The following is a 57,671-nucleotide window of genomic DNA, read 5'->3' as shown; positions in this document are numbered from 1 at the left end:
AGGCGGGGGCGGATGAAGGAGGCCGGGGCAGGGGGCCCGGATCGGCCGCCCATCCCGCCGGCGCGGCGAGAAGGAGCGGCGACAGGAGAAGCGGGGCGAGACGCGGAAAGGCGAGACGCCAAAAGACGGGTCGGGGGAAGACGGGACGGGGGAAGGCAGGGCGCGGGAAGCGGGCCGGATGGCCGCGCCGGGGTTCCGGATCGCCCAAGCCCGGGTTGCCCAAGCCGGGGTTGCTCAGGTCTGGGTCGCTCAGATCCGGGCTGCTCAAGCGGGCCACCTCCCCGTCGCGGGTTCCCTCCCGGATCGCCGCCGGCGGACCGGGGGTGGCGGACCGGGGCGGGGCTCGGGCGGTGGGTCCCGGGTTGCAAGCCCCCGGGTTTTACGGGGGGGCGCGGGGCCGCGCAATCGCGAAGCGGCGCGGGTGAGCTGCCCGGAGGGGCCGCCCGGTCCCCCGGAGGTGGCACCCGGGGCCGCCTCCGGGGGAGGTGCCCGCCCCGTGCCCGCCCCCCGAATGTCGCCTCAATGTCGCCCCCAATGCCGCCCGGTGTGCGCGGCGGGTGCGCGGGGAGATGTCGCGTGGGGTGGGTTGTCGCGCAAGGCCGCCGTTGCGTAAGGCGGGGCGGGGCCGCGCGGCGGGTGTTCAGATCTCGGTAACCCTGCTCGCCTAGAACCTCCCGGGCCGGGGCCGGCTTCCTTCGCCAGCGCCAATGGCCCGGAGCCTGCCCGCGTGGGGCGCGGGGTGGCCGGTTTCCCGGACAGACCAGCGGACAATCGCGCGACATCGTCGGCGCCAGATCGCGAGCGGCCCCGGGGCCACGCCGATCCATCCGTCAGGGGCATGCCGCCCGAGGGGCGTCGCGCGCCCGTGCCGGGGCCGTTCCAGGAGAACGGGACCCCGAATGACCGACCAATTCAAGAACCATGCCCGCGGCCTCAGCTCGCCCGCCGAGAACGCCGCGGCGATCACCCCCGACGACGCGGCCGATCTCGCCGAGGTGCCGCGCGCGCTCTTCGTCGGCGAAGCCGGCGATCTCGCGGTGGTGATGCTGGGCGGCGGGACCGTCACGCTCGCCAATGTTCCGGCGGGCAGCCTCCTGCCGCTCCGCGTGGCCCGCGTGCGCGCCTCGGGCACCACGGCCGGCCGGATTCTCGGCTTCTGGTGAGCGCCCCTTTCCCTCATTTCCCGATCCAGGAGACAGGACATTGAACGCATTGCCGGATTTCACCTTCGATCTCGCCGGGGAGGGGGTCGCCTTCGATCCCGGGACCGGGCTTCTGACGATCGCGACCGAGGCGCTCGTGAAGGGCATCGGCGTGGTCATGACCGCGCGGGACGCCTCGGGCACGCCGACGGGCGCCTTCCGGATCACCGTCCGGCTGACCGATGACGGGACCGGAACCGAACCCGAACCGGAAGTCCCGGTCGCGCCCGAGGTGGTGACCGCGCCCGCGCTGTCCGGACCGGGGCTCGTCGGCGTCGCGATGGCGCTCGACACCGGCCGCTGGTCCGGCACCCCGGAACCCGGGATCGCGATCGAGTGGCTGCGCGACGGCGTGGCGATCGAGGGCGCGACCGGGACCTCCTATCTGCCCGTCGCCCTCGATGACGAAACGAGGCTCGGCGCCCGCGTCACCGCGCGCAACGCCGCCGGCGAGGCGAGCGCCGAGACGGCGCCGGTCGCCATCGCCCGCGTCGCCCCCTCGGCCACCGGCACGCTCGCCGATCTCGTGCTCGTCAGGGGCGAGGGGATGATCCGGGTCGAGACCGGAGCCGTCTTCGCGGGCGAGGCGCTCGGCTTCTCCGTCACGGGCGGGGACGGGGTGATCGACCCCGCGACCGGCGCGCTCGAACTTCCCCTCGGCACGCCCCGGAGCCAGGAAGAGGTGACGGTCAGCGCGCGCAATTCGGGCGGAACCGCCAGGGCCGGCTTCCGCCTCACCATTCTCGCCATGGCGCCGCCCGAGCCGGCCGGGATCATCGGCGATCTCGTGGCACCGCTCGGCGCGGGCGCGCGTTCGGTCTCGACCCAGGCCGGTTTCACGGGCGAGGATCTTTCCTACACGCTCGAAACCGCGCCCCCGGGCGTGACGATCCTGCCCGGCTCCGGCCTCGTGACGGTGCCGACCGCCCTGGCGCTCGACGGATTGGTGACGGTCCGCGCCGCGAACGCGGGCGGCGAGGCCCGCCAGTCCTTCCGGGTCACGGTCGGCGCGACGACGACCCCTCCCATCGAAACCGAGACGATCCCCGCCGCCGCGCTCGACGGCGAGTGGAGCCTCGACCAGGTCACGGAGCAAGCACCCCATGCCTAATCCCATGCCCAATCCCATGCGTTACACGGCGGTCATCCGACTGACCGGCGCCCCCGCCGCCGCGGTCGCGGTGGAATGGAGCGAAGCCGCCCAGCCGTCCGGGAGCGGCGATGGCTGGGAGGCCTGCGTCCGGCTGCCGAACGGCGACTGGCGCCTCTCCTCCCACGAAATCGTGGCCGGGACCGAAGCGCATTGGCGCGGCGCCGGGCTTTTCGCCAACATCGGCCTGCGCTATCGCTTGAGCGCGACGGGTCCCTGGTCGCCGATCTCGGCCGGCCGCAAGGACATCGTGCTGGTCGAAACGAGCGAGGACGCCTCCGTGACACCCGCGGCCCCGACGCCGACGCAATGGTCGACGCCCGCGCCACGCGTGCTGGGAGACGGCCGCTATACCGGCACCGTCACGCTCTTCGGCATCTCCGCGGTCGCGCTGCGCTGGACCACCGCGCCGGACCCGGCGGCGGACGCGGACTGGGGCGCCTGCGTGCCGCTCGGGGACGGGGGCTGGCAGCTCGAGGGGCTGGCGCTCGACGGCGGCGCGGCGCTCGAAGGGATCGGCCTTTCCCGGCGGATCGCCGCGGACGGGGAATGGTCGCCGGTCTCGACCACGCGCAAGACGCTCGAGACGCCGCTGACGCTCGTCGCGCCCGTCGCGCTTCTCGCGCCGAACCTCTCCGGTACGGTCTCGGGCACGGGCCGGATCGGCGCGGCGCTCACCCTCTCGACCGGGCTCTGGAGCGGGACGCCCGCCCCGGCCCTCGGCGTCGAATGGCTGCGCGACGGCGTGGTGATCGCGGGGGCGACGGGCACGGTCTACATCCCCGGCGCCGCGGATGACCGCCGGGCGATCTCGGCCCGCGTGACGGCGGCGAGCCCCGCGGGGACCGTGGTGGCGATGGCGGGGCCGGTCACGATCACCCATGTCGCGCCGAAAGCGGCCGGCGCGCTGCCCGAGGAGGTCTTCGACAAGGATTCGGGTGTCCGGACCATCGCCGCCGCCCGCGATTTCACCGGCGAGGCGCTGGTCTTCTCGGTCTCGGGCGCGGGGGCGACGATCGACGCCGCGACCGGCCTCGTCTCGATTGAGACCGGTACGGCGCTCTCGGGGATCGTGACCGTGACCGCGACCAATTCCGGCGGTTCGGCGCGCTCGCACTTCACGGTGACGATCGAGGCCGAGGAGGTCGAGCGCCCCGCCGCCGCCGCCGAGGGCGAATGGGACGTCACCTGGGACTACGATCCCGAATTCACCGACAGGGCGACCTGGCACATCCGGCTGATCTCGGGCCCCGCGCGTGGCGCGACCCGCGTCTATCTCCGCGGCCTCGCCGATGTCGCCGAGGGCATGACCGCCGGCAATGGCTTCCACGCCTGCGTCAAACATCCGGGCAAGGCGAATGTCTGGGTCGCGCGCTCGGGCCTCGACGGCGCGGCGGCGGACTGGCTCTGGGTCAATTCGGCCACCGCGAAATACAACATCATCGGCCAGACCAGGTCGCAGCGCATCATCTACACGCTCGATGACCTGCTGATCCCGGCCGCCGACGCGGTCTATTCCGACCCCTCGAACGTCATCACCAGGACGGTGACGCTGCCGCCCCGGATCGGTCCCTATGTCCGCGCCCCCTATCACACCGCCGAGCAGAAGGCGGCGGGCGGCGCGCCCTGCGACACCGAGCAGGTCTGCCTCTCCTTCGCCCGGGCGAAGACCCAGCCCGCGCGGATCTACGCCGGCGGCGACATGCACGGCGTCTGGGTCTCGCGCGACTCGGGGCGGTCCTGGAACACGCTCCGCAACCGCGGCCTCGGCACGCCGACGGTCTACGGGCTCGAGGTCGACCCCACCGATGCGAACAAGGTCTTCGCGATCTGCGGCGCGCGCTACTCGACCAATTCGGCGGAGGCGGGCATCCATCGCTCGCTCGACGGCGGCCTGAGCTGGGAACGCGTCTTCGTCTGGACCGGCGTCGGCGAGCCGCGCAAGATCATGCGCCGCCTCGCCTATGCGCCGAGCACGGCCGCGGCCGGCACCGATGCGATCCGCTGGTACGCGGTCTTCGACAACGCCGCCCAGTTCTCGAGCGGCACCAATACCGCCGTCTCGGGCCTCATCACCTCGGCGGATGGCGGCGCGACCTGGAGGAAGGTCGGCGATCTCGCCGAGGCGGCCTTCGGCAAGGACATCTACGGCGCCCGCGTCCATCCGACCGTGCCGACCCGGCTCTTCACCTGGGGCACCGCCGGGCTCATCCGGATCGACAACGCGCATCAGGGCGATGGCGGCTACACGGTCCTGAGCGGCTCGGGCGGCCTGCCCCAGGGCGCGGTCCGGGGCGAGCTCTACCTCTCTCCCGACGGCGCGGTGATGATCGTCGCCGTGATGGGCAGGGGCGTCTACCGCTCGACCAATGGCGGCGCGTCCTGGTCGGCGCTGCTCTCCTGGTCCGACGTGACCCATTGCGCGGTCAACGAGGGCCATCCGGACTATATCTTCGCCTATGCCCAGGGCGTGAACAGCGGCCCGTCGCCCCGGATCAGCCATGACGGCGGCAAGACCTGGTTCCAGCCCGCCGCCCAGGAGAATTTCCCCGGCGTGGGCGGCCGGGCGCTCGTCGGCGGCACCGAGCCCTGGATCATGCCCGATCCCTCCAATCCGCTCCGCGCCGTCTGCCACGCCCATGCCGATTTCATGGGCACCGAGGATGGCGGGCGGACCTGGTCCGCGGCCGACAGCGCCTATTTCTGCGGCACGCATCCGAACAGCTACGCGTCGCCGCATTGTTTCGACCGGACCGATCCGCTCAAATACATGATCCCGCTGATCGACCGGCATCTGCTCGAGACCGAGGACGGCGGCGTGACCAGCGTGATCTCGTCCTTCAGGGACGCCGAGGGCTATACCCACGGCACGGTCAACGGCGCCGCGGTCCATCCCGACGGCCGGCACATCATCGCCTGCGTCAATACCGGGACCAAGGGCATCCTGTGCTATTCCGACGACCGGGGCGGCAGCTGGACCACGGTCGACACGCCCGAGAAGCCGCGGATGTACCTCGGCTACGACGCGGGCGATCCGAACTACGCCTATCAGTTCAACAAGCGCTCCTCCGACATGGGCAGGACCTGGACGGTCCTGTCGCGGATGCCGGCGGAATCCTACATCGTCGGTGTCTCGCAGGTGGCGGTGAACGGGCGCTCCGTCCTCTATGCGATGGATCTCGGATCGAGCTCGAATTCGGCCGGGACGAAGAAGAAGCTCTACAAGTCGCTCGACCGGGGCGAGAGCTGGACCCTCGTCGCCACCGTCGCCTACAGCTTCCGCGCCAATACCGACGTGCGCGTGGTCTGCCGGATCCATCCGAAGGACCCGCATGTGGTCTTCACCAAGAGCGCCAGCGCGAACGGCCAGTCGACGATCCGGCGCTGGGACACCGGCAAGGCCTCGGGCCTGGTGACCACGGATTTCGACATCCTCTCGGTCGATCGTCCGGTGGGGGATTTCTTCGCCTACAACTTCGTCGTGGACGGCTATGACCCCCGGGTCATGTACTTCCTGTCGAACCAGTTCAACACCGGCCACTGCCTCTACATGACCGAGGACGCGGGTGCCACCTGGACCAATATCTCGGCGGGCTTCCCGAATGTCACCGCGCTCTCGACCGGGCTCGAGGTGCATCCGCTGACCGGCGTGCTCTATCTCGGCACGGCGAACGGCATGTTCGTGCGCAAGCCCCCCTATCCGGTGCCGACGCCGAAGAACACCTACGACCTCATCGTCGCCAATTACCCGGACTGGGATCACAACCGGCATATCGACGAGCCCTACTGAGGCTCCGCCGGCACGGGTTTCGCCCGTGCCGGCCCCCCCGTGTGTGAACCTCGTGTGTGAACTCCGTGAACAGGAAAGGCCCGCCGGTGCGTCCCGGCGGGCCTTTTCGCGTCGGAGAGCCGGGAGAGGTCAGCGCAGCCAGTGCGAGAGGTCGCGGCCGATCAGTGCCTGCGTCGCGAGAATGTCCTCGCGGAAGACATCGAGCGCGGCCTTCCGGTCGGCGGAGGACATCGGCTGCTTGCGCAGATTGCTGCTGCGCAGATCCTTCAGCCGCTCGATCGCGCCCCGGGGCAGGATCTTCCGCCCGAATTCCCGCAGGCCCGGATTGGCGAGCAGGTCGTGCAGGAGCTTGATCCGGGGCTCGCCGCCGGGGTTCGAGATCTTCGAGAGATCGGGCTTGAAGTCCGTATCGACGCCGAGGAATTCGAAGAGGCCGCGCATCACCGCCTCGGGCCTGCCCTCGAGATCCTCGAGCAGGAGTATCCGGATCCGTTCCTTCGGGAAGAGCGCGAAATAGCGTTCGAGCTTGTCGGCGTAGGTCTCGCGCAGATTGTGGTCGGAGCGGAGCGCCTCGGCATAGGCGACGCCGGTATTGGTGCCCTGGTTGCGCCGGTTCATCTGATAGACCGAATAGGAGCGATCGATCGGATTGCGCAGCGAGGCGATGAGCTTCGCCTCCGGCAGCAGTTCGTGGATCCGCCCGGCCACATGCGGATAGATGAGATAATGCGGTGTCGCCTCGCCGATCGCGGTCTCGGTCGTGACCGGGGCGAAGAGCGCCTCGTATTCCTCGAGGCTCTGGATCGGCCAACGTTTCCGATCCCCGCCCTGCCCCTGATAGGCGAGAAAGCGCGCCTCCTTCGGGTCCGACATGAAGATCTGGGGATGCTCGCGCATGTGATCGTAGAGCGAGGTGGTGCCGGCCTTGGGCGCGCCGATGATGAGGAAATTCGGCAGGGTCATGGGGCAGGCATCTCCTTCGCATCCGGCGATGGCGCCGCCGATCCTCGCCACGCATGCCGGAAGCCGGGCTGGACAGGCGGTTCGGGCAGGCGGGACCTGGACAGGCGGGGTCAGGCAGGCGCGGACCATAATTCAACGCGCCCGCCCGCGCCACAGGGAATTCCCGCCGGCCTAACCCCTTGCAAACATTAACCGCGCCATAACCATTTTTGCGCAGTCAGGAACCGCTCGACTTTCGTGAAAAAGAGAGGGGTTTGAGGCGATGTTGGAGATCGGTCTCGTCGGCGGAATCGCATTTGGCGGGCTGGCGGCCGCGCTCGTCCTCATTGCCTGGCTGCGGCGGCTCCGGACCCGGGTCGCGGCCGAGCGCTCGGCGCTGCGCGCGGCGCCGGCCCCGGGGGCCGAACCGCCGATGGGTGTCGGACCCGCCGCCGGAGAGGCGACGGGTTCGGGGCAGATCGCGGGCGGAGTGGCGGCGCGCCGGCTGGAGCTCAGGCTCGAGGCGGTCGAGGCCCGGCTCGCCGAGGTCACGGCCGAGGGCTCGCCCGAGGAGCGGCTGCGCGACATGGCGGGCTCGCTCGTGGGGCTCATCCGCGACAAGAACGCGACGCTCGAGACCGCGCTCGCCGGGCTCGACCAGCTCCGTGCGCGGCTGCGCGCGCTCGAACGGATCGGCGATGTCGCCGAGGCGCGGGCGCTTTTCGAGGATCTCGGGGGCAGGCTCGAGGCGCTCCATTCCGCCCAGGCCGCCCAGGCCGCCGAGACCGGGGAACGGATCGAGGCGCTCCGGGGCCGCGCCGAGGCCGGGGACGTGGCCCGGGACGCGGTGAGCGCCGCCGTCTCCGAACAGATCGCCGCGCTGCGGGAGGATCTTCATGAGCGCAAGGACGCGGGGCTCGCCGCGCTGATCGAGAGATTCGGCCCCTTCGAGACCCGGCTCGCCGCGCTCGAGACCGCGCAGGGCGCGGAGGAGGCCGCCGGGATCGCCATGGGGGCCGCCGTCGGCGCCACCGCCGAGGCTGTGGTCGAGGCGGTGGTCGAGGCCGAGATCCGGGCCGAGATCGCCCGGATGGAAGCCCGGATCGAAACCCGGATCGAGAGCCGGTTCGCCGCGCTCGACACGGCGCGGGAGGCGGGCGAGATCGCGCTCGCGACGCTCAGGGCCGAGATGGGAGCCGAAATCAGGGCCGAGATCAGGGCCGAGGTCGGGGCGGAGGTCAGGGAAGTCCGGGCCGAGGTCGGAACCGAGAGGGACATGGTCATCGCGGCGCTCGGCTCCCTGCGCGAGATCGCCGAGCGGCTGAGCGGGCTCCATGCCCAGGACGAGGCCCTGGCGAGGACCTTCGCCGCCCGGATCACGGCGCTCGAGGAACAGGTCGCGGCCCTCGATCCGGGGGCGGCGCTCGAAAGCCTCGCCGAACGGCTCGAAGCGGCGCGCACCGTCCAGGACGAGGCGGATCGCGCGCGCGAGGCCGGGGTCCGCGCGGCGCTCGACGGCCTCGCCGAGCGGTTCGAGACGGCGCGCGCCGCCCAGGCCGAGACCGGGGAGGCGTTCGGGGCGCGGATTGACGCGCTCGAGACCGCCGGGACGCCTCTCGCCGCCTTCGAGACCCGGCTCGCCGATCTGGAGGCGCGCCCGGCGGCGAGCCCGGAACAGGAGGTCCTGGCGGAGGCGCGCGCCGCCGCCCTGGCGCTGATCGACGAACAGACCGCGCTCTTCGCGAACCGCCTCGCGCTTCTGGAGGCGAGCCTGCCGAGCCCCGCCGGAATCCACACCGGACTTCCCACCGGCATTCGCGCCGGACTTCACGCCCGCGCCTTGGGTGACGAGACCGGCGCCGGGGAGCAGATCGCGGAAGGGACGGCCCCGGAAGAGATCATGGAAGAGACGAGCGCGAACGAGATGGACGCGAACGAGATGGACGCGGGCGAGATGGCGGGGCCGGGATCCGCCGCGATCCGCTCCCCGGCGCCGGACCCGGTAGCGCGGGACGCGGATCTCGCCGCGATCCGGAACATGCGCCGGATCGTCTCCCTGCACCGCAAGTAATTCCCCTTCACCCGAAACCCGAGAGGGACCGCCCCCGTGGACACGATTTCCAGCCCGAAGCTCGCAAACCCCGAATTCGCAAATCCGGAGACCGCCCTTCCCGAGGCCCTGAATGCCGGTCCGGGGGATGATCCGGGCATGGATCCGGGCACCGATCACGAGATGGATCAGGGCGCGGATCAGGGCATTGGCGCGCCGATCGCCCTGACCGACCTGATCGCGGCGGGGCTCGTCACCCATGAGATGATCGGCGATCCGGCGCTGCTCGGCGCCGAGGCGCCGGCGCTCGATCGGCTCTGCGCGCTGGTCTCGGGCGCGATCTACCGGATCGGGCCGTTCCATTACGCCTTCCGCGCCGGTGCCGCCGACATGGGCGGCGCGCTCGCGGAGCTGCCGGCCGACGCATGGGCCGGCGCGCTCGAAATCGCGCTGCGCGACGAGCTCGGCGCGGATTCGGTCTGGCTCTCCGCGACCGATCTGCTCTCCGACGCGCTCGCGCTCGAGGCGGGGGCTGATCTGGGGGCCGATCTGGAGGCCGGTGACGGGATCGGTGACGGGATCGGCGGGTGCGCGCCCGAAGGTCCGCTCGCGCTGCTCCGGCTCCGGCAGAGCGTGGCCGAGGCCGCGCTCGAGACCGCGCCGGAAGGCCTGCGCGCGGTGATCGACGCGGCCTATGCGAGCGAGACCGCGCGGCTGACCGCCGCCCGGCTCGGAGAGGAGACCCGGACGGTCGCCGGCGAGATCTCCCGCGCGATCGCGCGGGACGTGACCCGGGAAGTCGTCGGGGAGGTCCTGGGCGGGCTCACGACCGAGATCATCGCCCGGGCGACCGAGGCGGCGGGGGTCGCTGCCAGGGAGGCGGCCCGGGAGGCGGCCATGGAAGCGGCCCGTGAGGCAGCCCGGGAAGCCGCGCGTGAAGCCGCCATGGACGCGGCGCGCGAGGCCACCGAGACCGTTCTCGAAGCCGCGACGCGGGCCGCGAGCGAAGCCGCCGCCGAAGCTGCCGGGCAGGCGGAGGAACGCGCGGCTCCGGCCGCGGAGGCGATCGCCGCCCGGATCGATGCGCTGGAAGCCCGTCTCGAAACCCGGCTCGAAACCCGCCTGGAAGCGGGTCTCGCACGGCGCGAGGCTCCGCTTTCCGAAATCGAACCCCGGCTCGCCCGGATCGAGGCGGCGCTCGAGGCGCTCCTCGCCCGGGCCGATCTCGGCGAGGCACGGCACGATCTGCTGGAGGAGCATCTTGGGGAGCACCTCGCCGAACAGCTGACGCTCCGGCTTGGTGACAGCCTCGGCGGGCGGATCGAGACCGGATTCGGCGCGCGCGCCGGCGCCTCGGCGGATTTCGAGGAGAATATCGGCCTCGCGCTCGCCGAGTTCCTCGCCCGGATCGAGCGCATGGTCGCCGAGCCCGCGCGCCGGCCGCACTGACCGCCCCCCTCCAGGGACGCCCACCAGGGACGTCCAAGAAGACGCGCGCCAAGAAGGAGACGAGAGATGCCCTGGCCGGATTTTTCCGATGTCGCATTCGCCGAGCCGCCGTCGGCTTCCCCGTCGGCCGGCGAGGTGGTCCACCTCGCCCCGGTCCGCCTGCCCGAGCCGACGTCCGGGTCGATGACGTCCGGGCCAACGTCCGGGGCGATGCCCTGGCCGGTGCCGGCGGCCCCGCCTGAATCCGTCCGGGATTCGGTGCCGACCGGGGCGCCGACCGGGGTGCCAACCGGGGCGTCGCGGGACCGGAACGCCGAACGCGCCGCGCGTCTTGCCCGGCTGCGCGCCGCGCTTCCGGGCGTGACCCGGGCGGCGGCCGTGCCCGTCTCCGTTTCCATCGCCGTGCCCACCGTCATTCCCACAGCCGTTCCCGTGGCGCGGGCGGAAGTGGGATTGGAGGCGGAACTGGAGGGGGAATTCGGGAACCTGCGCGGCGTCGGCCCCGGGCTCGCCTGGGCGCTCGGCGCGGCGGGGGTGCGCGATCTCGCCGATCTCGCCGGGATCGAGGCGTCCGATCTCGCCGCCCGGCTCGGCCCGCTCGGCCGGCTCGTCCCGGTCGCGGAATGGATCGAGGCCGCCCGCGCGGCGCGGGCCGGGAGCGTTTGACCGATCCAATGGACCCGCGCCCCGCAAGTTGAACTGGCAGGTTGAGCCAGCGGGTTGAACCGGAGGCGGCCGAGGTTCAATCGGGACACGATATCGAAACCGGGGAGGCCTTGGCAGCGCCGGGGCGCCCGTCTAAGAGACGAGGGAACTCTCGAACCGTTTGACCAGATCTCTCCGCCCGCGCGGAGGAATGTCCGCCGGGCCGCCCGGAACGAGTATCCCGTACCAGGAGGGTGGGCGTTTTGCGAATTCTCGTCACCGGCGGCGCCGGCTATATCGGCACCCATACGCTGGTCGAGGTGCTGGCTGCCGGGCATGAGGCGCATGTCATCGACAATCTCGGCAATTCCCGCCCCGCCGCGCTCGCCCGCGTGCGCCAGCTCACCAACCGCGGCTTCGGCTTCACCCGGGCCGACCTGCGCGATCAGGAGGCGGTCGCGGCGCTCGTCGCCGGGTTCCGGCCCGAGGCGGTCATCCATTTCGCCGGGCTGAAGGCGGTCGGGGAATCGGTCGCCGATCCGCTCGGCTATTTCGACAACAATGTCGCGGGCACGCTCTCGCTCCTGCGCGCGCTCCGCGAGAGCGCCTGCCGCCGCTTCGTCTTCTCCTCCTCGGCCACGGTCTATGGCGATCCCGACTATCTGCCGATCGACGAGGACCACCCCCGGCGCGTCGCCAACCCCTATGGCCGCACCAAGCTGCAGGTCGAGGAGATCCTCGGCGATCTCGCGCGGGCCGATCCGTCCTGGTCGATCGCGCTCCTGCGCTACTTCAACCCGGTCGGCGCGCATCCCTCGGGCCGGATCGGCGAGGACCCGGTCGGGATTCCGAACAACCTCATGCCCTTCATCACCCAGGTCGCGACCGGGCGGCGCGCGGCGCTCAATGTTTTCGGCACCGATTACGACACGCCCGACGGAACGGGCGTGCGCGACTACATCCATGTGACCGACCTCGCCCGCGCCCATCTCGCGGCGGTCGACTGGACGGTGGTCGACTGGACGGTGGTGGATGGAGGTGATGGGGCGGGCCGGGGCTGCGCCGCCTTCAACCTCGGCACCGGCCGGGGCACCTCGGTCCTCGAGATGGCGCGCGCCTTCGAGGAGGTTTCGGGCCGCGAGATCCCGCTGGTCCGCGCGCCCCGCCGCCGGGGCGATGTCGCCTCCTGCTACGCCGATCCGGGCAAGGCCCTGCGCGAGCTCGGCTGGCGGGCCGAGCTCGGCCTCGCCGAGATGTGCGCCTCGAGCTGGCACTGGCAGTCCGGCAATCCCGAAGGCTATCCCGAAGACGAGCTCTGAGGGGCTGATCCCGGGGGGACCGGCGAGAGGCTGCCCGCGAACCTCGTACGGCCTACCGCCGGGCCGGCCGAGCCGCTAGGAAGATCCCGGAGGCGCCCCCCGACGCGCGGGGCTTCCTGGTGACGAGTGAGCGGGAGACCGGATGACACGCATAACCTGGGTCGACAATGCGAAGGCGATCGCGATCTATCTCGTCGTCCTCGGGCATTTCCACTATTCCTACGCGCCGCTGCCGTTCAAGGACCTGATCTACACCTTCCATATCCCGGCCTTCCTCTTCATCACCGGCTTCCTCCTGCCCGAGAGCTTCGCCGGGATGCCGGCGAAGCGGTTCCTCACGCGCTACATCGGGCTCTATCTGCGCGGCTATGCCTTCTTCTCGGTGATCGCGATCGGCATCTGGTGGGCGGCGCGGATCGCCGAGGCGGGCGGGCTCGTCAGCCCCTGGCCCGCGATCGCGGGCGCGCTCTACGGGGTCGCGGGGCCGGACAGCTGGCTCGTCCACCATGACGCGCCGCTCTGGTATTTCACCTTCCTCGTCACCTCGATGATCCTGGCCTTCCTGCTGACCCGGGTTCCGCCGGCCCTCGGCGCGGCCCTCGCCCTCGCCTGCGCGGGCTTAGGCTTTCTCTATTCCGGGCCCCGGCTGCCCTGGAATCTCGAGATGGCCGGCATCGGCGCGATCTTCGTTCTCGCGGGCCATCTCTTCCGACGGGTCCATGGCGGGCCCACGTCATCCTTCGCGGCCCGGCTCGGCGCGCCGGTGAACTGGATCGCGGTCCCGGTCCTGCTCGCGCTTCTCGTCTGGCTCACCAGGGTGACCGGTCAGGTGAACATCAACGGCGCGGAATTCGGCAATGGGCCGGGGCTCTTCTATCTCGCGGCCTTCACCGGGATCGCGCTTCTCGTCCTCGTCTCGGCGCTCCTGCCGCCGAGCCGCCTCGGGACGGCGATCTCGCTCGACACGCTGACGGTCTTCGCGCTGCATTTCTACGCGGTGATGGTCTTCGCGCGGCTGCCCCATCCCGAGACGGGCTGGCTGGCGACGGCCGGCGCGATGGTCTCCTCCGGTGTCGCCGTCCTCGGCTGCCTCGTCGCCGCGCGGGTCCTGAAACCGGCGCTCGACCGGCTCGTCACCCGCTGAGCCCACCCGCTGAGCCCACCCGCTGAACCCCGGGCGGGGACCTGACCCCCGCCGGAAGCTTGCCAGATCAGCCCGCCCATCAGCCCGCCCGAAGCTCGTCCCGCGCGCCGCGCGCGGCGAGCCACTCGCGGACCCGGCGCTCCAGCATGTCATAGGCGGCCTTGGCGATGGTCGCGGTCACGATGCTCGCGGAGATCGTGGCGAGGAACATCGCGAGCTTCGGCTCGCGGTTCTCGAAGACCCGGACGAAGACCATGACGCAGAACGGATGGGTGAGGTAGATGAAGAGCGTGCGTTGCGCCACGAAGGTCAGCGCATGGGCGAGCCGCCAGGGCAGGCGGACGGTCCGGAACCACAGGAGCGGCAGGAGCCCGCCGAGCACGAGCGCGATCACGCTCCAGCGCAGATGCCAGAAGAGCGCCACGTCGAGCAGGACGAGGCCGGTCACGAGAAGCCGCCGCCGGAGATCCTCGCCCGCGAAATAGACGAGCCAGCCGAGAAGCACGAGCTGCCCGGCGAAGAGCGGGTCGCGCACGCGGTAATCGACATCGACCGAGCCGCGCAGCAGCGGCGCCGCCACCATCAGCGCGACAAGCAGGCCGATCCCGAGTTCGAAGGGCTTTCGCGCGACGAAGGCGCGGACCGGGCGGAACAGGAAGGGCAGGCACATCAGCAGCATGAGCTGCACGTAGAGGCCGACGAACCAGAGCACCTCGATGCCATATTCGAAATCCCGCTCGTAATTGCCGAGCAGGAAGAACCAGGGCGCGCTGATCGGCCGGAGCGCGACATGGACGAGGCCGAGCATTCCGTAATAGCCGATGAGGATCGGCACCAGCGTGGTCCGGAGCACCTGGCCGATCCGGCCCTCGGAGAGCGGCGTCAGCTGGAACCGCGCCATCGAGAAGCCGACCAGCGCGATCAGCAGATAGGCCCCGCCGAGCACCGGATAGCGCGCCGCGTGCAGCGCCACGATCGTCGTGATCGCGACCACCCGGCCGATGGTGTCGATCGAGACCGGCTGGGTCGCGGCGCGCGCGCGCGGCTCGAGCGCCATGAGCTCGGAAAGCGGCATCTTCTCCCAGTTCACCGGCACATGGCCGAGGCGGCGGTTCAGCGCCATCTGCACTTCGAGGAAGGAGAGGGAATCGCCGCCATGCTCGGCGAAGCTGCGGGAAAGATCGATCTCGTTGCGCCGGAGCGCGTCGCGCAGCACCGTTTCGAGCTCGCCGCGCGTCCCGGCGCCCCGGGCCTCCGCCGCTTCCGTCTCGCGTTCTGTCTCGGCGGCCGCCATCGCATTGAGCGCGCGGTAGTCGATCTTGCCCGAGGAGAGGAGCGGCACGGTTTCGAGCGGTCGGACGGCGACGAGCTTGCGCGTGAGCCCGTAGCGCGCGATCAGATCGGCGGCCGTCGCCTCGGCCGTCTCCGGCGTGGCCCCGGCGAGAAAGACCGTCATCCGGCGGTCGTCGCCGACCGCGTAGGGCTTCAACCCCTGCGCGGCGAGGGCGCGCTCGACTTCGTCGAGGCCGATGCGCAGGCCGACGAGCTTCAGGAAACGGCTCCGGCGGCCGACCACGCGGAAGAAGCCGTCCGCGCTCCGCTCGGCGATATCGCCGGTGCGCAGCACCTCGGGTCCGGCCTCCGCCGCGAGACCGGCGCGCGTCTCGGCATAGCCGAGCATCACGTTCGGCCCCTCGTAGACCAGTTCGCCCGGCGTGTCGGCCGCGGTGATCTCGGCGCCGGCGTCGTCGGCGAGCCAGAGCCGGCCGCCCGGGATCGGGATGCCGATCGCTTCGGGATGGGAGGACAGCGCCTTCGGCGGCACATAGGCGATCCGGGGGCTGGCCTCGGTCTGGCCGTACATCACGAAGAGCTCCCAGCCCTTCGCCTGCCCGATCTCGATGAAGCGCCGCGCCAGCACCGGGGAGAGCTTGCCGCCGGCCTGGGTCACATAGCGCAGCGAGGGCAGTGCCCGTTCCGCGAAGCCCGAATTCTCCAGAAGCTCGAACTGGAAGGGCACGAGGGCGAGCGAGGTCGCCCCGCCGCTCCGGGCGAGATCCCAGAAATCCTCCTCGGTGACCGAGGCGTCGGTCAGGATCAGCGCGCCCCCGGCGAGAAGCTGGGTGTGCAGGACCGACATGCCGTAGGAATAGTGGAAGGGCAGGGTGGTGATCGCCCGGTCCCGGTCCGTGATCGCGAGATATTCGACGATCGAGGCGGCGTTGGCGGCGATATTGGCCCGCGAGAGCCGGACGAGCTTCGCCGCCCCGGTCGTGCCCGAGGTCGAGAGCAGGACCGCGAGATCGGGATGCATCGCGGCCGGCTCCGGATCGCCCGCCTCCCAGGCCCAGCCCGTTTCTCCCGCGCCCGTTTCTCCCGCGCCCGCTTTTCCCACGCCTGCCTTCCCCTCACGGAAGATCAGGTTCGGCCGGTAGGTCTCGATGAGCCGGGGGTCCTTGCGGGTGGCGCCCTCCGCCACCGGGATGACCGGCCAGCCCGCGCGCAGGCAGGCGAGATAGGCGGTGACCGAGGCTTCGACATTGGCGCATTCGACGAGCGCGAGCGGCCGCGGGCTCTCCGAATTCGATTCCGGACCGGAGTCTGAGTCGAATCCGGGCGCGATCTCGCGGATCGCGTCCCGGGCGGCTTCCGCGCTCGCATCGGCGCGCGCCGCGAGTTCGGCGTAGCTGATCTCCGACCCGTCCCCGAGGAACAGCGCCGTCCTTGGGCCGTGATCGGCCAGGGACATCCAGAACATGAAACCTACCCGGCCCTTGGCTCTTCTCGGATGATCCCGGGACCGGCCGGCGGGGGGCGCGGTCGCGGGTTTTGGCCGGAACCTTCCACGCCCGACGCGGGATTGCAACGCCGGCCGCCCCGGGCGGGGGGAAGACGCCGAGGCCCGGTCCCCGTGGACCCCGCGGGACCGGAGCGGAGGCGCTCAGCGCCGCCGCATGTTGCGTTCGTGATGGGCGATCGCCTCGTCCACATCCTCGAAATAGCGCGCGGTTCCGCCTTCGAGCACGAGACCGCTGTCGCAGTAGCTCCGGATCGTGCCGATCGAATGCGAGACCATGAGCAGCCCCGCCTCGCGCAGCCGGTCCTGGAACACCGCGAGCGACTTGCGGCGGAAGGCCGAGTCGCCGACGGCGGTGATCTCGTCGACGAGATACCAGTCGAAGGCGATCCCCATCGACATGCCGAAGGCGAGCCGCGCCTTCATCCCCGAGGAATAGGCGCGCACCGGCATGTCCATGAACTCGCCGAGCTCGGCGAAATCCTCGACGTAATCGACGAGCGTGTCGGTATCCATCCCGTAGATCCGCGCGACGAAGCGCACGTTCTGCGCCCCGGTGAGATCGGCGTGGAAGCTGCCCGCGAAGCCGAGCGGCCAGGAGATCGAGGCGTGGCGCCGGATCTCGCCCCGGTTCGGATGCGCGGTGCCCGCGACCATGCCGAGCAGCGTCGACTTGCCGGCGCCGTTGCGGCCGAGCACGCCGATCTTCGCCCCCGAGGGCAGGGTCAGGTTCAGATGGTCGAGCACCACCTTCCGCCCGCCGGGCGTCGGGTAGTATTTCGAGACGTCGCGGAATTCGATCATCGCTCGCGCGCTACCCGGCGCTCGGTCCGGCCTCCGGTCCCGCGCCGATCAGCGGTTGTCGCGCACATTGTAGTAGACCAGCATCGCGACGCCCCAGCCGAGCGAGAGGAAGAGCAGCGTCAGCCCCGCGAGGATCGCGCGCCGCGGATAGAGCGAGGTCTCGGCCAGCGTCGGCTGGATATGCGGCGCGAGATAGCGGCTCTGGCGGCCGGCCTCGGCCTTGGCGGCGGCGACGCCGGCGAGCGCCTGAGTATAGGCGGTATTGGCGAATTCGAGATCGACGCGCAGTTCCTCGTAGGAGGAGAGCACGTCCGGCAGAGAGCCCTCGACCCCCTCGACGCCGAGCGTCGCGCGTTCCTGGTCGATCCGCTCGGTGATCGCGTCGATGCGCCGGTTGGCCTGGATCATCCGCTGGTCGCCCTCGGCGGCGTAGGTGCTCAGCATGTCGCGATCGACCAGCGCCTGGGCGAGCTGGCCCTGCAGCGCGGCCAGAAGCCCGGCCTGGCCGGCGGCGTCGGCGGCGGGATCGACCAGCCGGTGCTCGCGGCGGAAATCGTTCATCCGCTGGCGCATGTCGCGCAGGTTGATCTCGGCCTGGGCGAGCTCGCCGCTCGCGAACTGGATCGCATCGGCGCGCGCCTGGCCCGAGAGCCGGTTCACGAGCGCGCCGGAATGGGCGAGGATCGCCTCGGCGATCCGCCGCGCGTCGGCGGGATCGAAGGCCCTGGCCGTCACCTCGATGATCCCGGCCGAGCCGAGGTTCACCTCGACCATCCGGTCCCATTGCCCGTGCAGCGCCTCGATCGTGGGGTCCGCGCCGAGCGAGAACCAGAAATCCGAGGGCGCCTTGTTGTAGATCGCGCGGAGCCCGAGTTCCGGGTCGATCTCCTCGACGATCTTCTGGCTGCGGATGTATTCGAAGAGGATGTCGGTATCGGAGGCCGAGACCGAGCCGATCGAGGTCAGCGCGCCGAGAATGCCCGAGGCGGCGCCCGCGTCCTCGGAGCGGATCGAGAAGGCGACCTCGGAGTGAAACTGGTCGGCGGCGCGGGTGTAGAGATAGGTGGCGACGACGAGGAAGGGCAGCAGCACGAGCGCGAGGAAGCTCGACGCCAGCACGAGATGGCGCGTCTCGGGGCGCGCCGGCCGCACCTCGGGCTGGTTCGCGACCGTCCGTTCGATCTCGCCGGGGGCGAGCTCGGGGTCGGCGCGGCGTCGCTTGGCCCCGAGGCCGGGGCGCGGCGCGAAATCCTCGGCCTCGGGGTCGAGCGCCGCCGCGCGGGCGGCTTCGCGCTCCCGCTCCCGTTCGGCCGCCCGTTCCACCTTCCGCGCGGCGCGCATCGCGGCGTAGTTCGGCTTCCGTCCGGGGCCCTGCCCGGATGGCGTCCCGGGCGCGCGCTCCGGCGCCGTTTCCCGCGCGGGCGCGGCCGCGGGCCCGGCTGTGTGGCGCGTTCCGGGTCGGGTGCCGGGCTGAGCCTCGGATTGAACCCCGGGTTGAACCTCGGGCTGAGCTTCCGGTTGAGCCTCTGGCCGAACCTCGGGCGCCCCCTCACGGACAACCCCGTCCTGGGCCATCCCGTCCCGGGCCGCCCCGGCGGCTTCCGCGCGGGTGGCGCGGCGGACACGGCGGGCGGCGCGGCGCGCGGCGAGCGTCTCGTCCGGCACCAGCCGCGTCCTTCCGGACCCGGCGACCGGATGTTCGGGCCGATCCGCGGGCCGATCCGCGGGGTGACCTTCGGGCTGGCCCGCGAGAGTGGTTCCGGGGACGGCTTCGGGAGAACCTTCGGGGGAGCCCTGAGGGGAGCCTTCGGGCAGGCCGCCCGCTTCGGGGAAACGGCCGGATGCGCCCACGCGGGGTTTCCCCCCGGATTCCATCGGGGATTCCGCCGGAGGTTCCGTCCGGGATTTCACTCCGGATTTCACGCCGGATTTCACTGGGGGCTCCGCCGGTCCGACGGCCCGGAGTCCCCGGCGGGGTCCGGCGCGGTGGCCTTGCGAATTTGTCATCGAACCCCCGGAAGCTGACGCGAAACCATGCTTGTCATCGCAACCGGGCAAGGTTTACTCCTTGCCCCCGATGAAAGCAAACCGGGGCGGACGATCCGCGCAAGGTCGCAGGCCGGCGGTGCCGGAGTGCAACGTTATCCCCGGACAAGCCCATGGACGACGGCGCGATGGCCACGAACGCATCCGTGAACCCATCCATGGACCCCTCCATGGCAGGCAGCTCCCGGAAAACCCCGGCCGGTCCCGCGACCGGGCCTGCCGCGGCGGGATCTTCCATCGCGGGATCTTCCGGGGGATCTACCACGCCGAGATCTTCGGGTGGCCCCGCCGTGATCGCACCGGCGGCGCGGGCGGGAAAGGTGCGCTTCCAGCGGCTGCGGGTGCTCTTCGCGCTGATGGTGCGCGAGATGCAGACCAATTTCGGCCGCTCCTGGGGCGGCTATTTCTGGGCGATCGCCGAGCCGCTCGGCGGCATCCTCCTGCTCTCGATCGCCTTCGGCCTCGCACTCCGCTCGCCGCCGCTCGGCTCGAGCTTCCTGCTCTTCTACGCGAGCGGCTACATTCCCTATAACACCTACAACTACGTCTCGAACGCGGTCACCGGCGCGATCCGCTCGAACCGCGGGCTCCTGACCTATCCCGTCGTCACCATGCTCGACGCGGTTCTCGCCAAGTTCCTGCTCTCGACGCTGACCATGCTCGTCGTCGGCGTGCTGCTCTACATCATCATCTTCCTCTCCATCGACCAGCCGGTCCAGCTCGACCTCGGCCTGATCGCGCTTGCCTTCTTCCTCGCCGCGCTGATCGGGCTCGGCGTCGGCGCGCTCAACTGCGTGCTCTTCCGGTTCTTTCCGACCTGGCGCTCGGTCTGGAAGATCCTGAGCCGGCCGAAATTCATCCTCTCGGGCGTGCTCTTCCTCTACGAGGCGGTGCCGGCCGGGCTGCGGGATGTGCTCTGGTTCAACCCCGTCGCCCATGTGATCGGGCTGATGCGCGCGGGCATCTATGGCGGCTATCACCCGCAATACGTCTCGATCCCCTATGTGGTCGGCCTCTCGCTCGGCCTCTTCGTGATCGGCGCCTATCTCCTGCGCCGGCACGCGACGGCGCTCCTCGACCTGTGATCGCCCCGCTTCCCGCCTCGTCTCCCGCCCCGCTGGTCTCGGTCGTCACCCCGGTCTGGAACGCGGCCGGGACGCTTGGCGCGACCCTCGCCTCGGTCCGGGCGCAGAGCCTTTCCGACTGGGAGCATCTCCTGATCGACGACGGCTCGACCGACGGCTCGGCGGCGCTGATCGCCGGGGCGGTGGCGGCCGATCCCAGGATACGTGCGCTCGCGACGGGGCGAAACGGCGGCGCGGGCGTCGCGCGCAACCTCGGGCTCCGCGCGGCGCGCGGCCGCTACATCGCCTTTCTCGACGCCGACGACCGCTGGCACCCGGAAAAGCTCGCGCGCCAGATCGGTTTCATGGCGGCGGAGGGCCATGCCTTCAGCTTCACCGCCTACCGGCGGGTGGACGGGGCGGGGCGGGCGCTCGGCACCGTCGCGGTGCCCGCGCGGGTGACGCGCGGGGAGCTTCTGCGGCGCAACGTGATCGGCTGCCTGACGGCGGTCTATGACCGCGCGCATTTCGGCGCGGTGGAGATGCCCGAGGTCCGCCGCCGCCAGGACTACGGCCTCTGGCTCCGGCTGCTCGAAAGCGTCGAGGCGGCGCATGGGCTCCCGGAGGTGCTGGCCGATTACCGCGTCGCCGCCGCCTCGCTCTCGGGCAACAAGCTCGTCGCCGCGCGCGACACCTGGATGCTCTACCGCCGCGTGGTCGGCCTCTCCCTCCCCCGCGCCGCCTGGTATTTCGCCCATTACGCCGCGCATGGGTTCGGATCGCGGCTCACGGAACGCGGTCCATAGGTCCCGCCCTACCGCTCCGGCGTCCCCCCGGCGAGGAGCCTCAGCATTTCCGCCACCTCGACCCCCCAGAGCCGGAAGCGGAGCGCGACCGCGGTCCGCCGCCAGCGCCAGGGCGCCTCGGCGCGGAGATAGGCGCGGGTGTCGCGCAGGGGCGGCAGCGGTGTACGCAGGACCCAGGCGATCCGGCGGGGCAGGGGGCCGCCCCGGATCTGCCCGCCCTTGATCCGCCGCGCCTTCGCCGCGAGCTCGCCCCAGTCGGCGCGCGCCGGATGCCGCGTGACCGCCGCCCCGACGAGGCGGAGCGGATGGCCCGCGGCGCCGGCGCGGCGGCAGAACTCGGCGTCCCCGCCCGAGAAGCGGCGCGGATCGAAGCCGCCGAGCGCGGTGAAGACCGCCGCCGGCACCGCGAGATTGGCGGTCGCGGCATAACCCCGGGCGACATAGCGCGCCTGCGGGATGCCCCGGATCATGTCGTAGATCTCGCAGGCGTTCGGCGTCTCGCCGCCCACGACCTCGACCGGCCCGGCGAGCAGCGCCTCCGGTTCGGCCGCGGCCGCGCCCGTGAGCGCGGCGAGCCAGGAGGACGCGGGCCGGCAATCGGCGTCGGTGAAGACGAAGACCCCGCCCCGCGCCACCGCCGCGCCGGCGTTGCGCGCCGCGTAGGAGCCGGGCGTGGCGCAATCGATATGGCGGAGTGCGAAACGGGTCGCGGGACGGGTCGTGGTGTCCGGGACGCCGGGTCGCGGCCCCGGGGTGTCGGGCTCGTTGTCGACGATGATGACCTCGAAGGGCGGCACGTCCTCCTGGGCCGCGAGATCCGCGAGCAGGAGGGGGAGCATCTCCCATTGCCGGTAGACCGGCACGATGACCGAGAGCGCCGGTGCCTCCCCCATCCCGGCGTCCTCTCCGCCGGCCTCCTCCCTGCCATCCGTCCCGGACGCGGCCCCCGCCATCTCAGCCTTCGGCCGGTGTGTCGGTTGGCGCGGTATCGGGCGAGGCACCGGGCAAGGCATCTGGCGCGGAGATCCGGCCCGAAATTCGTCCGGGCGCGAGCGCCGCGAGCGTGTCGAGCCGCCCGGCGAAGAGCCGGGAATCGCAGGTGCCCCGGACGAAGGCCCGGCCGGCCTCGGCGCGCGCGGTCCAGGCGGCGCGGTCGGCCCAGAGCCGTTCGATCAGCGGCCAGACCTCGGCGGCGCGGGCATAGAGCGCCGCCGGGCCGAAGGTCGGCTCGAATTCCGGCGGCAGGATCACCGGCACGCCCGCCGCCATCGCCTCCATCGGCGCGCGGCCGAATTCCTCGATATACCGGGGGTCGGGATAGTGCAGGAAGAAATCGAGATCGCCGAGGAAGGCGCGCACATCGCCGCCATAGGGCGCGACCGACCAGTTCGCGGGCCAGCGGCGCAGCCTGCGCCGCGCCTCGGCCGCGCCGCCGAGGAAGCGCGTCGCGACCGGCCGGCCGGCGCAATAGGCGGCGAGGATCTCCTCCGGATCGGTCGGCCATTTCAGCGCGTGGTCGCGCCCGTGCCGGCCGATCACCGGGCGCGCGCGGGAGGCGCCGCGCCAGGCCGGTTCGCGCGCGCACCAGTCGTCCACGTCGATGAGCGGCGTCCAGGTCTCGGGATCGGGGCGGGGATAGCGCGGATCGGCCTCCATGAGCGCGCGGACCCGGCCCGAGATCGGGATCCAGATCCCCTCCGAGCCGAGCAGCGTCGCGAGATTGGCCCGGACCCGCGCGGGATCATAGGCGCGGTCGCGGCCCAGGGTGTCGCGCTCGGCCATCTGGTTCACGGCGACGGCCAGCCGCTCATGCGCGATGACGGGGAAGCGGTCCATCGCATCGCCGAGGAGCGGCGGATAGGAGAGGATCACCGTGCGCGCCGCGAGGCGCTCGCCCGGCGCCACGATGCGCCAGCCTGCCCGGACCGCGCGCGCGCGCAACTCCGGGTCGAGCGGATGGGTCAGGTTGAGATCGGCGCGGCGGTAGTGGAGGAGCCCGGCGGCGCGGCCGGCGCGGCTTCCCGCCTCCAGCATCGCGATCGCCGATTTCGAGGCGCCGCCGCGCATGTTGAAATCGGCGATCACGAGGAAATCGAGCGGCGGCGGCTCCGCCCGGGACGCGCGCAGCGCCGGCGGCGCCGGGAAGCGGGCGGCGCCGAGCAGGGCGAGATCGCCGCGCCCCTCGCCGCGCGCGAGCGCCGCGTGCCAGAGCGCGGCGGATTCGTGGTATTCGCGCCGGACCCCGTGCTGGAGCGAGATCACATGCGTGACTTCGGAGCGCGTGAGCTGGTCGGGGCTCACCCGGCCGATGGAGAAGGGGCAGGCGGGTTTCAGCACCCGCGCGCGCCAGGCCTGCGCGGAGCGGCCGACGAGCACCTCGACGCGGGCGATGAGCTCGCTGTCGCCCGCGGCCCGCGTATCGTCCCAGCCGCCGGCGGCGATCAGCGCCGCGCGCCGGATCATCTGCGAGGAGAGGTTCGAGGTGACGAGCGCCCGGCTGCCCCGGAGCGTCCCGGTGATCGTGAGATCAGGGAGCGCGCGGGTCCAGGCGGTGAAATCCTGCGGCTCGGACGGGTTCCGGAGCAGATGCGCAACCTGGGTCCGGATCTTCTCGGGATGCGACCAGTCATCGGCGTCGTGCACGGTGACGAACTCGCCCGCGGCCTCGGTCAGCGCGCGGTTGCGCGCGGCATAGGCGCCGCCGTTCACGGGTTGGGCGATCAGCCGGAAGCGCGGATCGCGCGCGGCGAACTCCGCCGCGACGCCCGCCGTGCCGTCCGGGCTCGCGTCGTCGACGATGAGCACCTCGATGTCGCGCCAGCTCTGCGCGGCGAGGCTCGCGAGCGCGGTCCCGATCGTCGCCTCGGCGCGGAAGGCGGGCATGATCACGCTGACGAGCGGCCCCCGGACCGGCGCGGGCGCCTGGGCCGGGCCGATATTGTCGATGCCGAGTGGGCGGGAGGGGTCGAGCAATGCGATGCCGCCGAGGCGGAAGCGGTGGAAGACATGGTTGAGCGCCGCGAGCGCGGCGGCGGGATCGGCCGCGCCGGGCGCGGCGGTCGGGCTGTGGCTCGCGGCGCGCATGATCCAGGCCGAGGCGTCGAAGCCCCGGGCGGGCAGGAGCGCGTGCGCCTCGGCCCCGCGCCCGAGCAGGCGGAGCAGCTTCGCCTCCTGCAGATACTGCCGCTTGGCGCCGGCGCCGGCGGGATTGAGGATGCGCGCCTCCTGGATCGCGCGGAGCGCCGCCGCGGGATCGCCCCGCGCGACATCCCAGCGCGCCCGCGCCCAGGACGCCTCCGCCGCCGCCCTGGCCCGGGCCGGATCGGCGCGGCCGGCGGCGATCACCGCGTCGAGCTCGGCGAGCGCGCGGGTCGAGAAACCGCCCCAGAGCCGGTCCTCGATCCGCCGGGGCGAACCCGGGGTCCCCGGCCGCCATTCCGGCAGCAGCCGGTTCCGGAGGCCGGTGCGCCAATGCTCGGGGATCAGCCGGCGGAAGGAGGGCGGCAGGGCGAGATAGAGGCTCTCAAGCCGGTCGCTGATCATCGGCGGCCGAGGGAGATTCGGTGACCATGGCGACCGCCCGATCGCCATCCGGTCCGGCGTCCGGCCTGGCTTTCCGTGTGGCCTTCGGGGCGGCTTTCCGGGGGGCGGCCTGCCCGGGCGGGACGGTTCCGGTGTTATGGTAATAGGCGATCAGCCGGCGGCCGGCCGGATCGGAGCTTCCCGGCTCCTCGATGAGCACCCGGTAGTCGGGCTCCCGGCCGAACCAGCGTTCCGGCCCGTCCCAGGAGCCGGGGAGCGAGACCAGCACCCGGTCGGCCGATGCGAGGAGTTTCCGCGCCAGCGCCTCCGGGTCGGGTGCCTGTTCGAGCGCCGGGCAGAGGGCGAAATCGAAGCGCCGGCCGCCATCGAGCGCGTCGAGCCCGCCGGGCGCGGCGGGATCGGCCAGGACCCGCTCGCGGAGACCGCCGCGGTCCGGCGCGATCCCCTCGCCGGTCCCGATCTCGATCAGGCGCCTCGACTTCGCCGCGAGTTCGTCGACGAGCGCGCCGAGATGGCGGCGGTGGAGCGTGTCGCGCCGTTCCGCGAGCCGGAGCGGTTCGGGCGGCGGCGCCGGGAAGCCCCAGCGGGTGATGTCGAACCCGTAGTCCCGCGCGAAATGCGCCATGTCGGGGGCGAGTTTCGCGCGGAACCGCCCCCGCTCGGCCCGGCTGAGCCGGAAGCTCTCGCTGTCATTGACCGCCTTGCGCGTGTTCGAGGCCGCGCGCTCGGCGAAGGTGAAGCCGGGGTCGATCCCGAGGAAATCCACCACGCGCGCGAGCAGCGCCATCGGATCGCGCCGGAGCTCGTCGAAATCGAGCAGCAGCACCTCGGGATTTCCGAGCGGCCCGCGGAAGGCGTCGAGCTGATAGCCGTAGCGCGAGGTCGAGATCGCACTGTCGAGCTTGGTCCCGTAGGTTTCCCTGGTGATCCGCCCCTTGGCGATGTTGTGCGCGATCTGCGACTCGATCCGGTCGACGGGGTCGCGCACGATGTAGATGAACTTGAAACGGGCCGGGAAGTCCCTGATCCACCGCGTCACATAGCGGTAGCGCGGCTGCTTGGTGTAATCGACCGAGGCTTCCATCGCATAGCGGTGCCGGGCGGGATCGTATCCGGGCCAGAGCCGGTAGTAGCGCCCGGGCGTCTTCTTGCGCCGGTCCGCGGCGAAGAAGCTCGGCTCCTTGCGGATGCAGGGCGCGATCTCGGGATGGGTGGCGAGATAGTCGTAGAGGCTCGTCGTCCCGGATTTCATCGCGCCAAGGATCAGGACGAAATCCCCGATCGGCGGGACGGGCGGGCGCCGGCGCGCGCGCCTCTTGCCAGTCCCCGTCTTGCCAATTCCCGCCTTGCCAGCCCCCGCCTTGCCGACCCGGGCCGGGCCGGGCCCGGCGGGCCGGACCCCGGTCGCCGCGGATTTGCCCGCCCCGGATTTGCCCGCCTTCCTGCCGGAGCGTTTCGCCTTGCCGGGCAGGTCCGGGCCCGCGAGCGCGGCCGCGCGGCCGGTTCCCGGAGCCGGGCCAGCCGCCGGACTCGCCACCGGTTTCGTTACCGGTTCCGTCGCCGGTTTCGTCACTGGGCCGAGGCCGAACCAGCCGCGCAGCCGCGCACCGACGCCCCGGGCGGATTTCTTCCGGTTCTCGTTTCCCATGCTCACCCCTGAGCGGCGGCCTGGGCCGCTCCCGTTTCGGCCATCCCCGCCTCGGCCGTCCCCGGACCCCGCCCGAGCGTCGCCGCGAGCCGCGCCGGGAAGCGTGACCAGTCGCTATGCGCCCGGACGAATTCCTGGCCACGCGCGGCCTGTGCGAGATAGGCCGCCTCGTCGGCCCAGAGCGCGGCGATCCTGGGCCAGACCTCTTCCGGCTCGGCATAGACCGCCGCCTCGCCGAAGGTCTCGCGGAAGACCGGCGGCAGCACCGCGGGCAGGCCGCGGGCCAGCGCCTCCAGCACGGCGCGGCCGAATTCCTCGATATAGGTCTCGTGCGGGTAGTGCAGGAAGAAGTCCAGCCGGTCGAGGAATGCGTGGCTGTCCATCGTGCCGAAGGAATGCACCACCCAGTTCGACGGGAAGGCGCCGATCACGTCGCGCGCCCGCCCCGCGCCGCCCATGAGTTCGACCACGCAGGGCCGCTCGGCGCAATAGGCGGCGCGCAGCGCCTCGGGATCACTCGGCCATTTGGTGTATTCGTCGCGCGCATGGCGCCCGATGACCGGTTTCGCACCCGACCCCCCGCGCCAGCGCGGCGGTTTCGCGCACCAGTCCTCCGTCTCGATGAGCGGCACCCAGATCTCGTCCGAGGGCGCCGGATAGCGCGGATCGGCCCGCATCAGCCGGTGGACGAGGCCCGAGATCGGCGCCCAGACCGCCTCGCGGCCGAAGAGATCGCGCACCGTCGCCTGGAGCGCGCGCGGGTCGTATTGCGGATCGCCGCCATCGGTCATCCGCTCGGCCATCTGGTTCACGACGACGATCACCGCGTCGCAGTCGATCTCGGGCAGGGGATCGGGCACCCGGGTCAGGATCACCGGATAGCCGAAGACCACCGTCGCGGCGCGGACCTTCTCGCCGGCGGAAATCACCGCGACCTCGCCCCGCTGGACCAGGGCCCGGAGCCTCGGGTCGAGCGGCTTGGTCATGTCGAGATCGTAGCGGCGCCAGTGGAAGACGCCGACGCGCATCCCCGCCCGGACCGCCGCCGAGAGCGTGTTGAAGGTCGAGACGAAGGAGCCGCCCTTCATCGCGAAATCGGTGATGACGAGCAGGTCGAGCTCCCGCGTCTCGCCGTTCCGGCCGAGCACGGCGAGCGGCGCGGGGAAGGGGCGGGGGCTCGCGGGCGTGGCCTCGGGGTCCAGCCGCAGTTCGGCGGGGTCCTTCCGCGTGCGCCGCCAGTGATCGCTCGCCTCGGCGTATTCGCGCCGCGCGCCGTAGAGCATCGTGCGGACATGCGTCGCGGACTGGCGCGTCAGCGAGGTCTCCGCGTGGAGCGCGAAGGCGAGCGGCACGCCCTTGCAGGCCTGGGGCGAGAGGTCGGGGTCTTCCGAGAGATGCTGGACCCGGCGCAGGATCTCGGTATCGCCGCCGACGCGCGCCACGTCCCAGCCGCCGAGCCGCTCCATCATGGGCCGCGGGATCAGGATCGAGGACATGCTCTTGCCGGAAAAGCGCGACCAGGCGCGGAAGAGCCAGCCGAAGCCGAGCTCGGGCGTCGCGCGCACCCAGTCCGAGAAACAGACCGGCGCCGCCGGATTGTCGCGCAGGAAGCGCATCTGGCGCGCGATCTTCTCGGGATGCGACCAATCGTCGGCGTCATGCGTGGTGATGAAATCGCCGGTGGCGGCGAGCCAGCCTCGGTTGCGCGCGGCATAGCCGCCCCGGTTCTCCGCCTGGCGAAGCACCTTCACCCGCGGGTCGCGCGCGGCGTAGCCCTCGGCGACCGCCGCCGTGCCGTCCGGGCTCGCATCATCGACGACGATGATCTCGAGGTTCTGCCAAGTCTGCGCGCGCAGGCTCTCGAGCGCGAAGCCGATCGTCGCCTCGGCGCGGTGAACCGGCATGATCACGCTGACCTTCGGCATCGGCTCGCCCGAGGTTTTGGCCCAGGCTTCGGGCGGCGCGGCGGCGGTCAGGTTGTCGATCCGAAGTCCCCGCGCCGGATCGCGGAGCGCGATCTCCGCGAGCCCCTGGGCGCGGTAAATCCGGTTCACCCAGTCGAGCCGGATCGCATCGGTCTCGGGATCGGGGGGTGTATCGGGGATGAGGAAGCTGTTCGCCATCGCGAGGCAGAGGTCGGGATCGTCGGGCTGGCGTGCCAGCGCCGGGGCGAGCAGCGCCCGCGCCGCCCCGCCCGCGCCGGTCCGGCGCAGGCAGTCGCTTTCGAGGAGCAGCGCGCGCGCGCCGCGCGCCTTGCCGGGGTCGAGCTCGCGCAGCCGGGCGAGCCGGACGAGCGCGCGCGGCGCGTCGCCCGCCGCCGCGTGCCAGCGCGCGAGCGCCCAGGCGGCCTCGGCCTGCCGGGATTTCGAGAGATCGGGGATCGGAGCCTCGCCCGGCAGGCCGGCGAGCGCCTCGAGATCGGCGCGCGCGCCCGCGGCGAAGCCCGACCAGAGCCGGTCCTCGAGCGCGAGCGGATCAATCTCGCCCGCGAAGGCGCGCCCGCCCCTCGTCGCTTCTCCCCCGGTCGCCCCCTTGGCCGCTGCCCCGTCCTCCAGCTCCGCGAGCGGCCCGCGCGCCCGCGAGCGCGCCGGTTTTCCGAGGCCGAGCCAGTCGCGCACCTGGCCGCGCATGTCCCGTGGCATCGCGGCGCGCCAGTTCTCCGGCAGGCTGAGATAGGAACGCTGGATCGTCCGCGACAGAACGCCGTGTCTTTTTGTCATGCTCAACCTCTGGGGGAGTCGCTTTCCGGACCCGCCTCGCAGGGGATTATCAGCCCCGGAGGCGGTTTTGCCAGCCCGATGACACATCCCGCGATGACGCATCCCCCCAAACATCCGGCGGCACGCCAGGGACCGGACCCGCGGCGGCACCGGTGGCGACGGGGACAGCGGCGGCGGCCACGTTCACCCGTGGAAGCTCCGGTACCAGTCGATGAACCGCCCGACGCCCTCCTCGACCGGCGTGCCGGGCGACCAGTCCACCGCCCGCGTGAGGCGCGCGGAATCGGCGAAGGTGTCGGGCACGTCGCCGGGCTGCAGCGGCAGGAATTCCTGGATCGCCTTCCGTCCCAGCGCCGTCTCGATCGCGGCGATGAAATCGGCGAGTTTCACCGGTTCGTTGTTGCCGATGTTGTAGATCCGGTAGGGCGCGCTCGAGGTCGCGGGATCGGGGTTCATCGGGTCCCAGTCCGGATCGGGCACCGCCGGCCGGTCCGAGGCGCGGATCACCCCCTCGACGATATCGTCGACATAGGTGAAGTCGCGGCTGTGGTCGCCGTGGTTGAAGACCTTGATCGGCCTGCCCTCGGAGATCGCCTTCGCGAACAGCATCGGCGCCATGTCGGGCCGCCCCCAGGGGCCGTAGACGGTGAAGAACCTGAGGCCCGTCACCGGCAGCCCGTAGAGATGGGCATAGGCATGAGCCATCAGCTCGTTCGCCCGCTTGGTCGCGGCGTAGAACTGCAGCGGGTGATCGACGCCCTGATCCTCGGCGAAGGGCATCTTCCGGTTGCCGCCATAGACCGAGGAGGTCGAGGCGAAGGTCAGATGCCTGACGCCGGTCCGGCGGCAGCCTTCGAGGATATGGGTGAAGCCGACGAGGTTGCTCTCGACATAGGCGAGCGGGTTCTCGAGGCTGTAGCGCACGCCGGCCTGGGCGGCGAGGTTGATCACCCGGTCGAAGGGCGCGCCCTCCACGCCCTCCGCGAAGGCCGCCTCGACGGCGGCGCGGTCGGCGAGATCGGCGCGGAGGAGGCGCCAGGAGGCGCCGGTCTCCGCCGCGATCCGGTCGAGCTCGGCGAGCCGCGCCTCCTTGAGCGCCGGGTCGTAGTAGTCGTTGACCACGTCGAACCCCACGACCGCGTCGCCGCGCCCGAGGAGCGCCGCGGCGGTGTGAAAGCCGATGAAGCCGGCGGCGCCGGTGACGAGGACCCGCTCAGGTCCCGTCCGGGTCGATTCAACCTGGGTCGATTCAGGCCGGGTCGAGCCCGCCGCCGTGCTCTTCGCCATGCCAGTCTCCGCCATGGCGGGGCTCCTCACATCCGTCCGCGGCCGATCGCGTAATAGGAGAAGCCGCGCTTCTCCATCCGCGCCGGCTCGTAGAGATTGCGGCCGTCGAAGATCACCGGCGCCTTGAGCTTCTCGGCGATCAGGTCGAAGTCGGGGGCGCGGAACGCCTGCCATTCGGTCAGGATCACCAGCGCGTCGGCGCCTCGGAGCGCCGCCTCCTTGGTGCCGACGAGGGTGAGATCCTCGCGGTCGCCGTAGATGCGCTGCGTCTCCTCCATCGCCTCGGGGTCATAGGCCTGGACCGAGGCCCCCGCCTCCCAGAGCGCCTCCATCAGGACGCGCGAGGCCGCCTCGCGCATGTCGTCGGTGTTCGGCTTGAAGGAGAGCCCCCAGAGCGCGAAGATCCTGCCCTTCAGATCGCCCCCGTAATGCTTCTCGATCTTGGCGAAGATCACTTCCTTCTGCGCGTCGTTGCGATCCTCGACCGCCTGCAGCAGCTTCGGGTCGAAGCCGATCTCGCGCGCGGTGTGAATGAGCGCCTTCACATCCTTCGGGAAGCACGATCCGCCATAGCCCGCGCCCGGATAGATGAAGTGATAGCCGATCCGGGGGTCGGAGCCGATGCCGACGCGCACCATCTCCACATCCGCGCCGAGCCGTTCGGCGAGATTGGCGACCTCGTTCATGAAGGAGATCTTGGTCGCGAGCATGCAGTTCGCGGCGTATTTGGTGAGTTCGGCCGAGCGCACGTCCATGACGATCATCTTGTCATGGTTGCGGTTGAAGGGCGCGTAGACCTCGCGCAGCAGCTCCTCGGATTCGGGATCGGAGGTGCCGATGATGATCCGGTCGGGCTTCATGCAGTCGGCGACCGCGGCGCCTTCCTTGAGGAATTCCGGGTTCGAGACCACGTCGAACCTCCGATCCGCCCCCCGATCCGACTCCCCGTCCGACCCCCGGCCCTTCAGCACCTCGGCGACGCGGGCGCGGACCTTGTCGGCGGTGCCGACCGGCACGGTCGACTTGTCGATGATGACCTTCGGCTCCGTCATGTGCTCGGCGATCGTCGTGGCGACGGCGAGCACGTATGTGAGATCGGCCGAGCCGTCCTCGTCGGGCGGCGTGCCGACGGCGATGAACTGGATCGGCCCATGCGCCACGCCCTCGGCGGCGTCGGTGGTGAACTGGAGCCGGCCGGCGGCGTAGTTCCGTTTCACGATCTCCTCGAGGCCGGGCTCGAAGATCGGGATGTTCCCGGCCCTGAGCGCCTCGACCTTGGCCGCGTCCACGTCGACGCACAGCACGTCATGGCCGACCTCGGCCAGGATCGCCCCCTGCACGAGACCGACATACCCGGTACCGAAAACTGTGATCCGCATCTGAACTCCTCGGGTCGCGGCCTCGGGGGCCGCCAGTTACATGGTCAAAACAGGGACGGTCCGCGCGCCCCCGCGCGGGGACGGCGGCCTTCGCGGCCTTCCGATAGCACGGGCGGGGCGCGGTTCAAGAGACGGCGGGGTCAAAAGATGGCGGGTCAAGAGACGGCGGGTCACAGGATGGCGGGTCAAAAGACGAACGGACTCTCGATCCCGGCGAACCTCGGCTGCGCGCGGTCCTTGTCGGAGAGCCGCGCCGCCTCCGCCGCCACCGGCCAGTCGATGCCGAGATCGGGATCGTTCCAGAGGAGCCCGTGGTCGTGGTCGGGGGCGTAGTAGTCGGTGACCTTGTAGATCATCTCGGTTTCCGGCTCGAGCGTCACGAAACCGTGGGCGAAACCCTTCGGCACCAGAAGCTGGCGCCAGTTCGCCGCCGAGAGCTCGACCGCCGCGTGATCGCCGAAGCTGGGCGAGCCCTTCCGGAGATCGACCACGACATCGAGGACCGCGCCGCGCACCACGCGCACGAGCTTGTCCTGGGCATGGGGCGGGCTCTGGAAATGCAGGCCGCGCACCACGCCCCGCTCCGCCGAGAGCGAATGGTTGTCCTGGACGAATTCGAGATCGAACCCCTGCCCGGCGAGCCGCCGGCGGTTGTAGGTCTCGGAAAAGAAGCCCCGGTGATCACCGAATTTCCCGGGTTCCACCAGGATCAGGCCGGATATCTCCGCCAGGTCGCGCCGCGCCATCGTACTCGTTTCTCCGCCTCGACGCCGCCATCCCATGCGCCGTCACCGTTCGGGACGGCCCCGGGGCGCGCGCCGCCCCTCTTGTGGGATATCCCGCGCCGCCCCGCAAGGGCGCGCGAAATCACGTGGGGGAGGGGTGGGAAAAATCCCACAGGGACTGGAGCGCGGGGAAAAGCCCCGTATTCGCCCGCGTTACCCGCCGCGTTATCCCCCGGCCCGCCCGTCCCCGAGACGCAGCTGGTCCTGGACCCGCGCGATGAGGAGCTGCGCGCCCGGGAGCGTCAGATGGCCATAGTCGAACTGCAGCGGCACGCCCTCGGCCGTGGTCTCGGCGCAGTCGCCACCGGGGCAGATCGCGTCATAGACCGGGACATAGTCGACGCCTTCGGCGCGGACGATCTCGCCGAGCCGGTCGCTCAGACCCTTCTTGCTCGGGTCGCGCGCCGCCTCGGTCACGCCGTCGACGCCGCTCAGCTTCTCGCGCGCGAGCAGGAGCGGGAATTCCCCGGCATATTCGACGGTCGGGCCGAAGACCACGATCTCGCCGGTCACTGATTTCAGATGTTCGAGCGTCGGCGCCATCTTCGGGAAGTCGCTCGCGCGCCAGCGCCCGACCAGGATCACCCCGTCGAGCCCGGCGCGCGGCACGAAATCACGATGGATGTGGTTGATGAGATCGCGGCAGGGCGCCTCGCCCTCGGCATCGAGCACGGGGCGGCAGCCGCTGATCGAGGCCTTGATGAAATGCGCCTCCGGCCAGGCGAGCGCGATCGCCCGCCAGACCGCGCCCGCGTGGCTGTCGCCGACGACGAGATAGTTCGGCTTGCCGGGCTCGGTCGCGAGGCATTTCGCCCGGTCGAACCCGTCGCCGTTGGTATAGCCCGAGACCGAGCAGCCGTCGCCCGCGCCGAACTGATAGGCGTAATCGGCGGTGTCCTTGTAGTCGGTATAGGCGGCGACGCGCAGCACCTCGGGCGGATAGTTCCGCCATTTCGCCCCGGTGGCGGTGATGAGACCGCCGAGCGCGAGAAAGCCCGCGAGACAGGCGACACCCGCCAGGACCACCCGGGGCGCCGGGAGGAGCCGGATGGACCGGGTCCGGAACGGTTGCTCGACGAGGCGGTAGGAGAGATCGGCGAGAAGCCAGGAGAGGGCGATGACGAGGGCGATGTCGAGGGGGCCGAAGACGTTCTTCCAGGCCAGCCGGTAGAAGACGATCACCGGCCAGTGCCAGAGATAGAGCGAATAGGAGATCCGCCCGACATAGACGAGCGGCGCGGTCGAGAGCAGGGCGCCCGCGGAAGTGCCCGCGCCATAGGCGATCACGAGTCCGGCGCCGAGGACCGGATAGAGCGCGTTCCAGCCCGGGAAGGGATCGGCCTCGCTCAGCGCCAGCACGCCGAAGGCGATGAGCCCGATCCCCGCCCAGGCGAGCAGGCCCCGGGCGCGCTCCGACCCGACCCGGGGCACGCCGCCCGCGGCGATCAGCGCGCCGAGGCCGAGCTCCCAGATCCGGGTCGGCAGCAGGAAGAAGGCGGTGGTCGGGTCCTTCGGCGTCAGCGCGACGCAGAGCGCGAGCGAGACCGCGACCATGAGCCCGATCCAGAGGAGGAACCTCCGCCCGAGGAACCGGGCGACGATCATGAGCATGATCGGGAAGAAGACGTAGAACTGCTCCTCGACCGCGAGGCTCCAGGTGTGCAGGAGCGGCTTCAGCTCAGCCGCGTCGGCGAAATAGCCCGAGGTGCGCCAGAAATAGACGTTCGAGAGGAAGAGCGCGGTCGCGACGATGCTTTTCCCCGCCGCGCGGAACTCGTTCGGCAGCATGATCGCCCAGGCGGCGAGCGCGGTCGAGAGCGCCACGATCGAGAGCGCGGGCAGGATACGCAGGATCCGGCGCTTGTAGAATTCGAGGATCGAGAAGCGGTTGCCGGCGGGATCGTTGATCTCGTCGAGGATGATCTTCGTGATCAGGAAGCCCGAGATGACGAAGAAGACATCGACGCCGGTGAACCCGCCCGAAAGCCGTTCGATCCCGGCGTGGAAGGCCAGGACCGGCAGGATGGCAAGCGACCGCAGGCCGTCGATCTCAGCGCGATATTTCAAGGCGATGTCTCCCGGGCACTCGGTTCACGCGGGCCGCCGGATCGCCTTCCGGGAGGCCCTGAACAACATAACGGATCTTATCGTTCGGTCGTGCGGCAACGTGTCGGCGAGCGAGTCGGCGACCATCGCGATTACGATATAAGTCTCACCAGCGGAAACCCGCCAGTCTGAAAGCCACCCGCTCCACCATTTTTCCGGACCGGCGCCGTTTGCCATGTTGGTTCGTTCCGGGCCTGCCACCCCCCGGGAGGACTGTTCCTCGTCCCTCGGCCTGTGCTAGAATCGCCTCGCTCACGAAAATTCGTGGCAGATCGGCCCAGGGTGATCGCGTCGGCTTCGCCGCGTCGGGGTGCGAGGGGTGTAACTGTATCGTGGCGCCGATCGGTGTTCGGAGAATTGAATCCGCCGCCCCGGAAACCGGGGGTGACTGGCTGCGCGGGACATCCGCCGCCAACCCGGCCGCCCGTACCTGAGTACAAGTAGAAGGGTTATCGATGAAGGTCGTTATTTTCGCCGGCGGTTACGGCACCCGGATCAGCGAGGAAACCACGGTCCTGCCGAAGCCGCTCGTCGAGATCGGCTCGATGCCGATCCTGTGGCACATCATGAAGATCTATTCCGCCCACGGGCTCAATGACTTCGTGATCTGCTGCGGCTACAAGGGCCACCTGATCAAGCGCTATTTCCTCGACCTGTTCCACCGCGCCAACGACATGACGATCGACCTCTCCGACAATTCGGTCAAGGTCCACCGCGTCGCCTCCGAACCCTGGCGCGTCACCCTCGCCGATACCGGGCTCGAGACGATGACCGGCGGCCGGCTGAAACGGGTGCGCGACTATCTCGGCGACGAGGCCTTCTGCCTCACCTATGGCGACGGGGTGAGCGACATCGACATCACCAGGCTCATCGAGTTCCACAAGGCCGAGGGCACGCTCGCGACCGTGACGGCGGTGCAGCAGCCGGGCCGCTTCGGCGCGCTCGATTTCTCCACCGACACGAAACGCGTGAAGGGCTTCCGCGAGAAGAGCGCGACGGACGGCCATCTGATCAACGGCGGCTTCTTCGTCTGCGAGCCGGAAGTCATCGACTACATCGACGGCGACGAGGACATGTGGGAGCACGAGCCGCTGCGCCGGATCGTCGAGGCGGGCCAGCTCTCGGTCTATCACCATTCCGGCTTCTGGCAGAACATGGACACGCTCCGCGACAAGCATGTGCTGCAGGAACTCTGGGACAGCGGCGACGCCCCCTGGCGGATCTGGGACCGTCCCGCCCCGAAGGCGAACGCGGCCGAGTGACGCCACCCTTCCCCGGCGCACTCTTTCCCGGCGCATCCCTTCCCGGGCGCACCCTTCCCGGTGCGCCCTTCCCTGAAAAAGATCACAAACCATACCGAGATTTCGAACGATGAAAGTCCTTCTCACCGGCGCCGACGGCTATATCGGCGCGATCATGGGTCCGAAGCTGATCGAGGCCGGCCATGACGTGACCGGCATCGATACCGGCTACTACCGCCGCGGCTGGCTGTTCGACGACGGCCGGACCCGCCCCCGCGTGGTCTCGAAGGACCTGCGCCGGATCGAGGCTTCCGATCTCGAGGGTTTCGACGCGGTCGTGCATCTCTCCGAACTGTCGAACGACCCGATCGGCGAGAACGATCCGGGGCTGACGATGGACATCAACCACAAGGGCTCGGTCGCGCTCGCCACCAAGGCGCGCGCGGCGGGGGTGAAGCGCTTCATCTACGCCTCCTCCTGCTCGACCTATGGCGCGGGCGGCGACGAGATGCGCACCGAGGAGAGCGAACTCGCGCCCCAGACCGCCTATGCGAAATGCAAGATCCTGGTCGAACGGGACGTGCGGGACCTGACCGACGAGACCTTCACCCCGGTCTTCATGCGCAACGCCACCGCCTATGGCGCCTCGCCCCGGCAGCGGTTCGACATCGTCCTCAACAACCTCGCGGGCTTCGCCCATACGATCCGCGAGATCCGGATGACCTCCGACGGCTCGCCCTGGCGGCCGATCGTCCATATCGATGACATCTGCCAGGCGATGCTCTGCGCGCTCAAGGCGCCGCGCGACGCGGTGGCGGGCGAGAGCTTCAACGTCGGCGCCGATTCGGAGAACTACCGCATCCGCGAGATCGCCGAGATCGTCGCGAAGACCTTCCCGGGCTGCGCGCTCACGATCGGCGACTCGGGCGGCGACACGCGCAGCTACCGCGTCTCCTTCGCGAAGATCCGCGAGCACATGCCGGATTTCGAGACCTCCTGGACCGCCGAGCGCGGCGCGCGCCAGCTTCGCGCGATGTTCGAGTGGATCGGTCTCACCCGGGAGATGTTCGAGGCCGAGCCCTATACGCGGCTCCGCGAGATCAAGCACCTGCGCGCGACGAATCAGATCGACCCGACGCTCTACTGGACGACACCCGGGACGGTCTGACAGGGGCGCGGGCATCGGGCCGCCCGCTTCCGGACACCCTTGGGGGCGGACAGATGTCCGCCCTCCGGCCCCCCGCCTACCCTTCGAAGAGCGGCCAGCTCCGGTCCTTCTCCGCGATCACGCTGACCGGCCGCGGCCAGTCGATGGCGAAGGCCGGGTCGTCGAAGCGGACCCCGTCGCCATGGCCGGGCACGAAGGCGGGCGTGATGAGATAGAGCATGTCCGTCGCGTCCTCGAGCGTCTGGAACCCATGCGCGAAGCCCTTCGGGATATAGAGCATGCGCCCGTTCTCCACGCCAAGCTCGAACCCCTGCCAGCGGCGGAAAGTCGGGCTCTCCGGCCTGAGATCGATGATCACGTCGAAGACCGCGCCCCGGGTCACGCGCACCACCTTGGCCTCGGCATGGGGCGGGCGCTGGAAATGCATGCCCCGGAGCGTGCCGGCGCGGGCATTGTGCGAGACGCTCGCCTGCGGGTAGTCCGCCTCGATCCCGGCGGCGGCGAATTCCGCCACGCAGGCGACGCGGGCGAAATACCCGCGATCATCGGAATGGCGTTCCGGCTCGATCAGCCGCGCATCGGCGAGCTCTGTGTCGTGGAATTTCATCGGGGCCTCCTCGCTTCCCGGCCGTATACCGCGCCGGGGAAGGGACCGGGACCCCCCGCGCGCGGGCATCGGATTCGCGGGGGGACGAACTCCGGGTTCGGGAATTGAAGGGCCGACCCCGCCTCTCCCCTGCCCGCTTTCCCTGTCTTCCGCGAGATCCCGCGGGCGCGCGCGCCCCGGAGGTCAGGCGAGCCGGTCGCGGACCGCCTCGCCGATCGCGAGGCAGGAGGTGAGCCCCGGGCTCTCGATGCCGAAGAGATTGACGAGGCCGCCGAGCCCGTGCGTCTCCGGCCCCTCGATCCGGAAATCGGTCGCCGCCCCGCCCGGTCCCGCGAGCTTCGGCCGGATGCCGGCATAGGTGGGGGCGAGCGCCCCGTCGGGCAGATCCGGCCAATAGGTCCGGATCGCCGCGTAGAACCCCGCGCCCCGGGCGGGATCGAGCTCGTAGTCGATCGCCTCGACCCATTCGGTATCCGGGCCGAACCGGCCCTGCCCCGCGAGATCGAGCGTCAGATGCACGCCGAGCCCGTCGCGCTCGGGCACCGGATAGATGAGATGGCGGAACGGGACCCGCGCGGCGGAGGAGAAGTAGTTGCCCTTGCAGTAGTGGATCTCGCGGCGATGCGCGGGATCGAGCCCCTCGATCGTCGCGGCCACCTCGCCCGCGAAGAGCCCGGCGGCGTTGACGAGCCGGTCGGCGGCGAGGGTCATGGTCTCGCCGCCGCTCTCGACCGTGACCGCGAACCCGCTTTCCCCCGGGAGAGGCCGGGCGGCGACGAAGCGGCTTCCGAAGGCGATCGCCCCGCCCGCCGCCTCGATCTCGCCCCGGAGGCTCAGCATCAGCCCATGGCTGTCGATGATGCCCGTCGAGGGCGAGAGCAGCCCCGCGACCCCGCGGAGCCGGGGCTCCAGCCGGGCGAGATCGGCCCGGTCGAGCGCGACGAGATCGGCGACGCCATTGGCCCGCGCCTGGGCGGCGATTCCCTCGAGCCGGGCGGTCTGGGATTCCTCGGTCGCGACGATGATCTTGCCGAGCCGGCTGTGCGCCACATCGCGCTTCGCGGCATAGTCGTAGAGCATCTCGCGGCCGCGCACACAGAATTCCGCCTTGGCAGAATCCGCCGGATAGTAGATGCCGGCGTGAATCACCTCGGAATTGCGCGCGCTCGTATGGACGCCGATCATCTCCTCGGCTTCGAGCACGATCACCTCGCGGCCCGCGCGCGCCAGCGCCCGCCCCGCCGCGAGCCCGATCACGCCCGCGCCCACGATGAGGCAATCCGTCCGCTCCATCCCCGTCCTTCTCCTTCCGGCCCTCGTTTCCGGTCCCGTCTTCGGGCGCCCATCAGCCCGTTCGCGGGGGGGAAGTCAAATCCCGCGCCGGTTTGTCACACCCGCGATTATCCGATAACCATGAACGTCAGTTTTCGCCGATCACCATGAGTACCGCTTTGCAACTTGCCTTCCGCCGCCGATAAACCGGCAGCGATGTGACAATAGGGTTCCGAGGTCGATGATTTCCCCGCCAGATCTTCCCGGCACTTCCCGGACCATGACGGCCCCGGCCCCAGGACCAACACCCCCGGGACCAATCCCGGGACCGGCCTCGGCGCGAATCCCGCTCGGCCGCAAGATCCGGCGGCGGATCTGGGCGGTGATCGCGGAGACGACGGCCGATACCCTCGCGGCCGCGCGCCGCGCGCCGTCCCGGTTCGGGACCCAGGGCATGAAGGGCCTGAGCCGGATCGGCCTGGCCGATCCCGGCCGCCTGCTCCGCCTGGTCTCGAAGGCCCGGCGCGTGGCGCCCGGCAATGCCTTCCTCGCCCAGGCCGAGGCGGTCCTGACGGCGCGGAGCCGGGGCTGGGAGAAGGCGGCGCCGCTCTTCACCGGAAAGGCGCGCGCGACCCGGGGCGCCGCCGGCGAGCTCCTGCGCCGCCGGCTCGATCCGGCCATCTGGCCCACCCTGCCCGCGCCCACGCGCCCGAGCTTCCTCGACCCGGAGCTGGCGCGCCGGATCGTCGTCTATACCACCGCCTTCGGCGCCGAGGCGCTGCCCGCGCCCCTGTTCCAGAAGCCGGTCGGACCGCGCTTCATCCTGCTGACCGACCGCGAGGATCTCCCGGGGGATCTACAGGGGGATCACTCGGTCGCGGGTTGGGAAACCCATCGCCTGATCCCGCCCGTCGCCCCGGACCTGGCCGATGCCTGGGCCCGCGTCCACCCCTGCGAGGCGCTGGCCGAAGCCGCGCCGGACGCGGAGGCCTCGCTCTACATCCGCCCCGACCGCGCGCTCGTCGGCAATCTCCACACGATGCTCCTGCGCTGGCTCCAGCCATCGGATTTCGCGCTGTGGCGGCACAGCGGCGGGGCCGACTGGCATGATCTCGCCGAGCGCGTGCTCGTCAACGGCGACCTCGCCCGCCCCGGCGTGACCCGGGAGCGGGTGCTCGCCCAGGCACGCGACTGCGACGACCGCGGCGTGCCGCGCGACCGGGGCCTCTGCGACACCGGGATGATCTGGCGCCGCCATGGCGTGCCCGAGGTCACGGCCGTGACGGCGGCCTGGTGGGAGAACTTCTCGCGGGCGCCCGGCTTCGACGAGATCAGCCTCTACGCGGCGCTGCACGATCCGGCGCGGCCCTGGGCGGCGCGCGCCGAAGCGGAGATCCGGGACGGCGTCCCCGACGCCGACCGCGCTCCGGGGCCGGCGCGCCTCCTGCCCGCGGCGCTCGGCCCGGCCTCCTACAATGCCTTCACCGCCCGGCGCTTCCCGAAGCCGCCGCCACGGCCGCGGGAGACGCCGGGTCCGGTTTCCGGCCCGATCCCAGGCCCAACCTCCGGCCCCATCTCTGGCCGGCCGCTCGGCGTCGCCTTCCTCTACGCGGAATCCTTCGCGAATTCCGCCTCGACCATCCTGCGCGGCAGGCAGCTGAGCGAGATGGTCGCCGCGCGCTACCCCGATGCGATCGACATGGTCTACACGAGCGACATCGGCGCGCTCCGCGACCGGGTGGTGATCGTCACCAAGGGTGCGCTCGACACCCATTCGGCCGAGGCGCTCGAGACGCTCCGCCGCCGCAACCGCGCGGTCATCGGCAGCTGGGACGACCGGCTGCCGAGCGAGGAGAAGGTCGCGGCGACCGATGCGATCATGGGCGTCTCGAACCGCCAGACCCACGATCTCGCACGGCTCTTCCCCGCGACGCGGATCTATCACGTCACCCATCACGTGAATTCCGAGATCCCGCCGAGCACGCCGCCCTCGGACCGGCCGCGCACCGCCTATTTCGGCTTCCGCTCCAACACGGTCCTGCCCGAGAGCCTGCGCAACATGATCGACATGGTCCCGCTCGAGACCGCGAATGTCGACATGAGCTGGATCGCGCTCCTGCCGCGCTACAACTGCCACTGGATCGTGCGGCGCTCCAAGGCGCATGACGGCTGGAAACCCTTCCTGAAGGGTTTCACCGCCGCGCGCGCCGGCGCGGTCGTGGTGGTCGGGCGCGATGACGAGGACGCGCCGCAGTATCTCGGCGACGACTACCCCTTCTATGTCGGCGGCACGGGCATCCCGCAGCTCGAATACGACATGGCCCGCGTCGCCTCGGCCTTCGGCGGGCCGGACTGGGCGCGCGCGCGCGACATCATGGCCCAGGTCGCCGACCGCTCCTCCGACGCCCAGGTCTGCGCCGAATTCCGCGCCATGATCGAGGACGTGACCCGGTAATGCGCGGGCGGCGGACCCCGGTCCGCCTTTTCCGCCCCGCAGGATGCCCGGCCGATCCGGGCCGATCCGGGACAGAGCTGATCGGGGGCTGGGCTAATCGAGGGCTGGCCGATCCGGAGCTGATCCGGGACTGGCGCCCGCCGCCGGGCGCCCCTATCTTCCGCCCGTTCCCCAGTATCCCGAGTGACCGATGAAGACGATTCTCTATTCCTGCGCCAATCTCGCCTACGACCAGATCTTCTCGCCCGTCGTGGCGAGCCCGGGGATCGAGCCGGTACTCTTCTCCGACCGCCGCCCGCGCTTCGTGCGCGGCTGGAACTGGCGCCCGATGCCGGAGGCGGCGGCGAGCCTCGGCCCGGCGCTCGGCAACCGCTATGCGAAGTTCTTCCCGATGAAGATCTTCCCGGAGGCCGATTACTCGATCTACATCGACGCCAACCTGCTGGTGATCGCCGATCTCAATCCGCTCCTCGCCGAATTCATCGCCTCGGACGCCGATATCGGCCTCTTCCCGCACAGCGAGCGGCGCGACATCTTTTCCGAGTTCGACTTCTGCAAGCAGGTGGGCAAGATCGCGCCCAAAGACTACGCGCTCGGGGCGGAGCAGCTGGATTTCTACCGCGCCGAGGGGCTTCCGGAGAACCATGTCCTCACCGAGAACGCGATCATCCTGCGCCGCCACGGGCGGGGCGAGCCGCGCGGCGCGGCGCTCGAGGCGGCGATGGAGCTCTGGTGGGACCAGCTCGCCCGTTTCACCAAGCGCGACCAGCTGAGCCTGCCCTACGTGCTCCACCGCGCGGGCCTCGACTCAGGGTTGAAGGTGAAGGTCTGGGACTGGAACTACCTCGCGCCGAACCCCTATTTCAGCCGCTACATCCACCGCCGGGGCGCGCTCAGCGACATCCAGATCTTCCTCTCCGCCAAGCGGCACTACAACGCCGCCTGGCGGATCCCGATCGATGGCGCCTTCTCGGTCTACCGCGGCTTCGTGAAACCCGGCATCGCGAAGCTGCGCGGCGGGCGCTGAGGCGCCCGGAAGTAGACCGCCCCGAGCCGGAGGCAGCCGGACCCGCGCCAGTCTCTCGGACCAGTCCTTCGCACCGGTCCTCATGCGCTTTGCATATCGGCCTTCGTGTCCCCGCCTCGTGACGCGAACGAAGGTCCGCGAACGGGCGAATCCCCCCGCTCAATCCCCTGAACGACCTTGGGACCTCGGGTGAGGCGCGCGCCCCGGTTTCCCGGGGTTCCTGCCCCGGCGCCGCCTATTCCGCCGGGTGGCCGACCGCCATCGCGCGGAACTGGCGGCTGTTGTCGATCAGCTCGTCATAGGTGCCCTCGGCGATCTTGCGCCCGTGTTCGAGCATGAAGATCGTGTCGCAGGCCTGGACGGTCGAGAGCCGGTGCGCGATCAGCACGATCGTCTTCCTGCGGCCGAGATTGTGGACCGCGTCCATCACCGCGCGCTCGGTCAGGTTGTCGAGCGCGCTCGTCGCCTCGTCCATGATGAGCACGTCCGGATCGGCGTAGAGCGCGCGGGCGATGCCGATGCGCTGCCGCTGTCCGCCCGAGAGACGCACGCCCCGCTCGCCGACCAGCGTGTCATAGCCCTGGGGCAGGTCGCCGGTGACGAAATCGTGCAGCTCGGCGATCCGCGCCGCGCGTTCGACCGCGGCCATGTCGATCTCGCCGCGCGGCTGGCCGAAGGCGATGTTGGCCGAGACCGAATCGTCGGTCAGGAAGATCTGCTGCGGCACATAGCCGATCGTCTTCTGCCAGGAACGGAGATTGCCCCCGGTGACCGGCACGCCATCGACCAGCATCTCGCCCTTCTGCACCGAGAGCAGGCCGAGGATCAGGTCGACCGCCGTGGTCTTGCCCGCGCCGGTGCCGCCGACGATGCCGACCGTGGTATTGGCGTGGATCGTGAGGTCGAGCCCGCTCAGCGCCGCGCGGTCGTTGCCGGGATAGCTGTATTCGACGTTCCGCAGCTCGAGCCGCTCGCGCAGGGCGACCGGCGCGGCCTCGTGCACCTCGGCGAGCTTGTGCTCGTTCGCCTCGATCTCCTTGAGATCCTCGTAGAGCCCTTCCAGCACCGGCTGGTTGAAGCGCAGGAGCGTGATCTGGTTGTAGACCTGCTGCATCGCGGGCAGGAGCCGAAGCCCGGCGAAGGCATAGACCGCGAGCATCGGCAGAATGCTCCCGAGGCTGCCCGAGCCGGTGATGAGCAGGACGAGGATCACGAGCAGCATGCCGCCGAATGCGATCCCCTGCAGCAGGAAGCGCGGCGCGTCGCTGACCACGCCCTTGAAGGTATTGGCGCGCGCCATCCGCCGGGCCGGATTCTGGAAGCGCTTGATGTAGGTCTCCTCGAGCGACATCAGCTTCACGTCCTTGATGCCGCCGGTCGCCTCCTGGGCGATCCGGAAACGCTCGCGGTTCGCGACGTAGCGCTCCTTGCCGAAATGGGTGAGCCAGCGCCGCGCGGTGACGAAGATCCCGAGATAGCAGACGAGCAGGAGCACCGCCGCCCCGAGCGCGACCCAGGGCTGGATCACGATCAGGAGCGTCGCGATCAGCCCGGCGATGAAGAAGTTCGAGATGATCTTCATCGCCGGCATGAAGGTCTGGTTCACCACCGCGTCGACCTCCGAGAGCACGGCCTTGCCGAGATCCGAGGTATGGCGGTTCAGGAACCAGGTATAGGGCTGGCGCAGGTAGCCGCGCAGCAGCCGCGAGCTCAGGGTATAGGCGCGCGCGTTGGTGAAACGCTGGATCGTGTAGAGCGCGTAGATCTGCGCGAAGATCCCGAGCATCACCACGCAGAAGGTGCCGACACCGAGGAAGATCATGAAGTTCTGCGTGTCGGTGAAGCCGAGCCCGTTGTAGAGCATCGAGATCCGGCCGGTATGGATGCTCTCGGGCTCCGACAGCACCGCCATGAAGGGCAGGACCGAGGCCACGCCCGCCGTCTCGAAGATGCCGACCACGAAAAGAAGCAGCACCTGCCAGTAGAAGATCCGCCGCTCGCGCGGGGTCATCACCTCCAGCATCTGTCGGTATGTCTTGATCATCGGCGGAACCGGTCCGTTTCTTTCGAAGAGGAGGGGCGGGTTGCGGGAAAGGCGGGAGCGCCGGGCAGACGCCCGCCGGCGGGCGGACGCGCGGGAGACCCGGTGGCGGATCGCGCGTCGGTCCCGGCGGGAGGCGGGGTGGAGGGCGGCACGCCCGAGGACGTACCCGAGGACGCACCGGGACGGCGCGGCGCGGCGACCTGGGCGGCGGGCGCCGGCGGGCGTCGGCCGGAGGTGGTGGCAGAGGCGGTGCCGGAGGCGCTACCGGGATCGATTCCGGAGGCACCCCCGCCCCGCGTGGGCGCCCCCCGTGTGGGCGTCCCTCTCGTTGGCCTCCCCCGCGTGGGCGCGCCGCGCATGGGCGTCCGGTCCTCCGTCCGGTTCTCCGGCGGCGGGACCTGGCGGTCCGCGGCGCCCCGGGCGGCGATCTCCCGGCGGCGGCGATAGACCTGCCGGGCCGGCGCCTCGGAGCCGGTGTAGAAGATCGAGCCCGCGCCGAGATAGGCCATGATGAAGAGCGGCCCCGCCCCCCAGATATGCACGGTGGCGAGGATGAAGATCACGCCGACCCAGGAGATGAGATAGCCCTTGCGCAGGTCGGTCATCCGGGGGCTGAGCCCCTTGCGCGTCAAGACGATCGCGAGATGCAGCAGGATGCCCCCGGCCAGCAGCACGAAGGCCGGCAGGCCATAGCGCATCGCCGTCACGAGCCAGAAGTTGTCGATCGAGCCCTTCCGGTACCATGGCCTGATCCAGTCGTTCAGGCCGAGGCCGAGCCAGGGATTGCGCGCCACCTCGGCGGAGCCGTATTCGAAGATCTCGGTGCGGCCCCAGCCGGTGGTGGGATCGAAGGCGAGATTCTCGATGACGAGGCCGACGAGGCCGTGCGGCGAGGCGAGCTGGAGCACCGAGAGGGTCGCCGAGGCGACCACGACGAGGAGAACCCACTTGTAGCGCGCGTCCCCGAACAGTCGGTCCCAGCCGATCATCAGGAACTGCATGCCCTGGGCGATGTTCGGCGCCGAGGAGAGCGAGACGAAGGTCATGAAGGCGAAGAAGCCGGTCCGGCCCAGCCGCTGGACCATCGCCGCCTCGCGCAGGAGATAGTAGCTGTTCGCGACGCCGACCGAACAGAGCAGGCCGAAGGTGATCGCATGCTCCATGAAGGCCTGCACGCGGTGCAGCCCGAGCCTCGGGTCGTTGCCCGCGCGCGGCAGGGGCGAGGAGACGAGCGCGAGGATCTCGCTCACGATCATGCGCTCGGTCAGAAGCTCGACCATCACGAAGGGGAACCAGACGAGCAGCCCGTAGAAGAACCAGCGGAAGAATCGCGCGTAATCATCCGCGTTCCGGATCAGGATCCGGCCGACCATGTAGCCGCCGAAGAGCGAGACGGTCTGGCTGATCACGAAGATCACGCGCCCGATCCCGTGGTTGTAGAGGATCGAGAGCCCGCTCAGCAGCACATAGCCGACCATCAGGAGATCGAGCAGGATCACCCGGTTCGTCCCCTCCGCGACCTGGCGGAAGAAATGCAGGAAGAGCGGGATGATGATGACGAGCAGGAGCGCGGTATAGGGCGTGAGCCGGATCCCGACCTGGAACTCCGCCGGGATCATCATCGAGACGACATAGGCGACGAGCAGGGTGCCGGCGCCTATCCCGAGGATGCTTTCCTCCCGCGCCCGCGCCTTGTCGGCGTCGAGGGCGACACGGTCGTCCCGGAGATAGCGGCGCGTCGGCCGCGCGGTCTCAGCCATGGGGGGCATCCGCGATGTAAGAAGCCTCGATCACCATTTACGCGATCCGGGAACCAACTGAAAGCAACCATACAGAACCGGAGGCCACACGTCGCCGTGCCCCTGTTCCGCGCCCGCCCTGGCATACTCCGCCGGCGGCGTCGGAACCCGCGCCGGCGGCCCCACACACGCGCAGTATATGTGCGCCGCAACGATTTGGCCATAGCCGCGCCCGGCCCGGTGGGGAACTATCGGCGCGGGTGGTAAAAAGCGGCCGACGCCCGGGCCCCGGATGCGCCCCGGTGCGCCACGCCGCGCCGGGGGACCTGTTCCGGCGGACAGGCGCCGGGGAGGCCCGGGAAGCACCGCTCCGCGCTTGGCAAGGCCGCGCGAATCCGGTTCTATGCCGCCGATCGGTCTCCCGCGTCACCCGTCCGGTCCCGCCCGCCGCCTCCGGCTCCCGGGACCGCCCTTGCCCCGTACCCGAATCAAGGTCTTGATGAACATCCTGTTTTTTTCCGAACAGTCGCCCTTCCTCGACACCCGCGTCGGCGGCGCGGAGAATTCCATGCGGCTGATCGCCGAGGGGCTCGCGGCGCGCGGCCATGACGTGACCTACGCCTCGCTTCGTCCCGACGCCGGGCGCGCGCCGCGCGAACTCACCCGGAACGGCGTGCGGATCCGGCTCTGCGCGAGCCCGCGGCGCAGCCTCCGGGGCCGGCTCTTCCGGCGGTTCGGGCTCCGCGGCTCGGCGGTCGGCCGGGTCTTCGACGGGCTCGCCTGGGCGCGGGTCCGCCGCCAGCTCTTCGGCGCCGCGGCGAAGGCCGGGCGGCGCTTCGACGTGGCCTATGTCTTCTACGAGATGGACTTCCTCGCCCAGGCGCTCGCCGCCCGCGACGCCGAGATGCGCGGCATGCCGATCGTGATGCGGATGGCGGGGGTGAGCTGGGCCGACGAGATCCGCGCGGGCGGGCCGGGGCTCGCGGCGCGCATCGGCGGGATCTTCAACGCGGTCGACGCGGTCAACTATCTCTCGCCCTCCTCGCGCGATCTCGTCGAGGCGAGCGCGCGCGAGGTCGGGCTCGGCTTCGCGCCGCAGTCGAGCTTTCTCGCCGATATCGGGGTCGATGCCGGCAATACCGCGCTCGGCTGGCGCGGCCCCTCGGAGGGTCCGGGGCTGACGCTCCTCTGCGCGACGCGTTTCTCGCCGAACCAGAAGCGGCAGGACCTGCTGATCGAGGCGCTCGGGCTCCTGAGGGGGAAGCTGCCCTTCCGCGCCACGCTGATCGGCGACGGGCCGACGCGCGAGCCGCTCACCCGCCGGCTCATCGAGCTCGGACTCGGCGAGCAGGTCGAGATCCGCCCCTTCGCGCCGCAGGCCGAGCTCTGGGAGGTCATGCGCGGCGCCGATCTGCTCTGCCACCCCTGCGACCACGAGGGGGTGAGCAAGATCATCCTCGAATCGATGATGATCGGCCTGCCGGTACTCGCCTCCGACGTGACGCCGCTGCCCGATTACGTGATCGAGGGCGAGACCGGCCACCGGGTCCGCAACACGCCCGAGGCCTGGGCGGCGCGGCTCATGGAGATCGCGGGCGCGAAGGGAGAACTGCCGGCGCTCTCGGCCCGGGCCCGGACCTTCGTCGAGACGGCTTACAGCGTGGAGCGCAACCTCGACCTCTACGAGGCCCGGCTGCGCGATCTCGCCGAGGGAGCGCCACCGGGGAAATCCCGCCCCGGCGCGTGACGCGGCGGCGTGAGGCCCCGGAGAATGGCGGCGGCGAAGCGGACGAATGTCCGCCCCGAGGGCCTCAGTAATACCCGTAGTCCTCGCCGCCGTAGCGGCACTTGTTGAGGACGACGCCGAGCACCTGGGTCTGTTCGGCGAGTTCCTGCTCGCATTTGTCGACTTCGTCGAGCCGGCTCCGCTCGGAGGCGGCGACGAGCAGCACGCAGTCGAGATGCGGCAGGAAGGCCATCACGTCGTCGCTCTGCAGCATCGGCGGCATGTCGTAGAGGATCACATCCGGCGCGAAGGCGTGCTTGATCGAGGCGACGCCCTGCGCGGTCGCGGGATTGAGCAGAAGCTCGGAGGAATCGCGCATGCCGCTCGCATTGGTCCCGATCGCGAGATTGTCGCCGTAGCGCACGAAATTCTCCGGGATCGGCCGGGTGCCGCGCATCACGCTCGCCATCGACTGCGGCGTCGGAAGGCCGAGGTGTTTCGCGACGGCGGGCCTCCGCAGGTCGAGGTCGACGAGGACGGTGCGGACCTCCGGCTGATGGCTGAGGCTGAAGGCGATGTTGAGGCTCGTCGTCGTCTTGCCGCAATCCTCGGTCGGCGAGGTGATGCCGATCGAGGTCCAGCCGTTCTGCCGGAACGCGCGCAGGAGCTTCGTGCGCATCATGTCGAAGGTGACATGGGCGGGGTCGGCGTCGGCGAAGGTCACCACGCGGTTCTTCGCCATGAGCCGCGGATCGGGCTCGAAGCTCGCGATCTCGCCCCAGGCCTGGCCGGCGCCGGGCGCGGTGACGAGCTCGCTCCGCGCGGCCCGGGCGGCGGCCACGGCCTGCCGGGTCTGTCCCGACGGATGGCCGCCCTGATGGGCTCCCGGATGGCCCCCCGGATGAACCCCGGCATGGGGTCCCGGATGCGTTGCCGTGCCCGGAGCCGAACCGGCGGCCAGGGCTTCGCCGCGCTGTTCCTTGGCTTTCTGGATGGCGGCCTGGATGCGTTCCATCGGTCTCTCTTTCAAAAACTCGGGCGCGAACGAAGGGATTTGGGAAAGCCGGGGTACGACCCCGGCTTCAGGGCGGTTCAGGGCGCTTCCGCGCCGGTGGCGTCGGGCGTGGCGTCGGGCGCGGTACCGGTGGCCGGGCTCGCGCCCGTTCCGTTCTCCGCCGCCCCGTCGGCAGCCCCGCCGGCCGCTCCATCCGTGGTCTCCTCCGTCGTTCCGCCCGCCGTCTCTTCCGCCGTCTCACCCTCCAGCGTCTCGCCCGAGGGGAGTTCGGCTTCCTCCGGCGCGACGCCGACCTTCTCGAGTGTCTCGGTCGTCAGCGTGTTGATCGGCATATAGTAGCTGTTGATGAGCCAGAGCGTAATCGGCAGCACGACGAGGACGAAGGCGAGCACGCCGCCGAAGACCATCCGCTTGCGCTGCGCCTCGCCCGGCGTCCGGATGTAGGGGACGGTGGCGAAGGGCTGGATGCCGAGCTTCGAGGTGAGCTCGACCGGCCGGCGGATCGAGCGGTTCAGCATCTCCATCAGGATGACGAAGGCGAGCCCGGCGCCCAGCCCGCCGATCACGCCGGCGGAGGCGATCAGGAGCCGGTTCGGGCTCGAGGGCACGGAGGGCGTCGCCGGCGGCTGGATCAGGCTGAAGCGCTCACCCTGCGACATCACCTCGATGCGCTCGCCGACCGTCGCCTGGCCCGCGCTCTCCACCGAGCTGTTGTACTGGTTCTGGATATTCGCGAGTTCGCGCTCGAGACCCGCGAGGGTCTGCTCGTTGGCGGGCGTCGCCTGCAGCGAGGCGTTGAGGTCGTCGAGCGACTGCTGGATCGTCGCCTTGTCCTCCTGGATGAACTTGAGCCGCGCGTCGATCGGCGCGAGTTCGAGTTCGAGTTCGGAGGTTGGCTTCACCGTGCCGTCGGCGCCCGGCACCGCGCGGGCGGCGCGCTGCTTTTCGACGAGTTCCTCCAGCGCGGCGAGCTGGTTCTCGAGCATCCGGATCCGGGGGCTGTCGGCGGCGTAGATCGTGCGCTGCTGCACGAGCTGGTTCTGCAGCGCATCGAGCTGTTCCTCCTCCGGGCTGAGATCGCCCGCGCTCGCCGAGCGGCCGGTGCGCTGGAACACCCAGATCACCGTGGCGCGCTGGTTCCTGAGGTCGGATTCCTCGCGTTCGAGCGCGATCAGCCGTTCCTGTTCGAGGATCTGGCGCTGGCGCCGCTCCTCGAGGCTGTCGGGCAGCGCCTCGAAATTCTCGGTCTTGAACCGGGCGATCTTCTCGCTCTGCTTCTCGAGCTCGTCCGCGAGCCGCTGGACCTCGGCCTGGAAGAAGGTGAGCGTCTCGTTGGCGCGGCCCTCGCGGAGCTTCTGGTTCTCCTCGAGCACGAGGTTCACGAGCTCGTTGGCGCCCTTGTTGGCGAATTCCGGCGTCGGCCCGTCGAAGGAGACGCCGAGGATCGTGGCGCCGGGCGTGCCCGGGCTCCGGGTCACATCCGGCACGAAGCCGATGAAGGTGATCCGCTCGACGATGTCCTTGACCTGGGCCCCCTCGGTCATCGGCGGCTCGACGCCCTCATAGAGTCCGATCCGCTCGGCGAGCTTGGAGAGATTCGCCCGCGTCATCAGCCGCTGCTCGATGATCTGCGCCTGCTCGTAGGGATCGACCTGCGTGGTCGACTGCGCGACCTGCTCGGAGAACTGCTGCGGCTCGACGAGGATGTTCCCGGTGCTCGTGTAGGCGGGCGGCAGCAGCATCGCCACCGTGAGGCCGAGCGCGGAGAGGAAGGCGACGATCACCAGGAAATACGGCAGCCGCCGCAGGAAGACCGCCCAGTAGAATTTCAGATCGAGATTAACCATTACCCGTCCCGTTCCGGCCGCTCGGCGCGGCCCTCGCATCCATCCATCGCACCGCCCGGGGGGAGATCCCCGGAGACCGGCGTCAGACGACCATCTTCAGATTGCCGTGCATTCGCCGGTCGGCGACGACCTGCTCGACGATGCCCGCGTCGACGAGCGTCGCCCCGTCGGTATAGGCGTATACCATCGCATAATCGCAGATCTGGTTCACGAGCCTTGGCACCCCGCCCGAGGCATGGTGCACGCATTCGCAGGCCGCGGGCGTGAAGATCTCGCGGTCGGCGCCCGCGATCGCGAGCCGGTGGTTCACATAGGCCTGCACCTGCTCCGCCGTCATCGAGGGCAGGTGGTATTCCGCCGCCACGCGCTGCGCGAACTGGACGAGCCTCGGCTGGGCGATCAGGTCGCGCAGCTCAGGCTGGCCCACGAGCACGAGCTGGATAAGCTCGTCCTTGTCGGCGTTGATGTTCGAGAACATCCGCAGTTCCTCGAGCGTCTCGGTCGAGAGATTCTGCGCCTCGTCGAAGATCAGGATCGTGCGCCGCCCGGAGGCGTATTCCTCGATCAGGAATTCCTGGAACTGCGCGAAGAGCCGGACATAGGAGGCGTCGTTCTCGGTCGGCACGCCGAGCGCCATCAGCACCCAGTGCAGCAGTTCGCCCCGGTTGCCCTGCGCGTTCGAGATGAGGCCGACGGTGAATTCCTCGGGCAGCGTGCGGAGCAGATGGCGCAGGAGCGTCGTCTTGCCCGCGCCGATCTCGCCGGTGATCACCGTGATCGGCGCATGGGTGAGCATGCCGTATTCGAGCATCGCATAGGCGCGGGTGTGACTGTCCGACCAGTACAGGAAATCCGGATCGGGCAGCAGCGTGAACGGCCGCTCCGCGAGGCCGAAATGCTCATTATAGATCGACAGTGTACTCGCCATACCCATCCCACACCACCCTGTCCCGCGACCCGCGCTCCCGGCATCCGGGTTCCTCCGGAACCCCGGAAGCCACCCGGAAGCCACATGCGACTCCGGGCGATGCAACCCTGGGGGGTGACGGTTCCCGGAGTACAGTTCCGGTGCCAGGCCACCCCGATGTCAGGTCGGCGCGAGTTTCTCGCCAAACGAGGGCGTCATACCGAATTTCGTCGATCCATGGCATCCCCATTTTTCAGACGAGGTTACAGCTTACCGCGCCGCGAGATGACTTTACAGGCACCCCGCCGCGCGCATGCCCCGGATTCCGCCATAATTTCTGTGCGAAGGCGCGATTTGTCGCAAAACGCGGCACGAATGCCACATCGGATCGCATGGAGGTTCACATGGAATTGTAGACCCGCCCGGGGAATCGCGGGAAGCGCGCCCACCTCCCGCGACCACGGGATGGTCGCGGCGAGTTGACGCTGCGTCAATGCCACACAGGGGGGATGCCATTCAAAGATCATGAAATTTTTATTGAGCTTCATCCCTAAAGGTGTCTTAATGCCGAGCGGTGAGAGGGGTAACTCGCCCAAAGATCAAAGCCTCTGGGGAAACGTCGAGGGACAAGGAACAAGGGCTGGAGCCGAATGACCCCCGACGGTCATACCGCGCCAGGTGCCATCGTCCGCGTCACTCGGGCGTACTGTCTTTGTGAGTTTGGTTCGTGGCCTGGGTGAATTGATGGCACATTTCTCGGAACTCGATGTCGGTCTTTCCGGCTCCGCCTATGCGAAGGCGGATCGGAACCCGAAACGGGTCAAATTCTACCGTCAGTATTTCAAGCGGGCCTTCGACATCCTCGCTGTGCTGCTCGCGGCGCCCTTCATCCTGCCGGTGGTGCTCTTCATGGGCCTCCTGGTGAAGCGCGACGGCGGACCGGCCTTCTACTGCCAGGACCGTGTCGGACGCGGCGGCAGGGTCTTCCGCATCTGGAAGCTCCGCTCCATGGTCGTCGACGCCGAGCACGCGCTCGAAACCTATCTCGCGAGCGATCCCGGGGCCCGCGCCGAGTGGACCACGCATCAGAAACTGCGGAAGGATCCGCGCATCACCGCCGTCGGGCGGCTGATCCGCAAGACCTCGCTCGACGAGCTGCCGCAGCTCTGGAACGTGCTCAAGGGCGACATGAGCCTCGTCGGCCCCCGGCCGATGCTGCCCGCCCAGGCCCCGCTCTATCCCGGACGCGCCTATTACCGGCTGCGCCCCGGCCTCACCGGCTTCTGGCAGATCTCCGATCGCAACGAGACCTCCTTCGCCGGCCGCGCCGCCTACGACACGCAGTACGCCCGCCGCCTCTCGCTGCCCACGGACGTCTTCGTCCTCTGCGTCACCGTCTTCGTCGTCTTCCGCGGCACCGGGTACTGAGCCAGTCCCGCTGAGCCCCGGTCTCTCTCTGGGTCCCGGTCTCTCTCTGGGTCCCGGTCTCACTTGAGCCCGCTCTCTCTGGGCCCGGGCAGGACACGGGTACAAGCTTGGCGCACGGCACGGGCGTACCGGCACGGGGTACGCGAACCCGGGCGACATGGAACCGGACGCCCAGGCGCACGGATCTACCTCAGGTAGAATCTTCCGAGCGAATCATTCCCGGAAGGTCCGCGGCTCATCGCCGCGGGCCTTTTCGTATCCGATACGATCAGGACGCGCCGATTCTCGCTCAGGCGCCTTCGCAGGGTGCCGCGAGGGACCGCGCCGGGATCGCCAAAGGCGCCGCCACGGGAAGAAGCACCACGCGGAGACCGGGGACGCGACAGGCCCCCCGGCGAGCTTTCCGGGGCTTGGGCTTCGGGAGGGGGACTCCGGGCCGCCTGGGCTTTCCTGCCAGCTCCGGATGCTCCTATCCTGCCGGAAGACAGGCGGCCGGCCCGGTCGCCGGCGGCTTCCGGGAGCGCCCGAATGATTTCTCGCCTGGCCGGCCCGATTCTCCTCCTGCTCGCCGCCCTCGGGCTTGGCGCCTGCGACGGCGCCGAGGAGCGGGCCGAGGCGAGCTACCAGCGCGCGCTCGCCCTCACGGCCCGGGGCGATACCGCCGGGGCGGCGCGCGAACTCCGCGACGCGCTCAGGGCCAATGGCGATCATGCCGGGGCGCGGCTCGCCTATGCCGACCTGCTGCGCGCCCTAGGCGAGGACATCGAGGCGCTGCGCCAGTATCTGCGCGCCGCCGATCTCGCGCCCGGCTCCCTCGCGCCCTGGAGCGCCGCGGCCACGCTCGCGCTCCGCGCCGGCGATCTGACCACCGCCGGGGAAGCGGCGACCGCCGCGCTCCGGATCGATCCGGCGGACCCGGCGGCGCGGAGCGTCAGGGCGACGCTCGACTTCCGCCAGCCCGCGACCCGCGCGGCGGCGGTCGAAATGGCCCAGGGCGTGCTCCGCGACATGCCCGCCGACGTGCCCGCGCATCTCATCCTGATCGCCGACAGGATGAACGCGGGCGATACCGCGGGCGCCCGCGCCCGCGCGGACGCCGCGCTCGAGGCCGTGCCCGGGAATGAGGAACTCCACCTGACCCGCCTCGCGCTCTTCGAACAGGCGGGCGATACCGAGGCCGCCGGCGCCGCGCTCCGGACCATGGCCGGGCTCTTTCCCGACAATGCCGGAATCCGCCTCGCGCTCGCGCGCTGGCATCTCCGCGCGGGCGACCCGGACGGCGCCGAATCGACGCTGCGCGCCGCGCGCGATCATGCGCCCGCCGATCCCGAGATCGCCCATGCCCTCGTCCTGTTCCTGATCGAGCAGCGCGGACCCGAGGCGGCGCTGGCCGAGATCGGCCGGATCACCGCCCAGGAAGCGGAAGGGGGAGCGGCGGGGTCGATCGACCCCCGCCCGTTCCGGCGCCTGCGCGCGGGGCTTCTCTTCGACCAGGGCGACCGGGCGGGGGCGATCGCCGAGCTCCGCGCGCTCACCGGGGGCGCGGAACCCTCCGACGAGACGCGCGCGAGCCAGGTCATGCTGGCGCGGATGCTGGCCGAAACCGGGGCACCCGATGAGACACCCGGCGAGGCCCCTGGCGAGGTCCCCGGTGAGACCCCCGGTAAAGCTCTGGGCGAGGCGCGGCGCCTGCTCGACGCCGTGCTCGCCGGGGACCCGGGCCTGCCCGAGGCGCTCCGGCTCCGCGCGCGGCTGGCGCTCGACGCCGGCGAGCCCGGCCAGGCGATCATCGACCTGCGCGCCGCGGAGTCCGGGGCGCCGGACGACCCCGAGATCATGACGCTGATGGCGCTCGCACATGACCAGGCCAGCAGCCCCGCGCTGGCCGGCCAGCGCCTGGCACGCGCGGTCGAGCTCTCGCGCCAGGCGCCCGGGACGAGCCTGCGCTATGCGCGGTTCCTGATGCGCGAGAACCGGCCGGGACCGGCCGAGAGCGTGATCCTGTCCGCGCTTCGCGCCACTCCGGAGGATCAGCCGGAGGACCTCGACCTGCTCGACATGCTCGGCCGCGTCCATGTCGCGCGCGGGAACTGGAGCGGCGCCGCCGAGACCGCGGAGCGTATCCGCGCGTCCGGAGCCGCATCGGGGACCGCATCAGGGACCGCATCAGGGACCGTGGCCGGAACGCCGGAGCGCCGGGCGGAAGCGGAGGCGCGGGCGGAAGCGCTCGAACTCGCGAGCCTGCGCGGACAGGAGCGGACCCTGGACGGGACCGGGGCCGAAACCGGGGCCGGAACCGGGGACATGGCCGCCCTGCTCGAGGATCTCGCCGCCGGGGGCGCGGGTGGTGCCCGGGGTGAAGGCGGGGGCGGAGACGGGGGCGAAGGCGAAAATGGCGCGGCGCTGGCCGCGCGCGTCCGGGCCCTGCTCGCCGCGGACAAGAGCGCCGGCGCGCGCCGGGTCCTGACCGAGGCGCTCGACCGCGACGCCGCCGACCCGGGCGCCCGGCTGATGCTGGCCGAGCTTGCGTGGCGCGATGGCGACGCGGCCGGGGCGGAGCGGCTCTACCGGACGCTGACCGCGGAGCGGCCGGAGCTGGCCCGGGGCTGGCTGGGGCTCGCCGATCTCCTGCGCGACGCCGGCCGGGGGGCGGAGGCGGATCGGGCGCTCGACGCCGGGATCGCCGCCACGGCCGGGGCCACACCCGAGGCCACGCCCCAAGCCGCGCCCGGAGCCGCGAGAGGGGCCACGCTGCTTCTCGTCGCCCGGGCGGCCGAACTGGAGCGGCGGGGCGATGCCGAGGGGGCAATCGCGCTCTACGAGGCGCTTCATGCCCGCGATCCCTCGGCGGCGGTGATCGCGAACAATCTCGCGAGCCTGCTCTCGAGCGCGCGCGCGGACCCCGAAAGCCTCGCGCGCGCCGAGGAGATCGCCCGGCGCTTCGCGACCTCCGGGACGCCCGCCTTCCGCGACACCTATGGCTGGATCCTGTTCCGGCGCGGCGAGGTGGCGGCGGCGCTGGCCCATCTCGCCCCCGCCGCCGAGGCGATGCCCGGCGACGCCCGGACCTGGTTCCACCGCGCCGAGGCGGAATTCGCGCTCGGCCGCGCCGAGGCGGCGCGCGCGAGCTACACCCGCGCGCTCAGGGCGGCCGAGGCGGGAGCCGGCGGGCCGGACGCGGAAGCCGGTGGGCCGATCCCCGAGGCCGAGGCCGCCCGCGCCCGGCTCGCCACGCTCGACGCCGCCGCGAAGCCGGGCCAGGGGAACTGAGCGGGAGCGGCCGAGCGCGCGGGCGCCCGATCGAGAGAATGAGGATGCCGGATGACCGCCACTCCGAGGCGGCGATGTTGGGAGGCGGTGCTCAGGACCGAACGGCGGCGCCCGGAAGCCCGCCTTCAAAGCCCTCGGGACGCTCAGCGCCCCTCGGCGAAGGCGCGGATGCGGGCGAGGAAATCCGTCGGCGCGGAATTGCCGATCGTCTCGACCACGCCGCCCGCGCGGGCACGGGCGATGCAGGTTCCGAGGTCGCCCTCCTCCTCGGCCACGAAGATCCCCTTGCGCCCGCCGAGCCAGCCGGCGGTATCGACCTGGTGGTCGTTGGTATGCTCGCCCCGCGCCGCGCGGCGCGGCATGATCACGATCGCCTTGCCGTGCTCGCCGGCGGTGATCACCGTGCCCATCCCGGCATGGCCGACGACGAGATCGGCCCCGGCGAGCGCCGCCGTGAAATCCGGGCGCGACAGGCGGCGGACCCAGCGCATGTGCCGGGGCTCGTAGGCGCCGTCGCCGATCTGGGCGAGGATGTCCTCGTTTCCACCGTGCCAGGCCGCCCAGTCGTCCATCGCCCGGACCAGACGATCGAAGGGAAACATCGAACCGATGGTGACGAGGATCACAGCACCGCCCCCCAGTAGGACGGGCCCTTCGGCCGGCTCAGATGCTCCCATTGCACGAGCCAGGCATCGGCGACCGGCCGCGCCAGCCAGCCCGAAAGCGACAGCCGCTCGGTATTGGCCACCGAATCGATCCACATCGTGCGCCCCTGGCGCAGGCATTTCGCCATCGTGATCGCGAGCAGCCCCGGCGCCGCCCCGGTGGTGACGATGATGTCCGGCCGCTCCGTCCGGATGATCCGGGCGAGGCGGCGCAGGATGCCCGGGATCGCCCCGGGGTTGCGCCGCGTCACATTGGCGACCGGATAGTAGCGCACCTCCCCGAGATCGGCGTCGGGCTCCGGCTCCACGCTGACATAGAAGATGTCCATCCCCGCGAAGGCGGGCAGGATGCGCCGCATCTGTACCCAATGCCCGCCACCGGAGCAGACCACCATGACTTTCAAGACTCGTTCCTCCGGACACCCATTCCTGCCCCGCGCGATCTCTCCGGGGACATCGCGAGCGGCCATTGGCCGCGCGGGCGGGGCACCCGGTTTCTAGAGCAGGAGGGGGCGGCGGGGAAACCGGTTTTTCCGCCGCCCCCCGCGGCGCGGCGGATCTCCCCGCCCCGCCCGCCCCGCGGG

Annotated in this window: 39 protein-coding genes (1 of these 39 running past the window's edge); 17 read left to right on the top strand and 22 right to left on the bottom strand. The window is 70.7% G+C overall.

Annotated features, from left to right (window positions below; all coding sequences use genetic code 11):
- Positions 1-268, bottom strand: the 5' portion of a protein-coding gene (locus ACLJK8_RS11295) for a hypothetical protein (RefSeq protein WP_413150365.1). 2,300 nt of this gene lie to the left of the window's left edge; only the first 268 of its 2,568 coding nucleotides appear in the window; its start codon is at positions 266-268; the stop codon falls past the left edge of the window.
- A gap of 631 nt (positions 269-899) precedes the next feature.
- Here ACLJK8_RS11295 and ACLJK8_RS11290 point away from each other — a divergent pair.
- Genes ACLJK8_RS11290 through ACLJK8_RS11280 form a run of 3 tightly spaced genes read left to right on the top strand, consistent with a single transcriptional unit; the run spans position 900 to position 6,142 of the window.
- On the top strand, positions 900-1,163 hold the full coding sequence (locus tag ACLJK8_RS11290) for a hypothetical protein (protein ID WP_413150364.1): 264 nt from the start codon (positions 900-902) through the stop codon (positions 1,161-1,163).
- A 40-nt stretch (positions 1,164-1,203) separates the two neighbouring features.
- Entirely contained in the window at positions 1,204-2,313 is a 1,110-nt protein-coding gene (locus ACLJK8_RS11285; protein WP_413150363.1) for a hypothetical protein, read from the top strand.
- The gene (locus ACLJK8_RS11280; RefSeq protein ID WP_413150362.1) at positions 2,306-6,142 is read left to right on the top strand and encodes a hypothetical protein; all 3,837 of its coding nucleotides are present in this window, start codon (positions 2,306-2,308) and stop codon (positions 6,140-6,142) included. The genes ACLJK8_RS11285 and ACLJK8_RS11280 overlap by 8 nt, the downstream gene beginning before the upstream one ends.
- Before the next feature lie 129 nt (positions 6,143-6,271).
- On the opposite strand, the gene ACLJK8_RS11275 is transcribed toward ACLJK8_RS11280, so the two are convergent.
- A complete protein-coding gene (locus ACLJK8_RS11275) occupies positions 6,272-7,105 on the bottom strand; it encodes a sulfotransferase family protein (protein ID WP_413150361.1) in 834 nt (277 codons plus the stop codon).
- A gap of 262 nt (positions 7,106-7,367) precedes the next feature.
- Between ACLJK8_RS11275 and ACLJK8_RS11270 the strand changes: the two genes are divergently transcribed.
- The 5 genes from ACLJK8_RS11270 (at position 7,368) to ACLJK8_RS11250 (ending at position 13,691) form a co-directional block, all read left to right on the top strand.
- Positions 7,368-9,155, top strand: coding sequence for a hypothetical protein (locus tag ACLJK8_RS11270; protein WP_413150360.1), 1,788 nt, complete (start codon positions 7,368-7,370; stop codon positions 9,153-9,155).
- Positions 9,156-9,191: 36 nt separating this feature from the next.
- On the top strand, positions 9,192-10,583 hold the full coding sequence (locus ACLJK8_RS11265; RefSeq protein WP_413150359.1) for a hypothetical protein: 1,392 nt from the start codon (positions 9,192-9,194) through the stop codon (positions 10,581-10,583).
- 66 nt (positions 10,584-10,649) lie between these two features.
- Positions 10,650-11,249 (top strand): hypothetical protein, encoded by a 600-nt coding sequence (locus ACLJK8_RS11260; RefSeq protein WP_413150358.1) that lies wholly within the window; start codon positions 10,650-10,652, stop codon positions 11,247-11,249.
- Between the two features lie 233 nt (positions 11,250-11,482).
- A complete protein-coding gene (gene galE, locus ACLJK8_RS11255; RefSeq protein WP_413150357.1) occupies positions 11,483-12,547 on the top strand; it encodes a UDP-glucose 4-epimerase GalE in 1,065 nt (354 codons plus the stop codon).
- Positions 12,548-12,689: 142 nt separating this feature from the next.
- Positions 12,690-13,691 carry an acyltransferase family protein gene (locus ACLJK8_RS11250; RefSeq protein WP_413150356.1) on the top strand — a complete coding sequence of 334 codons (1,002 nt, stop codon included), beginning with the start codon at positions 12,690-12,692 and terminating at the stop codon, positions 13,689-13,691.
- A gap of 79 nt (positions 13,692-13,770) precedes the next feature.
- On the opposite strand, the gene ACLJK8_RS11245 is transcribed toward ACLJK8_RS11250, so the two are convergent.
- The 3 genes from ACLJK8_RS11245 to ACLJK8_RS11235 form a co-directional block, all read right to left on the bottom strand.
- Complete coding sequence (locus ACLJK8_RS11245; protein WP_413150355.1) at positions 13,771-16,449, bottom strand: AMP-binding protein; 2,679 nt, start codon at positions 16,447-16,449, stop codon at positions 13,771-13,773.
- Positions 16,450-16,632: 183 nt separating this feature from the next.
- A complete protein-coding gene (locus tag ACLJK8_RS11240) occupies positions 16,633-17,292 on the bottom strand; it encodes an ABC transporter ATP-binding protein (protein ID WP_413150354.1) in 660 nt (219 codons plus the stop codon).
- A gap of 48 nt (positions 17,293-17,340) precedes the next feature.
- Positions 17,341-18,957 carry a hypothetical protein gene (locus ACLJK8_RS11235; RefSeq protein WP_413150353.1) on the bottom strand — a complete coding sequence of 539 codons (1,617 nt, stop codon included), beginning with the start codon at positions 18,955-18,957 and terminating at the stop codon, positions 17,341-17,343.
- Positions 18,958-19,628: 671 nt separating this feature from the next.
- Here ACLJK8_RS11235 and ACLJK8_RS11230 point away from each other — a divergent pair.
- Together ACLJK8_RS11230 and ACLJK8_RS11225 are read left to right on the top strand one after the other, a co-directional pair.
- The gene (locus ACLJK8_RS11230) at positions 19,629-20,423 is read left to right on the top strand and encodes an ABC transporter permease (protein ID WP_413150352.1); all 795 of its coding nucleotides are present in this window, start codon (positions 19,629-19,631) and stop codon (positions 20,421-20,423) included.
- Positions 20,420-21,208, top strand: coding sequence for a glycosyltransferase family 2 protein (locus tag ACLJK8_RS11225; protein WP_413150351.1), 789 nt, complete (start codon positions 20,420-20,422; stop codon positions 21,206-21,208). Before ACLJK8_RS11230 ends, ACLJK8_RS11225 begins: the two co-directional genes overlap by 4 nt.
- Positions 21,209-21,216: 8 nt before the next feature.
- Here the strand turns inward: ACLJK8_RS11225 and ACLJK8_RS11220 are convergent, their stop codons facing one another.
- The 8 genes from ACLJK8_RS11220 to ACLJK8_RS11185 all read right to left on the bottom strand — a co-directional run bounded on the left by ACLJK8_RS11220 (position 21,217) and on the right by ACLJK8_RS11185 (position 34,637).
- The gene (locus ACLJK8_RS11220) at positions 21,217-22,161 is read right to left on the bottom strand and encodes a glycosyltransferase family 2 protein (protein ID WP_413150350.1); all 945 of its coding nucleotides are present in this window, start codon (positions 22,159-22,161) and stop codon (positions 21,217-21,219) included.
- A 1-nt stretch (position 22,162) separates the two neighbouring features.
- Positions 22,163-24,751 carry a glycosyltransferase gene (locus ACLJK8_RS11215; protein ID WP_413150349.1) on the bottom strand — a complete coding sequence of 863 codons (2,589 nt, stop codon included), beginning with the start codon at positions 24,749-24,751 and terminating at the stop codon, positions 22,163-22,165.
- The gene (locus ACLJK8_RS11210) at positions 24,732-26,399 is read right to left on the bottom strand and encodes a sulfotransferase (protein WP_413150348.1); all 1,668 of its coding nucleotides are present in this window, start codon (positions 26,397-26,399) and stop codon (positions 24,732-24,734) included. The genes ACLJK8_RS11215 and ACLJK8_RS11210 overlap by 20 nt, the downstream gene beginning before the upstream one ends.
- Positions 26,400-26,401: 2 nt before the next feature.
- Entirely contained in the window at positions 26,402-29,119 is a 2,718-nt protein-coding gene (locus ACLJK8_RS11205) for a glycosyltransferase (protein WP_413150347.1), read from the bottom strand.
- 183 nt (positions 29,120-29,302) lie between these two features.
- Entirely contained in the window at positions 29,303-30,406 is a 1,104-nt protein-coding gene (locus ACLJK8_RS11200; RefSeq protein WP_413150346.1) for an NAD-dependent epimerase, read from the bottom strand.
- A gap of 26 nt (positions 30,407-30,432) precedes the next feature.
- On the bottom strand, positions 30,433-31,785 hold the full coding sequence (locus ACLJK8_RS11195; RefSeq protein WP_413150345.1) for a UDP-glucose dehydrogenase family protein: 1,353 nt from the start codon (positions 31,783-31,785) through the stop codon (positions 30,433-30,435).
- 185 nt (positions 31,786-31,970) lie between these two features.
- Positions 31,971-32,531 carry a dTDP-4-dehydrorhamnose 3,5-epimerase gene (rfbC, locus tag ACLJK8_RS11190; RefSeq protein ID WP_413150344.1) on the bottom strand — a complete coding sequence of 187 codons (561 nt, stop codon included), beginning with the start codon at positions 32,529-32,531 and terminating at the stop codon, positions 31,971-31,973.
- A gap of 204 nt (positions 32,532-32,735) precedes the next feature.
- The gene (locus ACLJK8_RS11185; protein WP_413150343.1) at positions 32,736-34,637 is read right to left on the bottom strand and encodes an acyltransferase family protein; all 1,902 of its coding nucleotides are present in this window, start codon (positions 34,635-34,637) and stop codon (positions 32,736-32,738) included.
- 494 nt (positions 34,638-35,131) lie between these two features.
- On the opposite strand from ACLJK8_RS11185, the gene rfbF reads away from it, so the two are divergent.
- Positions 35,132-35,938, top strand: coding sequence for a glucose-1-phosphate cytidylyltransferase (gene rfbF / locus ACLJK8_RS11180; RefSeq protein WP_413150342.1), 807 nt, complete (start codon positions 35,132-35,134; stop codon positions 35,936-35,938).
- 109 nt (positions 35,939-36,047) lie between these two features.
- Positions 36,048-37,085: an NAD-dependent epimerase/dehydratase family protein gene (locus ACLJK8_RS11175; protein ID WP_413150341.1), complete on the top strand. Its 1,038-nt coding sequence runs from the start codon at positions 36,048-36,050 to the stop codon at positions 37,083-37,085.
- A 76-nt stretch (positions 37,086-37,161) separates the two neighbouring features.
- On the opposite strand, the gene rfbC (ACLJK8_RS11170) is transcribed toward ACLJK8_RS11175, so the two are convergent.
- The gene (rfbC, locus tag ACLJK8_RS11170; protein ID WP_413150340.1) at positions 37,162-37,692 is read right to left on the bottom strand and encodes a dTDP-4-dehydrorhamnose 3,5-epimerase; all 531 of its coding nucleotides are present in this window, start codon (positions 37,690-37,692) and stop codon (positions 37,162-37,164) included.
- Between the two features lie 183 nt (positions 37,693-37,875).
- Positions 37,876-38,985, bottom strand: a complete 1,110-nt coding sequence (locus ACLJK8_RS11165) for an NAD(P)/FAD-dependent oxidoreductase (RefSeq protein ID WP_413150339.1) — start codon at positions 38,983-38,985, stop codon at positions 37,876-37,878.
- 361 nt (positions 38,986-39,346) lie between these two features.
- On the opposite strand from ACLJK8_RS11165, the gene ACLJK8_RS11160 reads away from it, so the two are divergent.
- Together ACLJK8_RS11160 and ACLJK8_RS11155 are read left to right on the top strand one after the other, a co-directional pair.
- The gene (locus ACLJK8_RS11160) at positions 39,347-41,419 is read left to right on the top strand and encodes a hypothetical protein (RefSeq protein ID WP_413150338.1); all 2,073 of its coding nucleotides are present in this window, start codon (positions 39,347-39,349) and stop codon (positions 41,417-41,419) included.
- 190 nt (positions 41,420-41,609) lie between these two features.
- A complete protein-coding gene (locus tag ACLJK8_RS11155) occupies positions 41,610-42,446 on the top strand; it encodes a glycosyltransferase domain-containing protein (protein ID WP_413150337.1) in 837 nt (278 codons plus the stop codon).
- A 235-nt stretch (positions 42,447-42,681) separates the two neighbouring features.
- On the opposite strand, the gene ACLJK8_RS11150 is transcribed toward ACLJK8_RS11155, so the two are convergent.
- Complete coding sequence (locus ACLJK8_RS11150) at positions 42,682-44,490, bottom strand: ABC transporter ATP-binding protein (protein ID WP_413150336.1); 1,809 nt, start codon at positions 44,488-44,490, stop codon at positions 42,682-42,684.
- Positions 44,487-46,250 carry a hypothetical protein gene (locus ACLJK8_RS11145; protein WP_413150335.1) on the bottom strand — a complete coding sequence of 588 codons (1,764 nt, stop codon included), beginning with the start codon at positions 46,248-46,250 and terminating at the stop codon, positions 44,487-44,489. The genes ACLJK8_RS11150 and ACLJK8_RS11145 overlap by 4 nt, the downstream gene beginning before the upstream one ends.
- Before the next feature lie 478 nt (positions 46,251-46,728).
- Between ACLJK8_RS11145 and ACLJK8_RS11140 the strand changes: the two genes are divergently transcribed.
- Entirely contained in the window at positions 46,729-47,976 is a 1,248-nt protein-coding gene (locus tag ACLJK8_RS11140) for a glycosyltransferase family 4 protein (protein WP_413150334.1), read from the top strand.
- Positions 47,977-48,040: 64 nt separating this feature from the next.
- On the opposite strand, the gene ACLJK8_RS11135 is transcribed toward ACLJK8_RS11140, so the two are convergent.
- The 3 genes from ACLJK8_RS11135 to ACLJK8_RS11125 all read right to left on the bottom strand — a co-directional run bounded on the left by ACLJK8_RS11135 (position 48,041) and on the right by ACLJK8_RS11125 (position 51,745).
- Positions 48,041-48,970 carry a CpsD/CapB family tyrosine-protein kinase gene (locus ACLJK8_RS11135; protein ID WP_413150333.1) on the bottom strand — a complete coding sequence of 310 codons (930 nt, stop codon included), beginning with the start codon at positions 48,968-48,970 and terminating at the stop codon, positions 48,041-48,043.
- Between the two features lie 77 nt (positions 48,971-49,047).
- On the bottom strand, positions 49,048-50,817 hold the full coding sequence (locus tag ACLJK8_RS11130; protein ID WP_413150332.1) for a GumC family protein: 1,770 nt from the start codon (positions 50,815-50,817) through the stop codon (positions 49,048-49,050).
- Positions 50,818-50,899: 82 nt separating this feature from the next.
- Positions 50,900-51,745 (bottom strand): ExeA family protein, encoded by an 846-nt coding sequence (locus tag ACLJK8_RS11125; RefSeq protein WP_413150331.1) that lies wholly within the window; start codon positions 51,743-51,745, stop codon positions 50,900-50,902.
- Positions 51,746-52,468: 723 nt separating this feature from the next.
- Between ACLJK8_RS11125 and ACLJK8_RS11120 the strand changes: the two genes are divergently transcribed.
- Together ACLJK8_RS11120 and ACLJK8_RS11115 are read left to right on the top strand one after the other, a co-directional pair.
- The gene (locus tag ACLJK8_RS11120) at positions 52,469-53,152 is read left to right on the top strand and encodes a sugar transferase (RefSeq protein ID WP_413150330.1); all 684 of its coding nucleotides are present in this window, start codon (positions 52,469-52,471) and stop codon (positions 53,150-53,152) included.
- 528 nt (positions 53,153-53,680) lie between these two features.
- A complete protein-coding gene (locus ACLJK8_RS11115; protein WP_413150329.1) occupies positions 53,681-56,422 on the top strand; it encodes a tetratricopeptide repeat protein in 2,742 nt (913 codons plus the stop codon).
- A 143-nt stretch (positions 56,423-56,565) separates the two neighbouring features.
- Here the strand turns inward: ACLJK8_RS11115 and ACLJK8_RS11110 are convergent, their stop codons facing one another.
- Positions 56,566-57,048: a glycosyltransferase gene (locus tag ACLJK8_RS11110; protein ID WP_413150328.1), complete on the bottom strand. Its 483-nt coding sequence runs from the start codon at positions 57,046-57,048 to the stop codon at positions 56,566-56,568.
- Entirely contained in the window at positions 57,045-57,482 is a 438-nt protein-coding gene (locus tag ACLJK8_RS11105; protein WP_413150381.1) for a hypothetical protein, read from the bottom strand. The genes ACLJK8_RS11110 and ACLJK8_RS11105 overlap by 4 nt, the downstream gene beginning before the upstream one ends.
- Positions 57,483-57,671 lie beyond the last annotated feature (189 nt).

This window comes from Amaricoccus sp. W119, assembly GCF_047275745.1.
In the GTDB taxonomy this organism is placed as follows: Bacteria; Pseudomonadota; Alphaproteobacteria; order Rhodobacterales; family Rhodobacteraceae; genus Amaricoccus.
Note: the sequence above shows the minus strand (reverse complement) of the source record. Positions and strands in the feature narration are given on the sequence as shown.

Coding starts and splice junctions, on each gene's coding strand:
- ACLJK8_RS11195 (WP_413150345.1), bottom strand. CDS start 31,785: ATGCGGATCACAGTTTTCGGTACCGGGTATGTCGGTCTCGTGCAGGGG.
- ACLJK8_RS11205 (WP_413150347.1), bottom strand. CDS start 29,119: ATGACAAAAAGACACGGCGTTCTGTCGCGGACGATCCAGCGTTCCTAT.
- ACLJK8_RS11155 (WP_413150337.1), top strand. CDS start 41,610: ATGAAGACGATTCTCTATTCCTGCGCCAATCTCGCCTACGACCAGATC.
- rfbC (WP_413150344.1), bottom strand. CDS start 32,531: ATGGCGCGGCGCGACCTGGCGGAGATATCCGGCCTGATCCTGGTGGAA.
- ACLJK8_RS11105 (WP_413150381.1), bottom strand. CDS start 57,482: ATGGTGGTCTGCTCCGGTGGCGGGCATTGGGTACAGATGCGGCGCATC.
- ACLJK8_RS11125 (WP_413150331.1), bottom strand. CDS start 51,745: ATGGCGAGTACACTGTCGATCTATAATGAGCATTTCGGCCTCGCGGAG.
- ACLJK8_RS11215 (WP_413150349.1), bottom strand. CDS start 24,751: ATGATCAGCGACCGGCTTGAGAGCCTCTATCTCGCCCTGCCGCCCTCC.
- ACLJK8_RS11150 (WP_413150336.1), bottom strand. CDS start 44,490: ATGATCAAGACATACCGACAGATGCTGGAGGTGATGACCCCGCGCGAG.
- ACLJK8_RS11250 (WP_413150356.1), top strand. CDS start 12,690: ATGACACGCATAACCTGGGTCGACAATGCGAAGGCGATCGCGATCTAT.
- ACLJK8_RS11130 (WP_413150332.1), bottom strand. CDS start 50,817: ATGGTTAATCTCGATCTGAAATTCTACTGGGCGGTCTTCCTGCGGCGG.
- ACLJK8_RS11175 (WP_413150341.1), top strand. CDS start 36,048: ATGAAAGTCCTTCTCACCGGCGCCGACGGCTATATCGGCGCGATCATG.
- ACLJK8_RS11245 (WP_413150355.1), bottom strand. CDS start 16,449: ATGTTCTGGATGTCCCTGGCCGATCACGGCCCAAGGACGGCGCTGTTC.
- ACLJK8_RS11200 (WP_413150346.1), bottom strand. CDS start 30,406: ATGGCGAAGAGCACGGCGGCGGGCTCGACCCGGCCTGAATCGACCCAG.
- ACLJK8_RS11260 (WP_413150358.1), top strand. CDS start 10,650: ATGCCCTGGCCGGATTTTTCCGATGTCGCATTCGCCGAGCCGCCGTCG.
- ACLJK8_RS11145 (WP_413150335.1), bottom strand. CDS start 46,250: ATGGCTGAGACCGCGCGGCCGACGCGCCGCTATCTCCGGGACGACCGT.
- rfbC (WP_413150340.1), bottom strand. CDS start 37,692: ATGAAATTCCACGACACAGAGCTCGCCGATGCGCGGCTGATCGAGCCG.
- ACLJK8_RS11120 (WP_413150330.1), top strand. CDS start 52,469: ATGGCACATTTCTCGGAACTCGATGTCGGTCTTTCCGGCTCCGCCTAT.
- ACLJK8_RS11275 (WP_413150361.1), bottom strand. CDS start 7,105: ATGACCCTGCCGAATTTCCTCATCATCGGCGCGCCCAAGGCCGGCACC.
- rfbF (WP_413150342.1), top strand. CDS start 35,132: ATGAAGGTCGTTATTTTCGCCGGCGGTTACGGCACCCGGATCAGCGAG.
- ACLJK8_RS11270 (WP_413150360.1), top strand. CDS start 7,368: ATGTTGGAGATCGGTCTCGTCGGCGGAATCGCATTTGGCGGGCTGGCG.
- ACLJK8_RS11220 (WP_413150350.1), bottom strand. CDS start 22,161: ATGGCGGGGGCCGCGTCCGGGACGGATGGCAGGGAGGAGGCCGGCGGA.
- ACLJK8_RS11135 (WP_413150333.1), bottom strand. CDS start 48,970: ATGGAACGCATCCAGGCCGCCATCCAGAAAGCCAAGGAACAGCGCGGC.
- ACLJK8_RS11210 (WP_413150348.1), bottom strand. CDS start 26,399: ATGGGAAACGAGAACCGGAAGAAATCCGCCCGGGGCGTCGGTGCGCGG.
- ACLJK8_RS11115 (WP_413150329.1), top strand. CDS start 53,681: ATGATTTCTCGCCTGGCCGGCCCGATTCTCCTCCTGCTCGCCGCCCTC.
- ACLJK8_RS11165 (WP_413150339.1), bottom strand. CDS start 38,985: ATGGAGCGGACGGATTGCCTCATCGTGGGCGCGGGCGTGATCGGGCTC.
- ACLJK8_RS11280 (WP_413150362.1), top strand. CDS start 2,306: ATGCCTAATCCCATGCCCAATCCCATGCGTTACACGGCGGTCATCCGA.
- ACLJK8_RS11240 (WP_413150354.1), bottom strand. CDS start 17,292: ATGATCGAATTCCGCGACGTCTCGAAATACTACCCGACGCCCGGCGGG.
- ACLJK8_RS11290 (WP_413150364.1), top strand. CDS start 900: ATGACCGACCAATTCAAGAACCATGCCCGCGGCCTCAGCTCGCCCGCC.
- ACLJK8_RS11140 (WP_413150334.1), top strand. CDS start 46,729: ATGAACATCCTGTTTTTTTCCGAACAGTCGCCCTTCCTCGACACCCGC.